The organism is Bacillus sp. GZB (assembly GCF_001975995.1).
Classification (GTDB): Bacteria; Bacillota; Bacilli; order Bacillales; family Bacillaceae; genus Bacillus; species Bacillus velezensis.
Genome location: NZ_MTQG01000016.1, coordinates 627,706 through 684,913, shown reverse-complemented (window position 1 = coordinate 684,913; position 57,208 = coordinate 627,706). Strand labels below are relative to the sequence as shown.

Genomic DNA, 57,208 nt, shown 5'->3' with positions numbered 1-57,208 from the left:
TTACAAATTTTCAGGAAGAGACAAATAAACAATCGTTTCAGGAAGCGCTGGCTTATGTGAATTCACAGCTCGGCAAGCATTATCCGCTTATCATCAACGGTGAAGCGATTGAAACGGATAAAAAGATCATTTCCGTCAATCCGGCAGATAAAAAAGAAGTGATCGGTTCTGTATCGGCCGCCGGAAAAGAACTTGCGGAAAAGGCCATGCAGGCTGCGCTGCAGGCATTTCAAACATGGAAAAAAGTACGGCCGGAACACCGCGCGAATGTGCTGTTTAAAGCGGCGGCGATCATCCGCAGAAGAAAGCACGAATTCTCCGCATATCTAGTGAAAGAAGCGGGAAAACCGTGGAAGGAAGCGGATGCGGATACGGCGGAAGCGATCGACTTTTTAGAGTATTACGCCCGTCAGATGCTGAAACTGAAAGACGGTTCCCCTGTAAAGAGCCGTGACGGAGAATATAATCAGTATCACTATGAGCCGCTTGGGGTGGGGATCGTCATCTCTCCATTCAACTTCCCGCTTGCGATTATGGCGGGAACGGCGGCGGCAGCCATCGTAACAGGCAACACGATACTGCTGAAACCGGCGGATGCGGCGCCTGTCGTGGCGGCGAAATTCGTTGAAGTGATGAAAGAAGCGGGCCTGCCGGACGGCGTGCTCCAATTCATACCGGGCGACGGAGGAGAAATCGGCGACTATCTGGTTGAGCATCCGAAGACGAGATTTGTGTCGTTTACAGGTTCCCGCGCGGTCGGATGCCGCATCTATGAACGCGCCGCAAAAGTACAGCCGGGCCAAAAGTGGCTGAAACGGGTCATTGCCGAAATGGGAGGGAAAGATACGGTGCTTGTAGACAGAGATGCTGATCTTGATCTTGCCGCTTCCTCAATCGTGTATTCCGCCTTCGGATTCTCAGGCCAAAAATGTTCAGCCGGTTCCCGTGCGGTCATCCATCAGGACGTCTATGATGAAGTTGTTGAAAAAGCCGTCGCTTTAACAAAATCACTCACCGTCGGAAGTCCGGAAGATTTTGATACATACATGGGGCCAGTCATCCACGAAGCATCTTATAATAAAGTCATGAGTTATATCGAAATCGGCAAAACAGAAGGAAAACTCCTGACGGGAGGCGAAGGTGATGATTCAAAAGGATACTTTATTCAGCCGACCATTTTTGCGGATGTTGATGAAAACGCCCGCCTGATGCAGGAGGAAATTTTCGGGCCGGTCGTCGCGATCTCAAAAGCCCGTGATTTCGACCATATGCTTGAGATTGCCAATAATACCGATTACGGACTGACGGGCGCTCTGTTATCGAAAACCCGCGCGCACATTGAACGCGCCCGCGAAGATTTTCACGTCGGGAATCTATACTTCAACCGCGGATGTACGGGAGCAATTGTCGGATACCAGCCGTTCGGCGGCTTCAATATGTCAGGAACCGATTCAAAAGCCGGAGGACCTGACTATCTGATTCTTCATATGCAGGCAAAAACAACGTCTGAAGCCTATTAATCTTTCGGAAATAGCGCGATGAAAAAGAGAGTCGCGCTATTTTCTCTATATGAGGGTAAGGAGGATGGAATATGTATCAGCAGCTCAGCAAAATGCTTCCGGAGGAGAAAATAGAAGCCATTACGAAATCACTGGTGGCGTTAAACAGCATCAACGGCACATTGGGAGAAGGAAAAAAAGCCGACTATATCAAAGATATGATCAAGAGCTTTCCCTACTTTCAGGAGAATCCGTCACATGTGTGGGAGCAGGCGATTCCTGAGGACCCTTACGGCCGCAAAAATATTTTCGCATTTATTGAGGGAAACGGCGAAAGCCTGAATACGGTCATTTATCACGCTCATCTTGATACGGTCGGCATCGAGGATTTCGGCCCTTTAAAAGATATCGCTTTTGATTCCGACCGTCTCGCGGAGTATTTCTCAAACTATGAATTTGATCGGGATGTGCAGCGGGACGCCCGCTCAGGCGAGTGGATGTTCGGAAGGGGTTCGGTTGATATGCAGAGCGGTATTGCCGTTCATCTCGCCAATCTGCTTCACTTTTCTGAACGGCGTGATCAGCTGCCGGGCCATATTCTGTTCATGGCAAACCCGGATGAAGAAAGCCAGCATTCCGGCATTTTAACCAGCATTTCTGAATTAAAACGGCTGAAACAAGAAAAGCAGCTTCGTTATTTAGCAGCGATTAATAACGATTTTATCACCCCGCTGTATGAGGGTGACACGACAAGGTACATCTACACGGGCGCGGCAGGGAAGCTTTTGCCTTGCTTTGCGATTTACGGGCGGGAGGTGCATGTCGGTGATACGCTGTCCGGCATCGATCCGAATTTGATCGCGTCAGAAATCACCAGAAGAATTCACAACAATATTCATATGGCGGAAAACATTGAAGGGGAGCTTGTGCTTCCGCCGACCTGCCTGTACCAGCGTGACAACAAGGAAGCGTATAACGTGCAGACCGCCGTCAGCAGCTATGTCTATTTTAATTATTTTATTTACGAGAAAACCGCCAAAGAAGTCATGGATCAGCTGACCGCCGTGGCTGACGAAGCCTGCAAAGAGACAGAACGAAAATTATCTGATTATTACGACGAATACTGTGAGAGAACGAGCCTGCCGAAAAAAGAGATGTCATGGAACGTTCAAGTGTACAGTCTGGAAGATTACCTGAAAAGGCTGAGAAGCCGCGGGATAGACCCTGCACAGTGTATCGGGCAGGCATTTAAAACATATGAACATCTTGAACTGCGGATGAGATGCTTTAAAGCCGTCGAGGAACTGCAAAAACTCGATCCTGAGCAGGGAGCCAAGGTCATTATTTTCTATGCGCCGCCTTACCTTCCGCACAATTATCTGAAAGAAGAGAGCACACGGGACCGGCTTTTGCAGCATGTCATTCAAGAAGCGGTCGATAAAACAGCGGCGTCAACCGGAGAAACATTCGCCTTTAAAAAGTTTTTCCCTTATTTAGCGGACGGAAGCTTTTTATCGCTGCATGAAACAGACGAGGAGGTCTCCGCCTTTACCGATAATTTTCCGGGCTGGGATGTCATAGGGACGATTCCTTTTAAAGAAATCAGGGAATTGAATATTCCGTCGGTCAATATAGGGGTATACGGAAAGGACGGCCATAAATGGACGGAACGCGTGTACAAGCCGTACACATTCCATGTGCTGCCGGAACTCATTCAGCAGACGACAATGCACCTTTTGCACAGCTACCGATTAGACATACGCACAAATGGCTGACATAACGGAATAAGGGGGATGTATATGCAGGGAGATACCAATCAAACTGAATTGCAGCGCACGATGAAGGGCCGGCATTTGTTTATGATCGCCCTCGGCGGCGTGATCGGGACGGGGCTTTTTCTGGGCTCCGGTTTTACGATCAGTGAAGCGGGACCGATCGGCGCGATATTGGCTTATGTGATCGGCGGATTTTTAATGTATCTGGTGATGCTTTGTTTGGGGGAGCTCGCGGTCGCCATGCCGGTCGCAGGATCATTTCAAGCGTATGCGGCAAAGTTTCTCGGGCCGTCGACGGGTTTTACGATCGGATGGATGTACGCATTCAGCTGGGCCAATACAGTGGGGCTTGAACTGACGTCGGCGGGGATTTTAATGCAGCGGTGGTTTCCGGCCGTTCCGATTTGGGTGTGGTGCCTTGTATTCGGCGTCGTCATTTTTTCCATTAACGCGCTGTCTGCGCGGAGTTTTGCGGAAATGGAATTTTGGTTTTCCAGCATTAAGGTCATGGCCATTGTATTGTTTATTATTCTCGGCTGCGCTGCGGTATTCGGCTTTGTCGGTTTTAACGGCGGGCAGACGGCTCCGTATCTGTCAAACTTTACGACGGACAATGGGCTTTTCCCGAACGGCGCCCAAGCCGTGCTGTTTACCCTTGTCATGGTGAATTTTTCATTCCAGGGCACCGAGCTGGTCGGAATCGCCTCGGGAGAAAGCGAAAATCCGGAAAAGACGCTTCCCCGCTCAATCCGAAACGTCATATGGCGGACGCTGTTTTTCTTCGTGCTGGCGATGTTTGTTCTCGTGTCCATTTTGCCGTACCAAACCGCAGGGGTCATCGAAAGCCCGTTTGTGGCTGTGCTGGATAAAATCGGCGTTCCCTATGCGGCTGATATCATGAACTTTGTCATTCTGACCGCCATGCTGTCGGTGGCGAATTCCGGGCTGTACGCTTCGTCCAGAATGATGTGGTCCCTATCAAAAACTAAGATGGGCCCCGCTTCCTTAACGAAACTGACGAAAAAAGGCGTGCCTCTGAAAGCTCTTTCCATCACCATCGCCATCTCCGGTTTATCCCTGCTGACAAGTGTATTCGCGGCTGAAACGGTGTATGTGTGGCTCATTTCCATCTCCGGTATGATTACCGTCGTCGCGTGGATGTCAATCTGCGCTTCACAATTCGTTTTCCGGAGGCGCTTTCTCGCTGAAGGAGGAAATCTGAAAGACCTGGCATTTAAAACGCCTCTTTATCCGATCGTGCCGATTCTCGGATTTTCGGTTTACGGTCTTATCTTAATCAGTCTCATCTTTATCCCCGACCAGCGTATCGGTCTGTACTGCGGCGTCCCGCTGATGATCATCTGTTACGCGTATTATCACTTCGGTATCAAAAAACGCCTGAAGCGTGAGCCGGCTTCTTCGGGAAAAGGCGCTGCCGGATAAGAAAAAAAGCCCTCCGCAAAAAGCGGCGGGCTTTACTTTGTTTTTCGTTTTGCCGACAGCACATAGGATAGAACGGCACAGAACTGAAAACCGAAAATGCTGACGGCCATCGGCCAGGCATTTTCTTCTCCGGCAATACCGACAAGGGGAGCGGCAGCCGCACCCCCGATAAAGGGCAGAAGTCCGAGAAGAGCCGCAGCGCTTCCCGCGCCTTTCTCCTGTTTCTGCATAGCCAGAGAAAATCCCGTCGTCGTGACGATCCCGACAGAAGAAACAATGATGAATAAAGAAATGCAGACCGCCGTCAGGCCTAAACCAAACGCAAGTGATAAAAGCAAAGCGATGCTTCCGATGACGGCGATCAACAGCCCGGAGACAAACAGCTTCCGTTCATCATGTGTTTTGGCCATCCGTCCGGTGATTTGGGTGGCGCATATGATTCCCGCACCGTTTACGGCGAACAGCAGGCTGAACAATTGCGCTGATACGCCGTAGATGTTTTGCAGTACAAACGGCGACCCGGCAATATATGCGAACATGCCGGTCATCACAAATGCCTGGCTGAGCGCAAATCCCATAAACATCCGGTCGCCAAGCAGGGCGCGAAACGTCATCAGCGTCTCCCGGAGTCCGCCGCTTGTCCGCTTTTCCGGCGGGAGTGATTCAGGCAACGCCGTAAGCACGGCGGCGGAAATGATACAGCCGATCACCGCCAGCACGACAAATACGATTTTCCAGCCGGCAAACTGAAGGATAAATCCCCCTGTAATCGGCGCTAAAATCGGCGCCGCCCCATTGACGAGCATCAGTAATGAGAAAAAAGCCGTTAATTCTTTTCCGGAATACATATCGCGCGCGGAAGCCCGTGCGATGACGATTCCGGCCGCCCCGGTGAATCCTTGAATAAACCTCATAACAATTAAAAACGAAACAGAAGGGCTGAAGGCGCATAATAAAGAAGACAGCGTATAAAGCAGCAATGACAGAATGAGCGGCTTCCGGCGCCCGATCATATCACTGAGCGGCCCGACAACGATCTGCCCGACCGCCAGCCCCAAAAGACAAAACGTCAGGCTCAGCTGTGCAAGTGACGCTGTCGTATGAAGTTCGGCCGCCACTTCAGGCAAAGCGGGCAGATACATATCGAGCGAAAGCGGCCCGAATGAAGCGAGCGTCCCGAGAATCAGTACCATGCCGAGGCCTGCGCGGGCGGCCTTTGAATCAGCGTTATTCATTCCATGACCCCCACCTTAACAAATGATTCTATCACTATAGCATAACCGGACGGCGTATTTTATATTATTTGTTGAATATAAACTAAATATTTTATTTAAAATCTGAATGTAAATAAAAAATCAGAATTAGTTTTCATGTGAAATGTAAAATGAAATATAAGGATGCTAAACTATAAAACAACAAAAGGTAGAAAAGTTTTACGGAAGAGGTGTTCAAAGAGCATGAACAGCAAACAAACCGATCACATCGAAACGAAACGCCGATTTCCGATCTGTCTCGCGCTTGCTTTGACATTAGGCGTATTTGCCGCCGGTTCTGAAGAGCTGGTGATTTCTCCGCTGCTTCCGGATTTAGCGCAGGCTTTCAGCTCGGATGTCAGTGTGCTGGCGCTTTCCATCAGTATTTACGGAGTGATGATTTTTATCGGCGCGCCGCTTCTCGTTCCGCTGGGAGATAAATATTCCCGGGAGCTCAGCCTGATGGCGGGGCTGCTTATATTTACGGCCGGCACGGTGATCTGCGCGCTGGCGCACAATCTCTTTTTCTTCTTTCTGGGCAGGGCGCTTTCCGGGCTTGCGGCGGGTGCGTTTGTGCCGACAGCTTATGCGGTGGTCGGCGACCGTGTGCCTTATGCGTACCGCGGCAAGGTGATGGGTCTGATCGTGTCAAGCTGGTCGCTCGCTTTGATTTTCGGCGTTCCGATCGGCTCTTTTATCGGCGGCGTTTTGAATTGGCGGTGGACGTTTTGGATTTTCGCTCTCATGTCTGTCCTCGTTGCTTCGCTCATTTTCATTGAGGTGCGCCGCAGCACGGCGGATGGGGATAAAACAGAAGAGGAAAACGGACGGCAGGGAGGCACTTTCCGGGATGCGCTGAAGGTGCCACGTGTCCCTGTATACCTCACGATCACTTTTTGCAACATGATCGGTTTTTACGGCATGTATTCCTTTCTCGGCACCTATCTTCACCGCGTGCTGCCGGGGGGAAATACAGCTTCAGGGCTGCTGATCATGGTGTACGGAATCGGTTTTTCCATGAGCGTGTTCACCGGAAAAATCGCAGATAAGGCGGGGAAAATGCGCTCTTTGATCGCGGCATTGGCCGTGATCAGCATATGGCTTTCCTGTCTCGCCTATGCGCCGTCATCAATGCCGTTTTTGGTCATCGGGTTATTCGTCTGGGGATTGATGCAAAGCCTGACGGTGACCTTGCTCAGCACCATTTTAAGTGATTGCTCACAGAGCCGCCGGGGCAAAATCATGGCATTTTACAGCCTGGCGTCTAATTTGGCCGTCACCTTGGGTTCTGCTGTCATGGGTCCGGTCTATGTCGGATACGGATATGCAGCTGTCGGATTTATCTGTGCGTCCGTCACCCTCATCGGCTTTGTCCTCAGCGTTTTCGCATACAGAAGGTATGGGAAATATGAGCATCAGGCCGACCAATCATTGTATCGGTAAAATAAAGTTTCTATAATTTTATAAATGTAATTTTTAACACCTTATATCTTAAGGTGTTTTCTAATATATAGGAATAATTATCAATATTTTCAAATAATATTGACAGCTCGAACTTCTATGGATAATATTTACTTAAAATTTAACAGATTGGTTGGTGCTCATGATTATATTGGATAATAGCATTCAAACAAAAAGCAAGGCTTATTCAATATCTAAACTGATTACGATCAACACGCTCGGTCCTGAAGGGACAAGCAGTGAGTACGCAGCAAAAAACTTTATCACCAATTTTACCCTTCTCCAAGGGGTGAACAGCAAATTATCACTGCATGATACATTTGAATCGTGCATTGAAAAAACGCTTCAAAGCCCGCTGGAATACACAATTGTGCCTCACGCGTATGACGGCATTAAGCACTTCTACATGAGACCGGATCTGCAGCTTCTGCAAATTTTCAGGTGCGACACCCCGATGTACGGCCTGGCTGTCCGGCCCGGTTTTAAATATACGGATGACATGCTTGATAAGACTGTCATCGTATCCCACCCGTCTCCTATCAATTTGATTAAGTATTTTACCCGTAAAGATGTCACGTTTGATCTGGTGAACTCGACGAGCGCAGCCGCGAAAAGAGTGAAGGACGGTTTGTCCGACATCGCGCTGACAAATGAGCTGGCCAGACAAAAGTACGGCCTTCACTTTGTCAAAACATTTAAAAGCATTCCCATGAGCTGGTCATTATTCGGAAAAGGAGAGATTCATGATGAAAACTGAACAAGATTTGCAGGAACTTTATTTCCCGACGCCTAAATTAATAGAATGGGATAACGGAGTAAGACAATATTCGTCCGTCAGAGGGGATACGGAAGTTCTGCTTTCTTACGTTCCGCCGCATACAAACGTGGAACCGCATCAGCATAAGGAAGTCCAAATCGGCCTTGTCGTTTCCGGCGAGCTGTCCATGACTGTCGGAGATGTCACAAGAAAGATGACAGCGCTGGAATCAGCCTATATCGCGCCTCCTAACGTGCCTCACGGCGCAAGAAATGAGACGGATCAAGAAGTGATCGCCATTGATATCAAACGCCTGAAAGCCGGTGAAACCTACACAAGCCCCGAGGACTATTTTTTGAATATTTTTAAAACGAGAGACTTATTGCCTGGGATGGAAGTCACGTTCTTCGTGGAAGACTGGGTGGAAATCATGCTTGCCAACATTCCGGGCAACGGGGGAGAAATGCCGTTCCATAAACACCGCAATGAACAGATCGGCATCTGCATCGGCGGCGGCTATGATATGACCATTGAAGGCTGCAAAGTGGATATGACATTCGGCACAGCTTATTTCTGCGATCCGAGAGAAGATCACGGCGCCATCAACAGATTTGAAAAAGATTCAAAATCAGTCAATATCTTTTTCCCTCCGCGCTATAACAGAGCAAAAGCGAAAAAATTAGAGGCGAAAGAGTCATGAACCTGACGGATAAAACCGTCCTCATCACAGGGGGCGCATCAGGCATCGGTTATGCCGCGGTTCAGGCGTTTCTGAATCAAGAGGCGAATGTGGTCGTCGCGGATATTGATGAGGCGCAGGGAGAAGCGATGATCCGGAAAGAAAACAATGACAGGCTGCATTTTGTCCGGACGGATATTACAGATGAACCGGCATGTCAAAATGCCATCCGGTCAGCGGTTGATAAGTTCGGCGGATTGGATGTGTTAATCAATAACGCCGGCATCGAGATTGTCGCCCCGATTCATGAGATGGAGCTGAGCGATTGGGACAAGGTGCTCAACGTCAATCTGACGGGCATGTTTCTTATGAGCAAGCACGCGCTCAAGTATATGCTCAAAAGCGGCAAGGGCAATATTATTAACACGTGCTCCGTCGGAGGAGTCGTCGCATGGCCCGACATTCCCGCGTATAACGCCTCTAAAGGCGGCGTACTGCAGCTGACGCGTTCGATGGCCGTCGATTACGCCAAACACAACATCCGCGTCAATTGCGTGTGCCCGGGAATCATTGACACACCTTTGAATGAAAAGTCGTTCCTTGAAAACAACGAAGGCACGCTTGAAGAAATCAAAAAAGAAAAAGCGAAAGTCAATCCGCTGCTGAGACTCGGCAAGCCTGAAGAAATAGCGAACGTCATGCTGTTTCTCGCTTCGGATTTATCAAGCTATATGACCGGAAGCGCGATCACCGCAGACGGTGGATACACCGCACAATAGAGAAGGAGTGTTTACATATGGAGAGAAAAACAGTATTGGTTATCGCTGACCTTGGGGGATGCCCGCCGCATATGTTTTACAAAAGCGCAGCTGAAAAATACAACCTCGTCAGCTTTATTCCGAGACCTTTTGCAATTACAGCCTCTCATGCGGCATTAATTGAAAAATACTCGATTGCGGTCATTAAAGATAAAGACTATTTTAAGAGTCTGGCTGATTTTGAGCATCCCGATTCGATTTACTGGGCTCATGAAGACCATGACAAACCTGAGGAAGAAGTCGTCGAAGAAATCGTCAAGGTGGCTGGCATGTTCGCGGTTGACGCCATTACGACCAACAATGAACTGTTTATTGCTCCGATGGCAAAAGCGTGTGAACGTCTCGGCCTGCGGGGAGCGGGCGTACAGGCCGCTGAAAATGCCAGAGATAAAAACAAAATGAGAGCCGCCTTCAACCGGGCCGGCGTCAAGTCTATCAAAAACAAACGGGTGACGACGCTGGAAGATTTCCGCGCCGCGCTTCAGGAAATCGGAACGCCGCTCATTCTGAAGCCTACATATCTGGCGAGCTCCATCGGCGTGACGCTCATCAAAGAGAGGGAAACGGCAGAAGCCGAATTTAACAGAGTCCATGAATACCTGAAGTCGATTAACGTACCGAAAGCGGTCACGTTTGAAGCGCCTTTTATCGCGGAAGAATTTTTGCAGGGCGAGTATGACGACTGGTACGAAACAAGCGGTTATTCCGACTATATCAGCATAGAAGGCATCATGGCCGACGGAGAATACTTCCCTGTCGCGATTCATGATAAAACACCGCAAATCGGATTCACGGAGACATCGCATATTACGCCGTCCATCCTGGATGATGACGGGAAGCGGAAAATCGTCGAAGCAGCCAAAAAGGCGAATGAAGGACTCGGCCTCGAAAACTGCGCGACACATACAGAAATTAAATTAATGAAAAACCGGGAAGCCGGATTGATTGAATCAGCGGCGCGATTTGCGGGCTGGAACATGATTCCGAATATTAAAAAGGTCTTCGGCGTCGATATGGCGCAGCTGTTATTGGATGTTCTCTGTTTCGGAAAAGAAGCCGATCTGCCGAATGGATTATTGGAGCAGGAGCCGTGCTATGTCGCCGACTGCCACTTGTATCCTCAGCATTTCAAAGAGAACGGCCAGCTGCCTGAGACAGCTGTCGATTTCGTCATTGAAAGCATTGACATTCCTGACGGCGTCTTAAAGGGAGACACCGAACTCGTTTCTTTCTCGGCGGCGGAGGCGGGTACATCCGTGGATCTGCGGCTGTTCGAAGCGTTCAACAGCATTGCGGCGTTTGAGCTGAAAGGAAGCAATTCGGGTGACGTGGCCGAATCAATCAAACAAATTCAGCAGCAGGCGAAGCTGACTGCAAAGTATGCGTTACCGGTATGAAACAGCTGAAACCGAACTCTAAGTATTTGCTTTTCGGGCAGGCGCTTTCGTTTATGGGAGACTATTGCGTTCTCCCGGCTCTGCTCATTTTGTCTACATACTATCACGACTACTGGGTGACGTCCGGCGTCATCGCGGTCCGCAGTATTCCGATGGTGTTTCAGCCGTTTTTAGGCGTGCTCGTGGACCGGCTCGACAGGGTGAAAATCATGCTGTGGACGGATGTGATCAGAGGTGTCATCTTTTTGGGGCTGACATTTCTCCCGAAAGGCGAATATCCGCTGCTTTTTCTGGCGCTGCTGTTTGTTTCTTACGGAAGCGGCGTGTTTTTTAACCCGGCACGTCTCGCGGTCATGTCGTCTTTAGAAGCGGATATTAAAAATATCAACACTTTGTTTGCAAAAGCCACGACGATTTCGATTATTGTCGGCGCTGCAGCCGGCGGACTTTTTCTGTTAGGCGGTTCTGTGGAGCTTGCCGTCGCGTTTAACGGGGTGACCTATCTTGTCTCCGCGTTTTTCATCAGCCGCATTAAGCTTCAATACGTGCCGATTCAGTCAGAAAACGTGAGAGAAGCTTTTCAGTCGTTTAAAGAAGGATTGAAGGAAATCAAAACAAATGCTTTTGTGTTAAACGCCATGTTCACGATGATTACGATGGCGCTTTTGTGGGGTGTCGTCTACAGCTATTTCCCGATTGTCAGCCGCTTTTTAGGCGACGGGGAAATCGGCAATTTCATCCTGACGTTCTGTATCGGCTTCGGCGGCTTTATCGGCGCCGCTCTTGTCAGCAAATGGGGCTTTAACAACAATAAAGGGCTGATGTATTTTACAGTGTTATCGATCGTCTCGCTTGCGCTGTTTTTGTTTACCCCGATTTTCGCCGTGTCAGTCATTGCCGCCATTCTTTTCTTTATCGCAATGGAATACGGTGAAGTACTGGCGAAGGTCAAAGTTCAGGAGAACGCGGCGAACCAGATTCAGGGCCGGATTTTTTCGGTGGCGGAGGCGTCCATCGGATTGTGCATCGCCGTCGGTTCCATGCTGATCAACATTGTAGACGCGGCAGTCATCATGGCGTTTATCGTCCTTTTGGTCAGCGGGCTGTTTCTGCATACAAAACTGGTCAATAAATCCTTTTCAGAACGGAATAACGAATCAGAGCAAATTCATTTATAAGGAGCCTTTCAGATGGAAATCATACCGTCCGACGTCATCAAGACACTTCCGAAACAGGAATTTTCGCTCGTTTTTCAAAAGGTAAAAGAGTTGGAGAAAACGGGAGCCCAGATTATTAATCTCGGGCAGGGGAATCCCGATCTCCCCACACCGCCGCATATCGTTGAAACATTGCGGGAGGCTGCGCTGAATCCTTCGTATCACGGATACGGCCCGTTCAGAGGCTATCCGTTTCTGAAAGAAGCCATCGCGGAATTTTATGAGAGAGAGTACGGGGTATCGGTCAATCCGGAGACAGAAGTCGCGCTGTTCGGCGGAGGTAAAGCTGGTTTGTACGTTTTGACGCAATGCCTGCTGAACCCCGGCGATATCGCCTTAGTCCCGAACCCCGGCTACCCTGAGTATTTATCGGGAATCACAATGGCCAGAGCGGAGCTGCATGAGATGCCGCTTCATCCGGAAAACGGCTATTTGCCGGATTTTGAGCGGATTGATCCCGCCGTCCTGAAAAAAGCCAAGCTGATGTTTTTGAATTACCCGAATAACCCGACGGGCGCGACTGCGGATCAGGCGTTTTATGAAAAAGCGGCAGCGTTTGCAAAAAAACATGACATCCACCTTATTCACGATTTTGCATACGGCGCGTTCGAATTTGATCAGAACCCGGCCAGCTTTCTGCAGGCGAAAGAAGCGAAAACGGTCGGCGCGGAGCTTTATTCATTTTCGAAAACCTTCAATATGGCAGGCTGGAGAATGGCATTTGCCGTGGGGAATGAGAAAATCATTCAGGCGGTCAATGAGTTTCAGGATCACGTCTTCGTCGGCATGTTCGGCGGTTTTCAGCAGGCGGCAGCGGCGGCGCTGTCAGGAAGTCCTGAGCATACGGAGCGTCTGAAGCGCACGTATAAAGAACGGATTGATTTTTTCACGGCGTTATGTGAAAAGGAATTAGGCTGGAGCATTGAAAAACCGAAAGGGACTTTTTATGTATGGGCTGAAATTCCGAATGAATTCGAGTCTTCACACCAGTTTTCGGACTATCTGCTGGAGCATGCCCATGTTGTCGTGACGCCCGGCGAGATTTTCGGCAGCGGCGGAAAGCGTTATGTCAGAATATCAATGGTGGCCAAGCAGGGCGATTTGAGGGAATTTGTGGTGCGGATTCAAAAGCTCGGTTTGTCCTTTCCTTCATTACAAGAAACATCCCGCTGAGAGCGGGATGTTTTTATTATATGCTTTTCATGCTGCCGCCGTCGGCTGACACTTGCTGTCCGGTAATATAGGAAGCTTCTTCAGAGGCAAGAAAGGCAGCCAGCGCCGCGGTTTCTTCCGCAGTTCCGACACGCTTCATCGGGACGCCGGATGCAATCCGTTCTTCCGCTTCCGCTTTAGAAATGCCGTTTTGCTTCATGACATTCTTCACGAATTGGTGATAACGGTCTGTGGCGATAAACCCGGGATTCAGACAGTTGACAGTGATGTGAAAAGGCGCAAGCTGAATAGCGATGTTTTTGCTGGCATTAATTAAAGCGGCGTTCATCATGCTGTTGGTAAACATATTGGCGCCGGGTTCTTTCCATAGGTTTCCGACGATATTAATGATTCTGCCGAATTCGTGCTGTTTCATGATTGCTGCGGCCGTTTTCATAGAGTCGATATAGGCGATCGTTTTATTCGTAAAGGTATTTGTCATATCCTCTATATCACAGTTTTCAAAGGTATCCGGCGAGCCGCCCGGAATGTTGTTGATCAATACATCAAGCCGTCCGCATTGTGATCTGATCTCTTCAAAAATGCCGGCTCTCGTCTTCTGGTCCGACATATCCCCGGCCAGAACGGTGACGCCCGCATCCGGATGTTTGGCGAGGATCTCTTCTTTTACCGATTCGATATTTTCGGGAACTCGTGAATTAATGACGGTATGAAAGCCATTGTCCGCCAGTTTCAGAGCGATCGCTTTGCCGATCCCCTGACTGGCTCCCATAATAAACGCGGTTCGTTTTGACAACTGTCTGCACCCCTTTACCAAAATGGAATCTCTTTTACATCGTAAAAAAAAATGATAAAAATAGCAAATTTTATTTAAATTCTGACAAATAAAAAACCCGCCGGACAGGCGGGTGGGTGGGTGTTACACGTGCAAAAACTTCGGAAGCGTGTCGAGGGACAAGCGGTTTCCGACAAAAAATGAACCGAATTCGCCGTAGCGCGCGCTGACTTCATCAAAGCGCATTTCGTAAACAAGTTTTTTGAACTGAAGCACATCATCGCTGAAGAGCGTGACGCCCCATTCGTAATCGTCAAAACCGACAGATCCCGTGATAATCTGTTTGACTTTGCCGGCATAGCTCCGTCCGATCAAGCCGTGGCTTCTCATCAGATTTCTGCGTTCATCCATAGAAAGCATGTACCAGTTGTCATTGCCGCTTCTTCTTTTATCCATCGGATAGAAGCAGACGTATTTCGCTTCAGGCAGCTCAGGATACAGGCGGGCGCGGACATGCGGATTTTCATACGGGTCGCCTTCTCCGCTTGCGAGGTAGTTGCTCAGCTCAACCACAGACACGTAAGAATAAGCCGGGATTGTAAATTCAGCAAGCTTTGATTTGTTAAATTCAAGCTCGATTTCGTTCAGCTCTTCCATTGTCGGGCGAAGAATCATCAGCATGAAATCAGCTTTCTGTCCGACGATGCTGTAGATGGTTTGCGAGCCTTTGCCTTCTTTTTGGGCGACGCCCCATTTTTCAAGCAGTCCCGTAAATTCGTGAATAATCGACAGGCGCTCATCGCTGGATAACATCTTCCATGACGTCCAGTCCATTGTGCGGAAATCGTGAAGCGCGTACCAGCCGTCAAGCGTTTGGGCGGCTTCGTTCGTTTTTTGCTGCTCACTCATGTATCTTCACTCCTATATCTTTTCATTGATGCCTTCACTATATCACAGTTTAACCGTTTCGGCTGTGGAGAAACCTTGAATAATCCGAAGCCTTGTGTCAGAAACTAAGCCGTGAAACAAACCGTCAATTAAATTAGTTAGAAAAATAAGATTTCTTTTTGAAAGCGCTATAATAGAAGTTGGTTATTTGAATTTAGCTGGAAGAAGAGTATGCTGTAAAAGTAAGCGTTTTTTGTCAACATAGAGGAGGGTATATCGTGGCAGATTTATTTACAAAAGTACAAGAAAAAGTCGCAGGAAAAGATGTGAAAATCGTATTTCCTGAAGGGTTGGACGAACGTATCCTGGTTGCGGTCAACAACTTGGCGGGCAACAAGGTATTAAAGCCGATCGTAGTCGGCAATAAAGAAGACATTCAAGCAAAAGCGAAAGAATTAAATCTTACGCTTGACGGCGTGGACATTTTTGACCCGCATACATATGAAGGCATGGAAGAACTCGTTCAGGCTTTCGTAGAACGCCGCAAAGGCAAAGCGACGGAAGAACAGGCCCGCAAAGCTTTGCTGGACGAAAACTATTTCGGCACGATGCTTGTGTACAAAGGTCTCGCAGACGGACTTGTCAGCGGAGCTGCACATTCTACTGCTGATACGGTGCGCCCTGCACTGCAAATCATCAAAACAAAAGAAGGCGTGAAAAAAACATCAGGCGTCTTCATCATGGCCCGCGGTGACGAGCAGTATGTGTTCGCTGATTGCGCGATCAACATTGCTCCTGACAGCCAGGACCTTGCCGAAATCGCCATTGAAAGCGCCAATACGGCTCAAATGTTTGACATTGACCCGCGCGTTGCCATGCTCAGCTTCTCTACAAAAGGATCGGCGAAATCAGACGAGACGGACAAAGTGGCTGAAGCCGTGAAAATTGCGAAGGAAAAAGCGCCTGAGCTTACGCTTGACGGCGAATTCCAATTTGACGCTGCATTTGTGCCGTCTGTCGCGGAGAAGAAAGCGCCGGACTCCGACATTAAAGGAGACGCGAATGTATTTGTATTCCCAAGCCTTGAAGCAGGAAACATCGGCTATAAAATCGCTCAGCGCTTAGGCGGCTTCGAAGCGGTCGGGCCGATTCTGCAAGGATTAAATATGCCTGTAAACGATCTTTCCAGAGGATGTAATGCGGAAGACGTCTACAATCTTGCGTTAATTACGGCTGCTCAAGCGCTGTAATCCGCAAATGCCGGCCTTTACGAGGGCCGGCATTTTTTTATAGAAAGAACGTCACTGCGGCCCAGCCGAACAGGGACAAACAGAGAGAACCGATCAAGCCTGCTGCGAGCGCGCGCCAGCCGTTATGACGAAATGCCGATATATGGACTTTCAAACCGAGACCCGCCATCGCCATGCCGATTAAAACATAAGACACTTGAACAAGAAACGCGGAAAACGAGGCTGAAATAACGCCTGATGTATGGATGGCGCTCATTCCAAGAAATCCGAAGATAAACCAAGGGATGGGGAGCGAAGCGGCAGAAGCCGTCTCTGACTTTCCGCTGCGGCGCGCCCGCATTCCGAGCATGAATGCGGCCGGGACGAGCAGCGCGACCCGGGTCAGTTTAACGATCACCGCCATCTCGACGGCTGCTTTTCCTCCGGCGCCGCCGGCCGCCGCCGCATGCGCCACCTCGTGAAGCGTTGCCCCGCAAAAGGCTCCGTAAGCCGCAGGAGAAAAGCCTAATCCATGATAAGCAAGAGAATATACAACAGTAAAAACGGTTCCTAATAACGAAACGGCGGCCGCGCTGATGGCGGCTGCATTTTCATTTGATCTGATCTGCGGCGCGATCGCGGCAATGGCAGCCGCTCCGCAGATCGCTGTGCCGCAGGCTGTCAGCGTGCTGAGTGTCTGATCTATACGGAACAGCCGGGACAGTCCGTATACAACGGCACCCGCAAACATCATACAGCAGACGGCAATTGCAAATACGTGCCAGCCCGCATGATAGATATCCGCCAGATTCAGTCTCATACCAAGCAGGATGATGCCTGCTTTCAGCAAGTATTTGCTTGAGAACGCGATCCCCGGCTCTAATGCCGCCCGCTGTCCGAATACGGCGCGCCAAAGCATGCCGATCAGCATTGCAAGGACAAGCATTCCGAGCATTTGCAAAAACGGCAGGCGGCTGACATAGAAAGCCGCAAACGCAATTCCTGCGGTAACTGAAACACCTTTTACCATCTTCATCCCAGTCACTTCCCATTATCTTGATAACTCCACTTTACTGCGGTCTTAATCATTAGTAAAATATATTTATATGATCTAAACGATTAGGAAAAATAATGATTAGGGGCGATGCTTTTTGTATTATGGGGAACTGAAAACATTCATTGCCGTCGTGGAAGAAAAAAACTTTACAAAGGCGGCGCAGAAGCTGATGATTTCTCAGCCGAGCGTCAGCCTCCACATTAAAAACCTGGAGAAAGAATTTCAAACCGCTTTGCTGAACCGCTCTCCGAAGCACTTTACGACGACGCCGACGGGGGACATTCTCTATCAGCGCGCCAAGCAGATGGTCTTTTTGTACGAACAGGCGAAATCCGAAATTTACGCCCATCATCATTATGTCAAAGGGAAGCTCAAAATCGCCGCGAGCTTTACCATCGGCGAATATATTCTGCCGCCGCTTCTCGCAAAGCTTCATAACGAGTATCCCGAGCTGAACCTGGACGTCATGATCGGAAACACGGAGGAGGTCAGCGAAGCGGTTCGGATGCTTCAAGCCGATATCGGATTAATTGAAGGGCATACGGGGAAAAACGAGCTCGACATTCAGCCGTTTATGGAGGATGAATTGTGCATTGCCGCACCGAACGGACACCCGCTCGCCGGCAGAAAAAACATCCCGGCTGCCGAATTGCAAAATCAAGCGTGGGTGACGAGGGAGAAGGGTTCGGGAACGAGGGAATATTTAGACCACGTTCTTCAATCAAACGGACTGCGGCCGAAATCCATGATGACGATCAGCAGCAACCAGGGCGTCAAAGAAGCCGTGATCAGCGGAATGGGTCTTTCCGTTCTGTCAAAAAGCGTGCTGCAAAAGGATCTGCTTCACGGCAGCATTTCCGTGCTTGAGATAAAAGGATTCTCCTTAAAACGGAAACTGTCTATCATCCAATCTTCCATTATGGAGAACACAAAAAACAAAGAAATCTTCATCGCACTTTTGAAAAGCCAATTTCAATCATCTCAAGCGGAGTGATATAATAAATGCATAGAAAGCCTATGACGAAAGGGATTTAATATAGATGGGAAAGCAACCGATTGATTTACTGATGCAGCCGAGCTGGAGAATCATTGACCAATCCAGCCTCGGCCCTTATTTTGATGCGAAGCAGTCATTCGCAATGGATGATACGCTGTGCGCCTCCGTAGGCAAAGGGGAATCGCCTGCGACGGCACGCTCTTGGGTGCACCACCGGACGATCGTGCTCGGCATTCAGGACACGCGCCTGCCGTTTTTAGAGGACGGCGTGAAATTGCTGGAGGACGAAGGCTACCGTGTTATTGTCCGCAATTCCGGAGGCCTCGCCGTCGTACTGGACGAAGGCGTATTGAATATCTCGCTTATTTTTGAAGACGAGAAAAAAGGCATCGACATCGACAGAGGCTACGAGGCGATGACAGAGCTGGTGCGGCGGATGCTGCGTCCGCACAATGCTGAAATTGAAGCATATGAAATTAAAGGATCGTACTGTCCGGGCAGCTACGATCTCAGCATCGGCGGCCGAAAATTCGCGGGAATCTCACAAAGGCGCCTGCGGGGCGGAACCGCGGTTCAGATTTACCTCTGCGCCGATAAAAGCGGAAGCGAACGCGCCGATCTGATCAGACGTTTCTATCAAGCCGCTTTAAAAGACAAAAGCAACGATACAAAAGGCGTATATCCCGATATCCGGCCCGAAACGATGGCTTCATTAAGCGAATTGCTGCAAACGGACATTACCGTGCAGGACTTAATGCTGGCGCTTTTGACCGAACTGAAGGAACTCAGCGGCCGCCTGTACGCAGCCGGATTATCGCCGGAAGAAGAGAAGGTATTTGAAAAAAATCTGACCCGAATGCTGGAACGGAATGAGAAGGTGTTCGGCACGCAGGAAAGCTTGGACTAAGTCCGGGCTTTTTTGTTTTTGGTAATTATATACTATTTAGTTATAGTGAAAAAGAAGTGTTATATGAAAACTAGTTTACATTATATACCTTATTTGATTAATATATTTATGTAGGTTCCAAATAATTCTATAAACTGAAGGAGATGGAGATATGAACTTTAAAAAAATAAAAGAAGAAAAAAGAATCACAATCCCGACACATTTGTTAGCCGGAGATGCGGAACAATCAGGCAATTCTTTCGCTTGGAGCGGCTGGGTGCTTGTAGTGCCGAGCCAAGAAGACAATCAAAACCCGAATTTGAATTTCTCTGATTTAGCCGCTCAAAAGTAGGATAATCACTGTTTGGAGCCTACACATCTGAGACGAGGCGGTGAGAGTTTGACACAAGAGTATATAACAGAAATTAAGCGGGGAGCGCTGTCATGGATTGTTAAAAATATCCATTATTTCGATATGAATCATAAAGTAGCAAATGATTTCAGGTGGCGCCTTAAAACATTTATAGAACTCATTTTTCTTACCAATTACCTGATCAGAAATCAGGCAGATGATAAGGAAGTTGCTGTTTTAACGGAGTTTATTACAGAAAGGCTCCATAATGATCAGCTTGAAGAATTTATTCATTTTGATCCGGACGGTCTCGCCGGATTGGCTATTGCGGGTGAATTTCTTACCTTGACTGATCATCCGTCACGGGCTTCGGTGATATGGGAGCTGGAAAAATTCACGGCAGCGCGTTTTGATTGCAGCCTTGCTAAAATTCCCTTTCGGAAAATGGATCTGAAGTACAGTCTGCAAAGAGCAGGCGTAACCTCGGAAATAACGGATTTTTCTGACTTATATCACTACACAGCAGCTGGTCAGGATGTCCCAAATACATATATGACGGATCATGATGCGTACAGTATCACTCATACGATTTTTTATATAACAGACATGGGATGTTCTTCGCTTACGGATAAAGAGTATCATCTGCCGTCCTTAAAAGAAAAGGTCCTGAAATTTCTCGGGATCTATATCTGTCTTGAGAATTTAGATATTACCAGTGAATTATTGATGTGCAGCTCTTTTTTACATATCGACATGGATAAGGACAACCATAAACCGCTCTATGAAGCAGCCTGGAATAAAATCTATCAGGGCCGAATGAAAGAGGGGAATGTCCCGAGCGTCACCTATCAACATAAACCCGGTTTGAAAGGTGAACAGCGAAGAGAAGATGTGTTTAAACATTGCTATCATACAACACTTGTCGCCGCAGGTGCCGCGCATGCCTGTCTTAGAGCGGAAAGGAACGATTAACTTGAATAGATTAGCTGAAGAGACAGATCAATTTTTATTATCTTTTGCTGAACAATCGCTTCCGGATCAAAAGAGCATTCAGCTGTTTGCCGGCTTCTGCAAGTACTACAGGAAGACGAGCCATTCTTCCTCTGTAAAAGAACATACTGAAAGGATTGCCTCCGCTTTCGTTGATAAGTCATGCTGGGAAGATCTGTTTCACTGTAACACGGCCATTGTCAATGAGTTGATTCATATCTATTTAACGGCAAAAGCTTATAAAAAGAAGCAGGGAATGGATTCGGATGATCAGGTCATACGTCACGGATTGCAAAACGGCTATCTTATAAAAAAAGAATGGCCTTATTTTAAATACGCCGAATTCGTCGGTTTGCTGAGCGAGCTGGGATTGTCAACTGACCATGAAAAAGTGCGCTTTTACAAGAATTCGATGTTTCAGCCTTTGCTCCATGACGCATGGAAAAGAACAGCTGAAAACGAGCTGGAGTTTGTCGAGTACTGTCTTCTTCATTTAGATCAGGGAGAGCATCTGCTTCATCCCGGCTTGAAGGCTTCCATTCAAAAATGGCTTGTGTTTTGTCTCGGCAGCCGAAAAATGAAACAGCTGTGCAATATGTTATTTATCCAATCGTGTATCGATCCATTTTTTTATGGCTGTCAAGCGGCTCTTCATCATATAAATAACGAGAATCCATCCATTCATTGTGCACCGGCTCTTCTGCCGGCGATTGAGATTCTGAATCTGGAGTGTGGAACATGCAGATAGTCAAGGAACATTTTAATATAAAAAAAACAGAAGAATGGCTGCTGGGTATTTGGAAGAACATTCAGCTGCAGCCGGAAGAAATGGAAGCAGATGATCTCATGCACCTGTTTTGCGGTTTAGCGGCATGTCATCACTTTGAAAAAAGAAAGGATACAGAAGAAGTCATTCTATTCTTAGACCGTTATTTTGGAGGAAAAACGCACGAATGCCATCCGGTCCTGTTCGCGTATGCGTATCATGTGTACCGCAGGATAGATGCCGCAAAAAGCATCTTTTTTCATAACGGACTTGAACAAATGGTCCGCGGTTTACAAGAGGAACTGAAATCAGAGCCTTCCTCTATGATCCTCATGGTATTAGGGGCTTATTTTGGGGCGGTGACTCCGGAAGAACTGATCGTGTTCTTAAAAACCGGGATGAAACGTGAGGCCGAATTGCTCATGGCACCGGGCGGCATTCAGGAAGAACAGGCGGATGCCCTTTATGCCGTCACTTATTTGCAAATGAAAGAATTGCAGCCTTTTCTCACGGAATGGTACAAAACATCAGACTTTGCTTTTTCAGGTTTAATGTTAGCCGAGTGCAGAAAGTATCACATTGACGCCGTTGCAAAATACACAGCCATTATGAAATTTCTCCAATTCGATGAGGGGCTTTTTATACGGGAAGGGCGGGAATTTCTACGCTTTCAGCAGCGAAGCAGCGGGAGCTTCGGTTATTTGAATCCATTAGCGATGGACCAAGGGGCGGTCAGCGGCAAATTGCTGGACCGTCAATATTTCCTGCCGTCCGCTCATTATGCCGCCGCCTCTCTGTCTATGCTGTAATGTCTCTCTTTTGAAAGACGGAAAAAGAAATCAATAAACAAATAAGAAAGTAGATCGCTATAACCGTCATGGAATAGGGGATGTTTAACGTTGAAATCGCATCACCCGCGCTTTTATTTACATAAGCAACGAGATTTAAATGCGGAAAGAGCGTAAATTTGTACCATGTAAATTGGGCAAGCAAATCAGTTCCGCCCAATATACTGCCGGCAAACAGCAGTAAAATGGATAAGCAAAGGGAGAGCGCCTGGCTTTTGAACAATACTGACAAAGTGAACGCAATGGTGACAATGCTTATAATTGATATGAAACGCAAAAGCAGAATGATTCCGGATGCTTTGATTGAACTGATGGTATACAGACTGTCATTTAAATGAGTATAGACGAGCGGATATGAAGCATTGGAAAAACCGAATAACACGCCGCCGATCAGCAAACAGCTCACACAGTAAAATAAGTAAATCATACCGGTAAACAGAAGGGAGGCCAGAAATTTCGATGTTAAAATCCGCCATCTTCGGTTCGGGCTTGTAGCGATAAACTTAATCGTCCCAAGGGCAAACTCTTTAGAAACAACCCCGCTGACGGTTAAAATCGCGGTCAAGCTGACGAAAATCTCAAGCCCGTTTGAAGTAACCGTGCCGAAAAACCTCCAGCCGTTCCATTCATAAGGGTTGATGTTATGCTCCAAATAATAGTCTTTATTCTTAACATCAGCAGAATAATAAACGCCTGTCGTTTCAGCCGGTTTATTAATTTCTTCCTGTTTTTTTTCGGCGAGAAGCCGTTCTTTCCAATTGTTATCCGAGGAAGCATCTAACTCATGATTCATAATAAGGCCGGCCAGCAAAACGATGAGAAATAGGAAAAAAAGAGATAATAGTGTGCCTTTTTTTCGGGTTATTTTTATGAATTCGTTCTGCGCCAGATGAAATATGCTCATACCGCGTCCTCCTGATCTGTAATCATCATGTATTTCTCTTCCAATGACAAAGTCCTTGCAGAAACGCGGGAAATCAGAATCTCTTTCTCTGCCAAAGATTTAATGACATACGGGATGGTATCTTCTTCCGCTTCCAATTCAATGATGCGGCTGTCTTTTTGCTGTACTTGAAGAATACCGTCCTGCTCTAATATTTCTTTCGCCCTTGCCGGATGATCGACCGTGACGGTAAACAGCTTTTTCTGACCAAGGTCATGTCTGTTCTTCATGTCTTCAATTCCTAAAATCCGTCCCTTTTTAATATAGGCAACCCTATCGCAAATCTCCTCCATTTCCGACAATAAATGGCTTGATAATAAAATAGAAACCCCTTGCTTCGCTAAATCGGAAAGAATGGTGCGCAATTCTTTCATACCTTTAGGATCGAGGCCGTTCATCGGTTCATCCAGAATTAATAATCCGGGATTGTGAAGAAGAGAATAAGCGAGCCCCAAGCGCTGTTTCATACCTAATGAGAAATGTTTCACTTTTTTGCGGGCAGCCTGCTCCAATCCGACTTTTGCAAGGGTATTCATAAGCTCATCCGTTCGCAGCGAGGTGCTGCGCAGTTTAGTAAAATATTTTAGGTTTTGCAAAGCGGTCATATTCGGATACATATCCGGGCCTTCAATGATAACCCCGATATGTCTCATAAAATATTCAAAGTCGCTGTCCGGTCTGCCTCTGAATGAAATGGCTCCTTCTGTTTTTTTAATAAGCTGTACGATCATTCTGAAAATAGTGGTTTTTCCTGAGCCGTTCGGCCCTAAAAGGCCGAATATCTCGCCTTTTCTCACATCGAAAGAAATTGACTGTACAATAGGGGTATGATTGATTGTTTTAGAGACATCTTTTAATATCAGGGCTGGTTCAGTCATGATATTTGCACACCTTCCTTATGATTTAGGGTAAAAGCCGTCAAAACCGAAGAACATGCTTCCGATCAGGCCGGCAACGATTAAAATGAGAGCAATGCTATACCACATTTTTCGATTCAATGGTTTCCCTCCTTACAACGCTGACATTCCATTTGAAATAGCGCAAAAAGATGCGGAATATCAGTTTCGAAAGATCAAATCCGGCCATAAACACCGCCATACCCGCTCCAAGAACCATACATCCGTTAAAAATGGCTGTTACAATCGGCACTTTTACAAGGAGAAAGAATGATCCGGTCATCAGCATCAGGCCGATCGCCATCAAACTTAACACCGCAACAGAGGCAAAAAGAAACGGTGTCAGCATAAACATGAAGTTGAACATGCCCATCCCCAGCATCAGGCCGAATGCTTTGAAAAACGAGCGCCATGTTTTCTGCTCCTCGGCATCACTGATGAAAATATCCGCTTTTAAGGCGCGCGCAAGTGTTTTGGGGTTTCCTAAATTGCCGGCGATTTGTTCATCGCTTTTTCCTTCAGCGCCGCCCATTTGGAATATTTCGCCGATATCGGCCAGTATCTCTTTTTGCTCACGTTCCGGCAGATCTTTTATTTCCCGCCGGAGATGTTTTAAATATTGGTCTTTACACATTCATTTTCCCTCCTTAATGATGCTGTTCACTTTTTCGGACAGATCAAGCCATTCCGATTTTAATGTTTGATGATAAAAGGCGCCTTCTTCTGTTACTTTGTAATATTTGCGTGATGGGCCTTGATCGGAAGCTGCTGTATACGTTTTTAGGTAGTTATTTTTTGTGAGTCTTCGTAATATGGGGTAGATGGTGCCCTCCGATACAGGGAACGTTTCACTTATGATCTTGATTAATTCATAACCATATAAATCTTCATAAAGAAGCAGGGACAACACACAAAGTTCCAACGCTCCTTTTCGTAATTGGCTACTCATTTACTATCATTCCCATCATATCTAATAATTGTATTCTCTATACAGTGTATTGCACAGTAGCTAATCGATCAATAATTCCCAAGAACCATTTGGGATGAGGAATTGAATCTTTATGCTTATGTGCGGGCGGGGACCGAGATGCGTAGCCCTTGCGGGAAGAAGGCCCCTGAACAATGTTTACATTAATATAGATCAGGATGCGCGTCATTGACAAATGGCAAAAACCCCTTTTTCCATGACAAGGAAAGGGGTTTTTCCGTTATTCGGCCATTTTTTCTAAATTGCCGTTCCGGTCCATTTTAAAGGACGGAGAGGCATGTTCGTCGTCTTCAAATAAAACTAGTTTTCTGGCTCTGTTCATAATTTTTACCAAGGTTTCGTAGTCTTCCTGAATGGTTTTTTGATCTTTTTCAAGCTTTTCGACGGCCGCTTCCAGCTGCTCGGTTTTAGACTGAAGTTCTTGGTTTTCCCGTTTTAAACGGTCATTTTCCATTTGCAGGGCGGAAGTTTGCTTTCCGCTGCCTTCATAGCTCTGCAGAAATTGAATGACGTCTGCCATTGTGAGCTCCGCCTTTTGGCTCGGCTGCTGAGGCGCCAGCAAATGTGATAAACTAGCTAACTCTTCCTTGAAGCTTTCATCGACATAAGGCATATGTTCGCCGGACATGACGGCTTGCCGATCCTCTTTTGGCGCTTCCGTTTGAACCGTCTCTTCGGCTGCGGTTTCCTGCATGATGTCCGCATCCGGCGCAGGCGGCTGATATAATAGTTTCTTCTTGGCCGGCTGGCCGTTTCCGAGCGCGCGCATCCGCTGTTTCCGCTGTTTTTTGGCAAGCTGAAGCGCTTTTTCGTATTGATGGCGCACGACGGCATTCCACCTGAATCCGCACGCTGCCGACGTTCTGTTTAATTTATCGCCTACCTCTTCAAAGGCGTTCAGCTGCGTGCTTCCTTCCCGGACGTGCCGGAGCACGGTTTCCGCAAGCAGCAGGTCGTTTTCCTCCGACCAGGCGTCCTGTCTTTGTTTTGTCAATGTTCTCAACCCCCAATATCTTTGATGGTATTAGAATGTCCAGATTGGAAAATATTTATACAAATTGGCTGAAAGAATGAGAGATACGCAGAGCCTTGCAGGATAAGATGAATCCTTGTACAATGAGATGTGATGTGATTTTTTTCGTTTTTAAAATTAAGATTTAACATAGAGGAACATTGAATGAAGGGAAGCGTACATCATGGCTAATGAATTCCGAGTGTGTGATGATTGCCAGGCCACCAATATTAAGACTTTGCTGCCGCGTTTGAAAGAAGCTGACCCGGATGCAAAAGTGGAGGTCGGATGTCAGTCATATTGCGGGCCCGGACGCAAAAAATCGTTTGCTTTCGTAAACAACCGCCCGCTGTCGGCGCCGACTGAGGATGAGCTGATTGAGAAAGTGAAAAAGAAGATCAAAAAGTAAATGTGTATTTTACGACAGCCTCGCCCGATGGGTCAGGCTTTTTTGCTTCAAAAAATCAATGACGGAAAACTGGAACAAAACGCCGGACAAATTCAAGGATGTTTTCAAATTACAGAGCCGATATAATAGAATCACGGCTAAAAAAAAGAGGGAATGACGATGGCGTATCCAAACGGAAAATTATCAGAAGAAAAAGTGTTTAAAGATCCCGTTCACCGCTATGTTCATGTGCGGGACAAGCTGATCTGGGATTTGATCGGCACCCGTGAATTTCAGCGGCTGCGCCGGATCAAACAGCTCGGTACGACGTATTTGACGTTTCACGGCGCGGAACACAGCCGTTTTAACCATTCTCTCGGCGTCTATGAGATTGTCAGACGAATGGTTGATGATGTTTTTAAAGGGCGTCCTGAATGGGATGACAATGAACGCGAACTCTGTCTCAGCGCCGCGCTTTTGCACGATTTGGGACATGGGCCGTTTTCGCATTCCTTTGAAAAGGTTTTTCATCTGGATCATGAAGACTATACGAGGGAAATCATTCTCGGCGACACCGAGGTGAATCAGGTTCTCAGAAAGGCGGGACCGGGATTTCCGCAGGATGTTGCCGAAGTCATTGCCAAAACATACAAAAACAAACAGGTGGTCAGCCTGATTTCGAGCCAGATTGACGCCGACAGGATGGATTACCTTCAGCGGGACGCATACTATACGGGCGTCAGCTACGGACATTTTGATATGGAACGGATTTTAAGGGTGATGCGTCCGCGTGAGGACCAGATCGTCATTAAGCAAAGCGGCATGCACGCCGTCGAAGACTATATTATGAGCCGCTATCAAATGTACTGGCAGGTGTATTTTCATCCCGTGACGAGAAGCGCTGAAGTCATTTTGACGAAAATTCTCCACCGTGCGAAGCAGCTCCATGAAGAAGGGTATATATTCACTCATGCTCCCGTTCATTTTTATTCCATTTTTGAAGGGAAGCTGACGCTTGCGGATTATCTGAAGCTTGATGAAGCCATCATTTTATATTATTTCCAGGCTTGGGAGGAAGAAGAGGACCCGATTCTGTCCGACTTGTGCCGCCGCTTCATTAACCGCCAGCTGTTTCAATATGCCGAATTTAACCCCAATGAGGAAATGTCGGCTTATTTTGAACTGACCGCTCTGTTTAAAGAGGCGGGAATTGATCCCAATTACTATTTAGTGGTCGATTCTTCATCGGATCTGCCGTATGATTTTTACCGGCCGGGTGAAGAGGAGGAGCGTCTGCCGATTCACCTGTTAACGCAGAACGGCCAGATCAAAGAGCTGTCCAGGCAGTCCGCCATTGTCGAATCCATTTCGGGCAAACGCCGGACGGACCATAAGCTCTACTATCCGATGGACCTCATTTGTGACGATTCAGAAAACCCTGAAGCAAAATTAAAAATCCGGCAGCTGCTGGGACTGACATAGAAGGATTTTGGTTAAAGAAGGAAAAGGAGATGTCGGGAATTTGTTGAAAGAACATGCAAAACTGATGAAGGTGTTCTCGGATTCTGGAGAAATCATCGGGCGGAAAAAGCTGCAGAAAATCATTTATATCGCGAAGAAAATGCAGTATCCTTTCTACGAAAAATATGATTTTCATTTTTACGGCCCGTATTCCGAAGAACTGACGCTTCGAATTGAAGAGCTGTGCAATCTTGGGTTTCTGGATGAGGTGAAGGAAAAAAAGGGCGGCTACTTTCAATACCGGTACTCGCTGACGGAGACGGGAGCCGAGTTTTTACATCATGCGGAGCTTACGATGCCGGATATGAAGAAGTACATCGACAGCGTCAACAGCCGCTCATCCCGGTTTCTGGAGCTGGTGTCTACGATTTTGTATTTTGACGGCCTTGAAGCTGAGGAAAAGAAAGAGAAAGTGTTTACGATAAAAAGCAAACAGAAATATACGGATGAAGAATATGATGAGGCGCTTCACTACATAGAAGAGCTGAAACACATTTGTTAAAGGCGATGGCTTTCGTCTTTTTTGATGAAAAAACCAGGCCGCGATAAAGCGGGCCTGGTTTTGTTTATTGTCTCAATTTGCTGTGCTTGTACGAATATAAAAAGTAAACGATGACGCCGATGATCAGCCAGACGGCAAAATAAAGCCACGTTTTCAGCGGCAGATTGACCATTAAAAACAAACAGCAGATAATGGCCAAAATCGGCAGTACTGGTACAAAAGGCACTTTAAATCCCCGCGGCAGATCCTTATGGGTGCGGCGCAGAATCAGCACGGACAGACTGACCATGGCAAATGTCAATAGCGCGCCGATGTTTGAGAGATCCGACAGCTCTTTCAGATCAACAAAACCCGCGATGCAGGCGCTGATCAGTCCGATCAGCCACGTATTAAAGATCGGAGCTCCCGATTTCTTTCCGACAATGGTAAAGACTTTCGGCAGCATTCCGTCTCTTGCCATCGCAAAAGATATACGGGTCGCCGCATATGTATGGGCGAGAACGACGGCCATCAGTCCGATCACCGCACCGGCAGCGATAACGCCCGCCACCGCGTTTTGTCCTACAGTCTGTAACACATAAGACATGGCTTCCGGCACATTAAGCTGTGAATACGGAACCATACCCGTCATGACGAGACAGACGATGACGTATACAAATGTACAGATCACCAGTGAACCGATAATACCGATCGGCAGGTTGCGCTGCGGTTTTTTGACTTCTTCAGCCGAAGCGGAAATCGCGTCAAATCCGAGAAACGCAAAAAAGACGGCAGAAGCCCCCGTAATGACGCCTTTGATCCCAAAAGGCATAAAAGGATGCCAATTGCCCGGCTTTACAAAAAAGCTTCCTGTGATGATAAACAGCAAAACAATTCCGATTTTTACGAGAACCATTATATTATTAAAGGTTTTGCTCTCTTTGGAGCCGCGTGACAGAACGACGGCAATTAATAGAGTAATGATGATGGCAGGAAGGTTGACGATGCCCCCCTGGCTCGGCACGTGCAGCAGACTTTCCGGCAAAGGCATGCCGATTTCGGCTAACAGATTATTAAAATAACTTGACCAGCCGCTTGCCACCGCCGACGCCGTCACCATATAAACGGATAAGAGCGTCCAGCCCATTAAATGGCCGACAATTTCTCCCATGGTGGTATAAGAGTAAATATAGGCGCTTCCGTAAACCGGGAGAACAGAAGCGATTTCGGCGTAACATAATGCTGCAAGGCTGCAGACAACGGCTGCAATGATAAAAGAAAAGATTACGGAAGGTCCGGCGTTTTTCGCGGCCGTAATGCCTGTAAGAACCATGACGCCCGTCCCGATGACGGCGCCGATGCCCAGTAAAGTTAAATCAAATCCACCCATCGTTTTGGCAGTCTGCCTGTTTCTGCTTTGTTCAAGCAGCTGGGTGATGTCTTTTTTTTGTAGGATATTCCGCAACACGCATCCCTCCATCCAAAAGCAAAAGCCAAGAGGGGCTCTTTGGCTTTTACCCGTGTCACATCTTCTGTGTAATCGACAATCCTGTGTTCTGTTTCCCCGTCTGTTCCGTTTCTTTTCCAGTCATATTGTCTGCCGCATCCGATCAGATTATCCTTTCCGTCAAACGCAGTCACCCTTAATGATTTTACCTGAATCATGTCTATAAAACCAGCATTGCATAAAAGGGATAGGTGAAAAAGTAGGAGATAATAGTCTATATAGGGCAGGATAAAAGTTGCGGGCTTTCCGGCCGAAATTTTGACTTTCCCCGCGAGGTATCAGTAAAATGTAATAAAAAACAATCAAATGATGATGGATGCATCTTGAAATGGGGAGTTTCTGCATGGAGCATGATATATTGCAAGCAAATGTACTGGATTACGCGCTCACGAAATATTTAAAGAGCACGAAAAAGCTTGATGAGGCGACAATTCCGAAAAGTATAAACAATATCAGAGGATTTATTCTCAGGATTATTTACCGGCACGGCACGTGCACGATTAAAGATATATTGCAGGAAGTCACATTATCGCCTTCGGCCACGACAACCGCTCTGAATCATTTAGAAAAAGAGGGTTTCGTGGAAAGGTCGAGAAATAACGAAGACCGGCGCACGGTATGGATGACGCTTTCCGAATCGGGAAAAATGGCGGCCATGCAAATGATTGAAAACCGGCAGATGCTCATTGACGAGCTGTTTGAAGCATTGACAGAGGAAGAAAAGAACACCTTTTTCAGCCTCGTTGAAAAAGTAATGAAATAAGCCGGCCTGACATAGCAGCGCCGGCCGTTATCAAGGATTACTCCGTATCGCTGATCCGTTTGCCGGCGACGGCGTAATGATCCTTTCTCATTTCTTCAATCATGACAATGATCTTTTCTTCGGCTGCGCCTGTCGTTTCTTTTACGGCTTCTGTCACTTTTTCAACCAGATTCCGTTTTTGTTCATCTGTGCGGCCTTCAAGCATTTTAACGGTTACGAGCGGCATGGTGCTGATCCTCCTTTATCGTTTCCTCTCTTTGGAAGAGAGGTCACTTATAGTATACTGAATGAAGGACAATCTTGCATTTTTTAAAAAAGGGGATTTTTACATTTGGACAGATTTTTATATTATCCGCTGGAGCTTATGCCCTATGTCGTGATTACGCTGATCGTGGCATTTACGATGCATGAACTGGCGCACGCGTATGTTGCGTATCGGTTCGGAGACGATACCGCGGCGAGACAGGGCAGATTAACGCTCAATCCGATTAAACATCTTGATGTTTTCGGAACGATTCTAATTTTGGTCGCGGGTTTCGGCTGGGCCCGTCCGGTGCCGGTGAACCGCCGCGCCTTTAAAAGACCGCGGCTGGCGGGAGTGCTGGTTTCCGTCGCCGGGCCTGTAAGCAACCTGATTCTTGCCTTTATCGGTTTCTTTTTGCTAGTGTTGATGCATGCTTACGGAATGGAGCTGCTTTCTGCATTCAGCATTGGGCTTGACCGCTTTTTCTCTATTTGGATTCAGCTGAATCTCGCGCTTTGTTTATTCAACCTGCTGCCGCTTCCTCCGCTTGACGGCTACCGGATTATTGAGGATCTCGTGCCGCCGCGGGTGCGCGCCAAAATGACTCAGTTTGAGAGCTACGGGATTATCGTGTTTCTCGTGCTGTTTGTGACACCGGTCGGCTCCTATGTCGTGTGGCCGCTGTTAAGCGAGGGGAGAGACTGGATTCTCAAGGTATTTGCCATTATATTTCAACCGCTTTTGTAGGAGGGTATTTTCATGGAAGAAAAAAAGAAGAAAACAATCGGATTTAATATTATTAAAAGTGATCCGACCGACGGACATGGCGGTTTTGGCGCCGGGGCGCTGAGCCTTGACAATATTTCTCCGGTATTTGTCGATGTGGAAGAGAAGGAAGCCTTCGTTGACATCGGCGCAATGCATGCCCGCAGTGTCGTTGAAAAAGGCATCAAATTCCTGCCGAACAAAGATGAAGTGCCGAACGGAAAACCGTACTGGCTCGTGTGGGTCACCATCGACAGAAAAGAAGAAGGCCCTTATTACGCGGGTGTGACGGCTTGTGAAATGACCGTGGACAGAAGTATCCGCAGAGGCTATAAGTCATTGCCGGAGCATGTGAATTTAATGGATAAATCAATGAAGCGCTGCATTATCGTGGACAAAATGGACGCCAGCTCAAAGCAGGTGCTTGCTGAATTTCTGCAGAAGCATGACCAAGGGCTCTGGGAACGTTCATCCGATGAATTGAAAACAGGTCTGTTTCCGGAAGAAAAATAATTTGTGAACTTTTTGTGAACTTTATAAATATTTGCACTATTTTGCAATTGTACTGAGTAAACTGTTGATACAGAATCAGGACATGGAAAGTCCCGAGCCGAACCAAGACTCGGGGTTTTTCATGTTTACGCGGAGGTTTCATCATGTTCATCGTCTTTGAAATCGGGCCTTGGGTCATTGAAGCAGATGCGGCGGAAACGAGAAAACAATACGAAAACTCATGGCCTGATCCTTGCGATTGCGGGAGCTGCCGGAACTTTTCCGAGGCGGTGAATCTCCTTCCCGCCGAGAAAACAAGGCTGTTTACGCAGTTTGGGATTCGTCCGGCTGTCTGTCACGACTTGGGGGAGCATGGAAAGGAAAACGGCCTGCATCATTATGCGGGCAGCTATCCGATTGTTGGCAGGCTTAGGGAAGGCTGGCCGAAGTTTCATATAGAGAGGGCGGGAGATATCCGCTTTTCGTTTTCATTGCCGAGTACAACATTTTTTATACCGAAGGGTTTTCCTGACCCTATTATCCATCTCGACTTTTCACTCTTGCTCCCATGGGTGCTTGAGGAAGACGCGGATTAAAGCCCGGCGCGCAATGCACCGGGCTCAGTCTTTTTTACCGAGCCACTTATCCCACCATTTTTTGCGCGGAGCTTCTTTGCGGGCGGGGGCGTGTTCCTTTTCTTTTTTAGACGGTTCCGGTCCGTAGCACACATCCGCGGGTTCAGTGCCTGCGATGAAATACGTATAATGCTTTGCGGCGCAGCCGGGTCCCGAAGTGTGGCCGGAAGCGGGGTCGATATAGACGCCCGTGACGCCCTTCGGCGGTTTAAGCGCTATTTCCGGTTCTCCTTCGAGCGCCTTCTCCATAAAGTCCGCCCAAATCGTCTTCGCATAGCTTTTTTCTTCTACTGAATCAATCGTGCTGCTTTTGTCATAGCCTGTCCATACACCGGCGGCAAGAGCCGGGTTAAAGCCGATCATCCAGCTGTCTGCGCTCGTCGTGCCTGATTTACCGCCATAGGTTCGGGTCAGCCGGTCAGAAATGGTGCGTCCCGTGACGGAAGTATAGCCGTTTAAATCCTGATCAAACATGCCCGTCATCATGCTCGCCGTCACAAAAGCGGCTTTTTTATCAAGCGTCTGCTGATGTCCGCGCGGCTGTTCATACAAGACGTTGCCGGCAGTATCCGTCACTTTTGTGATAAAGGAAGGGGTGATTTGTTTTCCCCCGTTTGCGAGCATCGCGTAGGCATTAACCATCTCAATCGGGCGCACGGGTTCAGTTCCGAGCGCCAGAGACGGAAGAGGCTTTAAATGTTCGCTGATGCCGAATTCCTTTGCCGCCGACACGAGCTTATTCATGCCGAGAAAGAGATGGGTCTTCACGGCATAAATGTTGTCTGACAACGCAAGCGCCTGAAGCAGCGTAATCGGTTTATTGGCGTAATAGCCGTTGTAATTGCTTGGAGAATAGGTTTCTCCGTTGTCGTCAATCTGGAACTCTGTGGCTTCGCTTTTCATCAGCGTAACCGGTGTAAAGCCGCTTTGAATCGCTTTGTAGTACAAAAGCGGCTTGATCGTGGAAGCCGGCTGCCGTTTCGCCTGTGTCGCCCGGTCAAACGGGCTTTTTTCGTAGTCACGTCCGCCGAGAAGCGCAAGCACGCGCCCTGTTGCCGGATCAATCGCGGAAAAGCCGACCTGAATGTCAGAGCCGGTACGGATCGTATGTGCCACAGTGTTTTCCGCAATCCGCTGCATGCGCTTATCAAGCGTCGTATAAACACGCAATCCGCTCGTTGCGAGCTGTTCGCGCGTCATGCCGAGCTTTTTCTCGAGTTCTTTCATCGCATCATCGTAAAAATAAGGCGCCGTTTTCGCTGCGGTTCTGTTTTTCAGCGGCTGATAGGCAAGCGGCATTTTCTTAAGCCTTTCCGCCTTTTCGTTTGAGATCATTTTTTGTCCGGCCATCAGTCGGAGAATGGTTTCCTGGCGCTGTTTGGCCTTCTTTTCGCTGACATATGGCGAATAGCCGGACGGGCCTTTCGGTATGCCCGCCAGAAGCACGGCTTCCGCATCGTTCAGATCTTTGGCGTGTTTGCCGAAATACAGGCGCGAGGCGGCTTCAATTCCATATGCGCCGTGGCCGTAATATATCGTATTTACATAACCTTCTAAAATCTCGTTTTTAGAATAGTTCTGTTCAAGGCGGATCGTGTAAAATGCTTCGTTCCATTTTCGTTTCCATGTCTTATCATGCTCAAGGTAGAGATTTCTTGCGTATTGCTGGGTGATGGTGCTTGCGCCCTGAACCTTGGCCATTGCCTTTATGTCAGCCAGCGCGGCGGCGGCCATCCGCCGGTAATCAAAACCGTAGTGATTGTAAAAGTTTTGATCCTCCACCGCAATGGCGGCCTGCACTGCTATCGGATTGATATCTTTTAACCGGACCCAGTAGCGCTTTTCCCCGAAATCGGTCTCACCTAGCTTTGAGCTGTCATTTGCATAAAGAATCGTAGACTGAGGGACCCGGACGGAGGGGGCCCCCTGCCATTTCGCTGCAAGAAGAACGGATGTGAAGCAGACGCCGGCCAGCATTCCGCCGATCAGTGTCAGAAAGATGCAGGCGCGGATGATTTTGAACGTGATTCTGAGCTGTTTTCCAGATACTTTATCCACTTTTGGGAACCCCCTTTTTCATGATTCTATTATTATGTGAAAAAAGGGGGTTTTTTAAACATATCAAACCGGACACTTCTTTACTTTTTCCCCTCCATCCTCTATACTTTTTCCTTAGGTGAAAATGAGATTTTAACCGGAATAAAAGCGATACAGACGCTTACAATAAATGAAATAAGCCTCGAAAGGGAGATGACAATTGAGCGAGCTTTGGTATACGGAGAAGCAGACGAAGAATTTCGGCATTACATTAAAGGTGAAACAAACATTACATACGGAACAGACGGAATTTCAGCATCTGGAAATGGTGGAGACAGAAGAATTCGGCAACATGCTGTTCTTAGACGGAATGGTCATGACTTCTGAAAAAGACGAATTCGTCTATCATGAAATGGTTGCGCACGTCCCGTTATTTACGCACCCGAATCCGGAAAACGTCCTCGTTGTCGGCGGCGGAGACGGCGGTGTCATCAGAGAGATTCTGAAGCATCCAAGCGTAAAAAAAGCGACGCTTGTCGACATTGACGGCAAGGTTATTGAATACTCTAAAAAATTCCTTCCGTCCATTGCGGGCAAGCTTGATGATCCGCGCGTCGACGTGAGAGTCGATGACGGTTTCATGCACATCGCGAAATCAGAGAATGAGTATGACGTCATTATGGTTGATTCAACAGAACCGGTCGGACCGGCCGTCAATCTGTTCTCAAAAGGCTTCTATGCCGGAATTTCCAAGGCGTTAAAAGAAGACGGCATCTTCGTCGCGCAGACGGACAACCCGTGGTTTACACCGGAACTGATTACAAACGTACAGCGTGACGTGAAAGAAATCTTCCCGATCACCCGTCTGTATACGGCTAATATCCCGACGTACCCGAGCGGCCTGTGGACATTTACGATCGGTTCTAAAAAGTACGATCCGCTTGAAGTGGAGGACAGCCGTTTCTTTGACATCGACACGAAATATTACACGAAAGAGCTTCACAAAGCGGCATTTGTTCTTCCGAAATTTGTGAGCGATTTAATCAAATAAAAACGTACGGCGCAGGAGCGAATCTTGCGCTTTTTTACAGGAAAGCGAGGGTTTTATCATGAGGTTTGATGAAGCATATTCAGGAAAAGTATTTATCGCAAGCCGCCCCGACTGGAAAGAGGCTGACGCCATCCTTTACGGCATGCCGATGGATTGGACGGTCAGCTACCGTCCGGGTTCACGATTCGGCCCGGGGAGAATCCGCGAGGTGTCTATCGGTCTTGAAGAATACAGCCCGTATCTCGACCGTGACTTGGCTGATTTGAATTTCTTTGACGCCGGCGACATTCCGCTCCCGTTCGGCAATCCGCAAAGAAGCCTTGATATGATTGAAGAATACGTGGACAGCATTTTAGAAAAAGGAAAGTTCCCGCTCGGCATGGGAGGGGAGCACCTTGTATCATGGCCTGTCATAAAAGCCATGTATAAGAAGTTTCCGGACCTTGCCATCATTCATTTTGACGCGCACACCGACCTGCGCACGGATTATGAAGGCGAACCGCTTTCCCACTCTACTCCGATCCGCAAAGCGGCCGAGCTCATCGGGCCTCAAAACGTATTTTCATTCGGCATCCGCTCCGGAATGAAGGAAGAATTTGAATGGGCGAAAGAAAACGGCATGCACATTTCTAAGTTTGAAGTGCTTGAGCCGCTGAAAAAAGTGCTGCCGCAGCTTGCGGGACGCCCTGTTTATGTCACCATCGATATCGACGTGCTTGACCCCGCTCATGCGCCGGGAACGGGCACGGTTGACGCAGGAGGCATCACGTCTAAAGAATTGCTCGCGTCCATCCATGAAATCGCGCGCTCAGAAGTCAACGTAAAAGGCGCTGACCTCGTAGAAGTCGCGCCGGTCTATGACCACTCAGAACAAACCGCAAACACGGCAAGCAAGATGATTCGTGAAATGCTGCTTGGGTTTGTGAAATAAAAGAATTTCCCCCGCTTGAAACACGCGGGGGATTTTTATATTGTATATAAACTACTTAGAAGTTAGTAAAAGCAACATATTATTTTACTATTAATAATTGATGTTATTGATAAAAATTATATAATAGGGTATTATTTAGTAAATACATCTTTAGAAAGGAAGTTAGAATGAAAACAGCAGTAGAAAATGAATTGGAATTAAAAAAGATTGAAATTTCTGTAATTAAACTGATAATTGCTGAAAAACCTAATAAAGAGATCGCTAAGTCATTAAACTACTCGCAGCGTAATGTCGAATATATCATAGCCGGTCTCTGTAAAAAGTGGAATGTGAGTACTAGAGTGGGTATTGTTTCGGAAGCATATAAAAGGAATTGTATACAGTGAACGAAATGAAAGAAAAACCCCTATTGAGGGGGTTTATTTATATATGCTAAAAAAACATTCTATACAGGAATGCCGTAAAAATAAAAACTGAGATTGTCAGGTAGTTCAAATTTGTTCTCCATTTCAGAAGAATAAACAAAAGAAATAAGTATGCAATATTGAACAAATCAAAGATAGAAAAAATCAAATGATTACTTGTGAAAAATAAACTAGTGTTTGGATGTTCTGCGAAAATGTTTTTGAATGATATAAGAAAAAACTTAATTGCGACCGGGATGTTAGAAAACATAAATAGGGAATAAAAGGTTTTAATCTTAATTTGAGCGCCAAGAAAATTTATAATGAGAAATAATACAAATCCTTCAAAAATCACCCCGAACATTAAAAGTAACAGTGCGGCTATCGCAATGATATAATCTAAATGTTTTACTTGCTCAACAACTTGTATAGGGATGTTTTTGGGAATTAAACTTTTCATAAAAGGTAATAGGGAACTTAAATAAAAAGCTAACCCGATAATATAAAACAAAAATGAGGACAAAAAATTAATGTTTCGGTCCTTAAATGAAGATAATTCAATTTGCATAATCCTAAGAGACTCCTTTTATAAAGATAGGTGTAATAAATGTTTCTAACATAGCTGCTATAATTAAACCGAGAAATATAATACCAATATATTTAAAAGTGAATTTTAAATTTATTTTGAGGAGTAATAAATCCAAAGTTAATTTCATTCCTACAGAAGCTGCAAGAAGCAATACCGGGACTTCAATTATTCCATGGGGTATAACAAGCAGTAAAAGGTTTAAATTGTCTTTGATGTTTCCTATGGCATTTCCTAAAATTAATCCATTAATAATTAAAACTGCAATCGTGCCAAGTGACAGCGTCAACGGGCCTAAAAAAACAAGCAGACTCGCTACTTTAATATTATTAAAGAAAATCTGAAAAAAATCCGGACGGATATTTCGATTTAGATTATTTACATTTGAAGCGGGATCTGTATAAAAATATGCTGTAAATAAAGCAATTAAAAATAAGATCAGACAGAGTATGTACAATTTGACTAAAACGTTCTTTTTAAACAAAGTATTTTCATCCATTCGTTTAAGGGACTGCCAGGGATATTGAATTTAATGTTTTATGTTAAGCTGCTGCTGTACTTGCTGCAGCCAATTGTTCTAAAACGGCTAATGGCAAGCCTGCACCAAGAGATCCTAAAACAGTAATGATAGCCAGGACTGAACCCGTTGCGGTGATAGCACTGACAATCCAACTAGGAGCTATTATTCCAGCTCTGTTTAAAATATCGATGACATCCATGCTTAAATGATTATGTTTTATACTGAAAAGAGCGAGAACAATGATTCCTGATGCTACTAATGTAAAAATCGCTTTACTATTTTGTGTTTTTAAAAGTAGACTCATTTTTTCCTCCAATTTTTTCAATATCCCCAGCAAGTTAAATAATAAAATATATTGGAAGCTATTTGAATTGCGGATTTCCGAAAAAAATATTTAGAGGTGAAATCCGTTAAGGTATCTGCTGACTTATTTCAGTACAAAGAAAGCCGGACCATATGTATGATCCGGCTTTCTTTGTACTGAAACATTTATACTTTTTTTTCAAGAATAATATCAAAATAATCGGCTGCCCCATAACCTGAAATAGGAGGAGCAAATATTTGAACCAGCTTCCATCCTTGCTGCGAATACTTTTCAATAATTTCTTTATAGTCTTCTTTAGGCTTTCCTTTCCATCGGTTTACTTCTACTTTTATGAACTTATATTCGTACATTGCTGTATAATCCTCCGGAAGTGTATTGGAATTGTTACCTTGTTTTTCGATTATGATAAACTTGAATCCATAAATAGAGCGCGCAGCCTATTAAAAGTATTGGAAATTGCCATCCTGTATTTCCGTTTTTAAAATAATCTATTAATGACCATATCAGTAAAGCGACAGTATAAAAACTAAATGCTATTCTGGCGGCTATACCCGATTGGTGTTTTTGCATCTCATCCATTTTCTTCATAAGAACCGCTCCCTTAATTTTTTTTGGCGTTATAGTTGAATACTTTATCTATCCCCGTATTTAATGCGTGAGCTATCGAAAAAGCCAGACTTAAAGTTGGGTCATATTTATTATTTTCAATTGCATTGATGGTTTGTCTGGTCACATTGCAGAGCTTAGCCAGATCATTTTGTGAAATATCAGCTGCTGTTCTAAGTTTTTTTATATTGTTATCCACTAAAACCCTCCTTAAATATTTTTGTTTTTATTTTAAATTTTCAAATTTATATATATTTATTTTAAATAATATATGCATATGTGTCAAATACTTTTTACACATTTGAATTTTAAGGTATACTTTTTGTTTTTGCAAATTAGTTGTTTATATAAAAAACGGCTTGCAGTTTAACCTGCAAGCCTAAAAGTAATCATCATTTAAATCATTCCGCGCTGAGCAACTTCAAATTGATGTTTCGGTGCACTTGCGATGTCGGCTGAAACAAAAACAGTGCTTATTGCCAAGCAAGTAAGTGCTAATTTATACTTCAATTTCATACAACTTCACACCTCCTTGAATCTGCTGTCTTGTTTCTTCCACCTTTAAAAAATATGCGGAAGCCTTCTCGAAATTTTCTCTTTCATGATAATATTTTGCCACATCTAAGGCAAAATCTTCAAGATCAGCATACATCGATTTATCTCTGAGAAAGTCAAAACATTCTATGATTGCTTCTTCATCAGGCTCACCGACATACAAAGATTCCAAAAATTCATACTCGACTATATATAGGGAATCTTCTGCCTCCTCTGCATAAGATACCCCTTTGTCATGATATTGTCTGGCTATGGCCATATTTCCGATTTTATAATGTATTTGTGTGATTAAGAAATAGGCTTGCGGGAGAGAAGTGATGATGTTCCCATCTTCAAAAACAGCTATTGCCCGTTTTATGTAATCAATGGCTGGTTTGTAATTTTCTTGGCTGTTAAAACAAAGTCCGATATTATATAGAGTCCGGCCCATTAATTGTGGCTGCTGTTCTGCCTCTGCCATGGCATAAGCCTTTTTAAAATGCTGAATTGCTTCATCATATTGCTTTAAGTCAAGAAAGTTGGTAGCGAACAATGAATGGCACTGAAGCACCCTTATATTATATGCCTCCTGCTTATGATAAATTTCATAAGCCTGCCGGGCATAATCCATAGAAAAATATGTCTGTTTCATATAATAGTAGGACTCTGACATCTTAAAATAAAATTCAGCTTTCTCGATACAATCTTTGACAAAATCAAACTTATATTCAGCTTTCTTAAAAAACTGAATCGCTGAAAGATATTCACGGCATTCCAGCTCATACATCCCCCGGAAAAAATTAAAATAATAATCAAGACGTCCGGTCAGCCGGGCCTGCTTTTTATCAATATCCGCGAGCAGATCCGATAGTCTCGGCTGTTCTTCTATCCGCTGCGATTCCAGCGGTTCGAGGTATTCGAGCATCAGATTATGGCGGAATTCCATGAGAGAATAGTATAGATGAAGATCCTGATCATCTTCCAGACCTGCAAGTTCTTCTTTGATTTCTCTCCGCAAGTACTCGGCGTCCGGGATGCTGAACCTTCGAATGTACATATACCATTCGTTGATTTTTTCTCCAACCGCTGAAGATGATAAAACACTCGCCACTATTCCCAATCCCTCCCTTCCACGTTATGTATATGACATATTTTATCATTTTCATTCGGAAGGATAGCGCAAAAATACCGCAATGTTTTCTTTCGTTAAAACCGCATGTCTGCGGATATCATTTCAAAAATCCACTATTATCCCCACAATTTGTACAAGCAAACAAATACACCTTCCCATATTCTGTTGTATCTGCGTGAGCAGTGTATGTCTGAAAAGGAAGTGAAGATATGAGAAATAACAAGCTTTCTTTTAAAGAAAAAGCAGGAGCCGCACAAGAAGAATGTTTATGTTTTTGCGAGGAAGAAGCAAGCCGTGAAGCGATGTTTCAAGCGCCGATTGAATTGCCTGAGGGGTTTGTCGTTGATCCGGCTGAAGCTGTTGCAAACGTGACGTGGAATGCAGAAAGCCTTTCTTGTGTCATTGAACGCTGTTTCATTGAGACGGGACCAGAGCCTAATGAAATCGGTGTTCAATTCGCAGTGCGCCTGCAGGGAACTGTTACGCTTCTCGTCAGTGTCTCACCAGTGCGAAATCAATATGGACAAGGGAACGGGTCTGTTTCTGTCATCCGCAATGCAGAGATTGACCAAGTCGTCTATTATTCCGATGAGCCTGATGATTGCCCGGATGTCAGTGACATTACGATCGAGAACCTTATTGTCGTTCCGCCATTCTATGGCAGTCCTTTATCGGTGACGGGCACGATTGTGCTTGTGCCCGAACCGGAACCCGTTTATGCGTTTACAGCGAATCCAAACGATCAATCGGTTTCTGTGATAGATACAAACACTCACACCGTTGTGACAAAAATTGCTCTTCCGTACCGGCCGACAGGTATTGAAATAACTCCGGATAAAAGCGCTGTGTTTGTTTTGCACTTCAACAATAATGTGATTTCTGTCATCGATTATGACACTTTAACAGTGACAGCATCCATACTGCTGGATCAGCCGCCTGGATCGATAAAATGTATCCCAAATCATGAGTTTGCTTATGTTCTCGGCGATACTGCGATTTATGTGATTGGAATTGATACGTTAACTGTGGATAGGTCGATTCCTGTGGAAGGATTTGATTTTGCAATTGATCCCAATGGGTTATTCGCCTATGTTCTTGATTTTGGTTTAGTGCAAAAAGTGGACCTATTCACCGGTGAAGTCACAGGAACGATTGAACGAGAGCTTATCGTATCATCCATAGAAACAAATTGGCCGGAGCGGTATGCGTATGTCTTAGAACAAGAATTCTTATTCAATTATTTGACGGTTATTGACTTAAATACGTTTACGATCAGCATTACCCAAGAGCTGGAGCCTGATGGCCAATATGTAATGTTTACGAGTGGATCAGAGGTGTATTTACATGACAGCTTCACTGGCAATTTATATGCTGTCAGTCCGAATGGTGCAGGCGTTATAGGAAATGTTCCGCAATCGGCAAGAGACTTTGCGTTTACTCCGAATGGCGAATTTCTGTATGCTGCTCATTTTTTAGAGCAGAACATCACTGTTTACAACACGGATGATTATTCTGTGGAAACTGTGATATCTCTTGGGGTTTCACCGGGAGATATTGTGATTTAACCAACTGCATGCTGTACATTTCTAAAAGGATGTGAATTGATGAAAAAGAATGATCTGTCTGCTTTACAGGAAAATTGTTTCTGTTTTTGTGATGAGGAAATTAGCAGAGAAGCGCTGTTTCAAGTGCCGATTGACATTCCCGAGGGGTTCACCATTGATTCTGCCGAAGCAGCTGCGACGGTTACATGGAGTACTGCTCATTTATTATGTATCAGTGAGCCTTGCTTAATCCAGACTGGGCCGGAACCAGAAGATATCGGTGTTCGATATGCCGTGAGAGTTAAAGGGACCGTTACGCTTCTTGTCAGTGTGTCGCCTGTACGAAATCAATATGGACAAGGGGACGGGTCTGTTTCTGTGATTCATACTGAAGAGATTGATCAAGTTGTTTATTATGCATCGCAGTCTGGCCGCTGTCCTGATTTCAGTCAGATAACAGTGGAAGATCTTCTCATTGTACCGCCTTTCTACGGCAGTCCGCTTACGGTGACCGGTACACTTGTTTTACCGCCATCGCCAGACCCTCAATCGTATGTGTTTACAGCCAATTCAGGAGACAGCACGGTTTCGGTTATTGATTCAGATTTAAACACTGTTGTAAAAACAATCCATTTTTCTGACGTGCCAACTAATCTAGGCGTTACTTTCGATAAAGCTTTCACGTATGTCCTCCATGGGAATACCAACCTTGTCTCAGTGCTAGATAATAAAACATTAACCATCATAAATACCATCACTGTTGGAGGAGGGCCGAGAAAGGTTGAATTTGATTCAACAGATGAGTTCGCGTACGTGATGGCCGCCGGATCTATATATATGATCAACATGGCCTCTCAATCGGTCATTGATGTCATTCCGATACCCGGCGCTTTAGACTTTGCTCTTGATCCCAATGGACAGTATGTCTATACCGCTAATGGAAGCAGTTGGTCGGTTGATAAATATGATGTAAATACTGGGCAGTTGGTAGAAAGTATCATAGATACATTTGAATTTCCCAGTTTAATTGCCACTCCTTACGCTGGAAATTTTGCGTATGTGTTGAATGGTGAGCTGCTGCCGAAAGGTGTAACGGAGATCAGTTTGTCACCATTAAGCAGGGGAGGCGACTTCAACCGTTTATTTGAAACTCTGAGGACGATTGTATTTTCTCGCGATAGCACTAGGGCTTATTTTCTAGAGCCATATAGTGAACCGTTTCTCATTAATAACTTATACGTAGTTAATACGGCTGGACAGAGGATCGTTGCAAACGTGTCTCTGCCCGGCGCCTTTGACCTCGCCGTAACACCTGATAATCAGTACATTTATGCAGCACAGCCCGACGACAATACCGTAACCGTGTACCGCACGAGTGATTATACAGCCATGACGGTGATTCCGGTTGGGACTGGTCCGTCAGCGATTGCCATGTAGCTTATTTCACAGGTTGAGAGAAGCAGAGCTGCGATAAAAAAATCGTTTATAAATAAATGAGCCGATCTGCTGGATGGCAGCCAGGATGATTAAAAACAGCAGTTCACTTATGGTGAAACTGAGCATCCACCAAACCCCGGCTCCTGTCAGCGCTCCCGCAAGCCCTTTTTTGAACAGGCTGCCATGCTGGAAAAGCTGCAGCAAGTACGTCCGCATAAAATACAATAAATACAAAATCAGTAACACCGTGAGTCCCATTGATACGACAAGGGGCGTGTGAAAGCGGAAAGGGACGGCTTTGACGATTTCGAACATGCATCCGAATATGATGACTTGGCATAATACAGCAGCCATCACGTGTGTTTGGCGGACGTTTTTATAGCTGTCACGCAGCGCTTTGACATCGTTGGCATTTCTGCTGCACAATCTATGCTGCTGGAAGTCGCAGCAGCTTCGATGAGACTGTGTGAGTTTCTGAAAAGCTGCTGTCATGTTTTTCACGGATTGGGTGACATAGTGATATGATTTTCTCTTCTCATAAGGAACTGCTTTTTATGAGGTTTATCTTCAAATCTAATGAGCAATGATGGTAAGATAGAAGCAGTTGAAGTTTACAAACTGAAGGATTATACTATTCAAGTCAAAGCGGAATGATGAAAAGGACGTGTCAAAATGAAACAAGAGACACCGATAACACTCCATGTGAAGTCTGTGATCGAGGATGACGGAAATGAGGAAGTCATCGAATTCCGTACTACCGGATTTTACTATGTAAAACAACAAAAAGTGTATCTATCTTATTATGAAGAACACGACCTGGGCAAAGTAAAAACGATTGTGAAGGTGAGCGAAGGCGAAGTCCTGATCATGAGGTCAGGCGCTGTTAAAATGAATCAGCGTTTCATAACGGGAGCTTCCACAATTGCGAAATATAAAATGTCATTTGGTGAGCTTGAGCTGCAAACAAGCACAAAATCGATTCAATCTGATCTCGGTGAAGAAAAAGGCCGAATCAGCATCGCATATGACATGCATGTCGGAGACGAGCAGCAGCATTTACATAATATGACGATCACGTATGAGGGAGGAACTCACGCATGAATATTGCGGAACAAATGAAGGACGTGCTGAAGGATGAGATCAAAGCGGCCGTTCTGAAAGCGGGCCTGGCGGACGAAAGCCAGATTCCAAGCGTACTGTTAGAAACGCCGAAAGAAAAAACACACGGTGATTATTCCACAAACATGGCGATGCAGCTGGCGAGAATCGCAAAAAAAGCGCCGCGCCAAATCGCTGAGGAGATCGTGGCGTCATTTGATAAAGGCAAAGCTTCCATTGAAAAGATGGATATTGCGGGACCCGGCTTTATCAACTTTTACATGAACAACAGCTACTTAACAAAACTGATTCCGTCCGTGCTTGAAGCGGGTGAACATTACGGAGAGACAAACATCGGACAAGGCGAAAAGATTCAGGTCGAATTCGTATCAGCCAACCCGACGGGAGATCTTCACTTAGGTCATGCGCGCGGCGCGGCGGTAGGTGACGCGCTGTGCAGCGTGCTTTCTAAAGCGGGCTATGATGTGAGCCGCGAATACTATATTAATGATGCGGGCAACCAGATTAACAACCTGGCGCTTTCCGTTGAAGTCCGTTATTTTGAAGCGCTCGGTCTCGAGAAATCGATGCCGGAAGACGGCTACCGCGGCGAGGATATTATCGCCATCGGGAAAAAGCTTGCCGAAGATTTCGGCGACCGTTTCGTACATGAAGAGGAGAGCGAACGCCAGGCGTTTTTCCGTGAATACGGCTTAAAGTACGAGCTTGATAAACTTCGCTCCGACCTGGAAAATTTCCGCGTGCCGTTTGACGTATGGTATTCTGAAACGTCACTGTACGAAAACGGAAAAATTGATCAGGCGCTCGAGGCGCTTCGCGAAAAGGGCCATGTATACGAAGAGGACGGTGCGACATGGTTCCGTTCCACAACGTTCGGCGACGATAAAGACCGTGTGCTGATCAAAAAAGACGGCTCATACACTTATTTGCTGCCGGATATCGCATACCATAAAGACAAACTTGACCGCGGATTCGACAAGCTCATCAATGTGTGGGGCGCGGATCACCACGGGTATATTCCGCGTATGAAAGCGGCAATTGAAGCGCTCGGTTACAAGAAAGGCACATTGGAAGTTGAGATCATTCAGCTCGTTCATTTATACAAAAACGGCGAAAAAATGAAGATGAGCAAACGCACGGGGAAAGCCGTAACGATGCGCGACCTGATTGAAGAGGTCGGCCTTGATGCGGTCCGTTATTTCTTCGCGATGCGCAGTGCTGATACGCACATGGATTTTGACTTGGATCTTGCCGTATCCACATCTAACGAAAACCCTGTGTATTATGCGCAATACGCACATGCACGTATTTGCAGCATGCTTCGCCAAGGGGAGGAGCAGGGACTTAAACCGGCGGCAGATCTTGATTTCAGCCATATTCAATCAGAAAAAGAATATGACCTGCTGAAAACGATCGGCGGCTTCCCTGAGGCAGTGGCAGAAGCGGCGGAAAAACGCATTCCTCACCGTGTCACAAACTATATTTATGATCTGGCTTCCGCTCTGCACAGCTTCTACAATGCGGAGAAAGTCATCGATCCGGAAAATAAAGAGAAGAGCCGCGCGCGTCTCGCTTTAATGAAGGCGACGCAAATTACGCTGAACAATGCGCTTCAGCTGATCGGCGTATCCGCTCCGGAAAAAATGTAATGATGATCAAAGGACAAAGTCTTCGGGCTTTGTTCTTTTTTTGTATATAAAGCGTGTGATGTAATTCACAATCCCGCACACTGAGTTTTTGTATGATAAGACTGATATTGAATCAGTGAAAGGGGCAAGCCGAATGATCAATCGTCAACATATTCAATTATCGTTGCAGTCATTAAGCTTAGTGGCAGGGTTTATGGTGTGGGTGCTGATTTCATCGCTCATTTCTCAAATGACATCAGATATTCATTTAAGCAAAGGCGAGATTTCATTGGTGACGGCGATTCCCGTTATTCTCGGATCGCTTCTCCGTATTCCTTTAGGATATTTAACGAACAGGTATGGCGCGCGGCTGATGTTTATGATCAGCTTCATCCTGCTTTTGTTTCCTGTATTTTGGATCAGTATCGCGGATTCTTTATTTGATTTAATCGCGGGCGGCTTTTTCTTAGGGATCGGGGGAGCGGTATTCTCCATCGGAGTGACGTCCCTCCCGAAATATTATCCGAAAGAAAAGCACGGTGTCGTCAATGGGATTTACGGTGCCGGAAACATCGGCACCGCCGTTACTACCTTTGCGGCGCCGGTTATCGCTCAAGCCGCGGGATGGAAAGCAACCGTGCAGATGTATCTTGTTTTGCTGGCTGTTTTCGCATTACTGCATGTTTTGTTCGGCGACCGGCATGAGAAGAAAGTCAAAGTTTCCATAAAGACACAAATGAAAGCCGTTTACCGAAATCATGTGCTGTGGATGTTGAGCCTGTTTTATTTTATTACGTTCGGCGCCTTTGTCGCCTTTACCATCTATCTTCCGAATTTTTTGGTTGAGCATTTTGGGCTGAGCCCTGCGGACGCCGGTCTGCGGACGGCCGGCTTTATTGCGGTCTCTACGCTGCTCAGGCCTGTGGGAGGGTTTCTTGCAGATAAACTGAGCCCGCTCCGCATTCTGATGTTCGTTTTCGCAGGGCTTACGCTGTCAGGCGTCATGCTGTCATTCTCCCCGACGATCGGCCTTTATGCGTTTGGATCGCTGACGGTGGCAGTCTGCTCAGGGATTGGAAACGGGACTGTATTTAAACTGGTGCCTTTCTACTTTTCGAAGCAAGCGGGGATTGCCAACGGTATTGTGTCAGCTATGGGCGGACTGGGCGGGTTTTTCCCTCCGCTGATTCTGGCAAGTGTATTTCAGGCAACAGGCCAATACGCGATCGGGTTTATGGCGCTTTCAGAGGTCGCGTTAGCCAGCTTTGTTCTTGTGATCTGGATGTATTGGCAGGAAAAAATGAAAACACATACGGAGAGAAACAGTCAGAGCCTCAATTCATAATGATCCATTCACAAGATTGTTAGTTTTTTCTGGGTGAGTGCAAATCAAGTCACGTTACAATATACATACGCAACGTGACTTTCTTCGAGGTGAGCTCATGAATATTCTCTCTGTCCGAAAATCTGATAAAGAACTTCTTTCCCGCGAACTGCATGAATTGCTGGAATCGATCAGTACGAAAAGGAAAATGAAAAAACACACGTATTTGTTTCAAGAAGGAATGGATGCAAAAGAGCTTTATCTGATTCAATCAGGACTCATTGAAATCGGCAAGCTGACGTCTGACGGAAAAGACCTGACGCTTAGAATCTGCCAAAAAAACGATATTGTCGGGGAATTGACGCTATTCACAGATGAGCCGAGATATATGCTCAGTGCGAAAGTGTTAGAGGATGGCGAGGTGCTCGTCATTAATAAAAACAAGCTGGAAAAGGAATTGATCCAAAACGGTGTTTTGACGTTTGAATTTATGAAATGGATGAGCACCCATCTTCGAAAAATCCAGTCCAAGATCAGGGACCTGCTTCTTCACGGCAAAAAGGGGGCGCTCTATTCCACCCTTATCCGCTTATCAAACAGCTACGGGGTGGATCGAAGCGACGGAATTCTGATTAACATTGTGCTGACAAATCAGGATTTGGCTAAGTTTTGCGCGGCGGCAAGGGAGAGCGTCAACCGCATGCTGGGAGACCTCCGCAAACAAGGGGTTATTTCGATAGACGAAACCGGAAAAATTATTTTGCACAAGCGGGACTATTTACGGTGTGAGATCGAGTGTGAAAATTGTCCGCTTGAGATCTGCAATATTGACTGAAAAAAACAAGGACAGCGGTGTCCTTGTTTTTTTACCTTGTGATAAACAGGCACATGACGGCAAGAAAGAAGCCGGCATTTACGATTTCCAGAATGCCGATCGTTTTCACCGGCCAGTCTCTTCCGTGAAAAAACCAGGCCCGCAGACTGCTTGGGATAAAAGCGAGAAACGCCCAGCCTGCCCCGAAAAGAGCCGATAAAAAGGGGAGCAAGAGGTGATATCCCCACGACCAGTATGCAAAGGTTCTGTTTTTTCTCTCCCGTATGACCGATTTCACGTAAAAAGAACTCCCGACAAAAAATAAAGCGGATTGCAAGAATAGAAACCAAGACCAGCCGTCAAGGGTTCCCGTTCCCAGCCAGCAGCTCGCAAGCCCGCCTGAACAAAAGAACAGAACACCTGCAATATCATTCGTGAGCGCCCGTTCGTTTTTTCGGCGGGCATAATGCGTATGTATGAGAAACAGCGGCAATAAAAAAACGCCGATCCAGACGAGCTGCGGCTTATGAAAGACAGAAATGATCAAAAAGCAGCAGGCCGGAAAACCGTAATACCATATCCACTTTTGATAGGGCTGAAGCTGTTTCTTTTTCAAAGCGAGCGAAACGGGATAAACCGCTAAGTATAGGAACAGCCAGCCCAAAAAGAGCGGAATATGCCAGAAAACCGGGCCTCCCTTGACCATGCCGAGTAAAAATGGAATCAGCAGCATCGCCCATGCGCCGTGCTGCTTCGGAATCATCGCCTTCATCGAAACCCTCCTTTTTATTTCATTATAAGTGCAAACACTCTCCTGATAAGTGACTTTTATCATACAAGCTGTGAAATACATCACTGCCGTGCGGGCTCAATCGGGCTACACTAAAGCTATCCTTAGCACAGGAGGCTTTCCTATGAATCAGTGTGACTATTTATTATTTCTGAAACAACTTCCTATGTTTAATGAAGTGCCTCTGTCCATTGTCGAAACCTTGCTGAAAAACGGGACGTTTATCCGCGGCTCATCTGACCAATCTCCATCCTTTCTTCATTCACAATCCGTTTATATTGTATTAAAAGGCAATATCTGTTTTACGGACAGCAGACTCCCTGAAGGGTCGCAAACCGTTGCGCTGTGGGAAAAAGGCGATGTGTTTCCGATTGATGAAAAAGGCGGGCTCTCTTTATCGCCTTTTATCTCAGTCAATGCCTCACCGGATATTCTGGTACTCCATATTCCATATTCCGTATTTAAGCAAATGATGTCTTACCATCCGCGGCTGCAAATGAACTTTTTGGCGATGCTTCAGCAAAATGTCTTCTGTTCTTATCAATTGTTTTTGCGGTATCTGCATACATCACGGGATGAAAACGCCGAACCCGGTTCTTAAACAGAACCGGTTTTTTTGATACGCCGGGCGTCCTCATATCGTTTGAAAATCCTTCCTGCTGCTCTGTGTGAACGTTTTGTGAAAAAAGCAGAGTGTGTGACATAGTTCACAAGGTGATGCGCCGTCTCTGTTTATAGTGTACATAGCATCACCTGACTCGGAAGGAGTGAACGATCATGAAGAAAAAGAAAATGAGTCCGTTGCTCAGGAGATTAAACTATTTTTCTCCTATCGAACATCATTCAAATAACCATAGCCAAACGACAAGCGAAGATCGTGATTGGGAGAATGTATACAGAAACAGATGGCAGTACGACAAAGTCGTTCGCTCCACCCACGGTGTCAACTGTACGGGTTCTTGCAGCTGGAATATTTATGTGAAAAACGGAATTGTCACGTGGGAAGGACAAAACTTGAATTATCCATCAACAGGCCCGGATATGCCTGATTTCGAACCGAGAGGCTGTCCGCGGGGGGCCAGTTTTTCTTGGTACATCTACAGCCCGCTCCGTGTGAAATATCCATATGTGCGCGGTGTGCTGATCAATTTGTGGCGGGAAGCATTGCAGGCGCATCATAATCCGCTGGATGCCTGGAAATCGATCGTCGAAAACCCTGAAAAAGCGAAGTCCTATAAACAGGCAAGAGGGAAAGGCGGCTTTGTCCGCGCGGAATGGCCGGAGGTGCTGAAGCTGATTTCAGCCTCTCTGCTGTATACAGTGATGAAATACGGGCCTGACCGGAATGTCGGTTTTTCTCCGATCCCGGCGATGTCCATGATCAGCCACGCATCAGGTTCGCGATTCATGTCGTTAATCGGCGGCCCAATGCTCAGTTTTTATGACTGGTATGCGGATCTTCCGCCGGCGTCCCCGCAAATTTGGGGCGACCAGACGGACGTTCCGGAGAGCAGTGATTGGTACAATTCAGGCTATATCATCACATGGGGCTCCAACGTTCCGTTAACGAGAACGCCTGATGCGCATTTTCTGGCGGAAGCCCGCTATAAAGGCGCCAAGGTTATTTCGATCAGTCCCGATTTTGCGGAATCCTCAAAGTTTGCGGATGACTGGCTGAGTATCCGCCAGGGGACTGACGGGGCGCTTGCGATGGCGATGGGTCACGTCATTTTGCAGGAATTTTACGTGAACCAAGAAACTGAACGTTTTATTGAGTACGCGAAGCAATACACCGATTTTCCATTCTTCGTCACTCTGTCAAAAGAGAACGGCGTGTATACAGCCGGGCGGTTTCTGCATGCGAAAGACATCGGGCGGCAGACAAAAAATGATCAGTGGAAGCCGGCGGTCTGGAATGAACAGACAGGTGCGTTTGCCATACCGCAAGGAACAATGGGCTCCCGCTGGGACGGGCAGCAGAAATGGAATCTGCACATGATCGACGAAGACACCGGGGAACAGATTGAGCCCCGTCTCTCCGTGCTCGGAATAGAGGACGAAATCGGCATGGTGCGCATTCCGTATTTTTCAAATGACGGAAACAAAGTGCTTGAGCGGAATCTTCCTATTAAAAAATTGGATCTGAATGGTGAGGAGACGTACGTCACGACCGTGTTTGACTTGATATTGGCCAACTACGGCGTGAACCGGGGCATCGGCGGACAATCAGCCGCATCTTATGATGATCCCCGTCCGTTCACACCTGCCTGGCAGGAACAGATCACGGGAATTAAAAGAGAAGCCGTGATACAGATTGCCAGGGAGTTTGCCCAAAATGCGATCGATACAGACGGCAGATCCATGATTATCGTAGGGGCCGGCATTAACCACTGGTTCAACTCCGACACGATTTACCGTGCGGTGTTAAATCTTGTTTTACTCGTAGGCGCCCAAGGCGTAAACGGCGGAGGCTGGGCCCATTACGTGGGGCAGGAAAAGCTCCGTCCGGCTGAAGGGTGGCAGACGATTGCAACCGCAAAGGACTGGGAAGGCGTGCCTAAACTGCAAAACGGCACCTCGTTTTTCTACTTTGCGACAGACCAGTGGCGTTATGAAGACCAGCCGATCAGTGACTTGGCTTCACCGATCGCTTCTTCATCCCGCTACAAGCATCACGCCGATTACAATGTGCTGGCGGCGCGATTAGGGTGGCTTCCGTCCTACCCGACATTCAATCAAAACGGCATTGATCTGTACAAAGAAGCTGAGAAGGCGGGGGCGGCGACACCTGAAGACGTAGGTGCGTACGTGGCCTCACGGCTTCAAGAGAAAAAACTGAAATTCGCGATTGAAGACCCAGACAATGAAGTGAATTTCCCAAGGAATCTCTTCGTATGGCGGGCAAATCTGATCTCAAGCTCAGGAAAAGGGCATGAATACTTTCTTAAGCATCTGCTGGGGACGACGAACGGTTTGATGAATGACGACAGCGACAGCATTCGCCCTGAAGAAATCAAATGGAGGGAGCAGGCACCGGAAGGAAAGCTCGACTTGTTAATCAACCTCGATTTTCGAATGGCGGGTACGGCGCTGTATTCCGATATCGTGCTGCCGGCGGCGACATGGTATGAAAAACACGATCTCAGCAGCACGGATATGCATCCGTTTATTCATCCATTTGCTCCGGCCATCTCGGCGCCGTGGGAATCGAAGTCAGACTGGGATATTTTCAAGGCGCTGTCAAAAGCCGTTTCCGATCTGGCGGAAGAAGTCGATATGGAGCCGGTGAAAGAGGTAGTCGCCACGCCGCTCCTCCACGACACGATGCAGGAATTGGCCCAGCCGTTCGGCAAAATCAATGACTGGAGCAAGGGTGAATGTGAAGCCATTCCGGGGAAAACGATGCCGAACATCCATGTCGTTGAACGGGATTACAAACACATTTTTCATAAAATGACCGCGCTCGGCCCTCATACGGCTTTAAAACCGAGCGGGACAAAAGGGATGAGCTGGTCGATTGCGGATGAATATGAATCACTCAAACAGAGACTGGGAGAAACCGATTCAAACAGCGTTGCCAAAGGATGCCCGAATATAAGTGAAGCGAAGCAGGCGGCGGAAGCGATTTTAACCCTGTCGTCCACCTCCAATGGAAAAGTCGCCGTGAAAGCATGGGAATCACTTGAAAACATCACAAACCTGAAGCTGAAAGACCTGGCGGAAGAGCGCGAGGAAGAATGCTTTACGTTCGAGCAAATTACAGCCCAGCCGAAAACGGTCATCACCTCTCCGGCCTTTACCGGCTCAGAAAAAGGAGGGCGCAGGTACTCGCCGTTTACGACGAATGTGGAAAAATTAATCCCGTGGCGGACGCTGACAGGCAGACAATCCTATTATGTCGATCATGAACTGATGATGGAATTCGGTGAAACGATGGCGACATTTAAACCGATCCTCCAGCACCGTCCGTTCCTAAGCAAGCGGCCTGATCAAGAGGGCAAAGAGATCGTTCTTAATTATTTGACGCCGCATAATAAATGGTCCGTCCACAGCATGTATTTTGATTCTCTGCCGATGCTGACGCTGTTCCGCGGCGGGCCGACCGTGTGGATGAATAAAGATGATGCTGCGGATACGGATATCAAAGACAACGATTGGATTGAATGCTTCAACCGAAACGGCGTTGTCGTCGCGAGAGCGGTTTTGTCTCACCGGATTCCTAAAGGAATGGCGTTTATGCACCATGCCCAGGACCGCCACATCAACGTGCCCGGCACAAAACTGACAAATAACCGCGGAGGCACCCATAACAGCCCGACAAGGATTCACGTCAAGCCGACACAGATGATCGGGGGCTATGCCCAGCTCAGTTACGGCTTTAACTATTACGGTCCAACAGGGAATCAGCGCGATCTGAATGTCGTCATCCGCAAGCTGAAGGAGGTCGATTGGCTTGAAGATTAAAGCGCAAATCGGGATGGTCATGAACTTGGATAAATGCATCGGCTGCCACACGTGCAGCGTCACCTGCAAAAACACGTGGACAAACCGTTCCGGTGCGGAATATATGTACTTCAATAATGTAGAAACAAAGCCTGGCATCGGCTACCCGAAGCAATGGGAGGACCAGGACAAATATAAAGGCGGCTGGACGTTGAAAAAAGGAAAGCTTGAACTGAAGTCAGGCCCGAAAACAAACCGGCTTGCAGGCCTTTTCTATAACCCGAACCAGCCGACGATTGATGACTACTATGAACCTTGGAACTATGATTATGAAACGTTAACAAACAGCCCGCAGAAAAAACACCAACCGGTGGCGCGCCCGAAATCGTCCTTAACGGGGGATTTCATGAATATCGAATGGGGCCCGAACTGGGAAGATGATCTCGCGGGCGGCCATATTACAGGGCTTGAAGATCCAAACGTTCAAAAAATGGAGGAATCCATTAAAACGGAATTCGATGAGGTTTTTATGATGTATCTGCCGCGTATTTGCGAACACTGCATCAATCCGGCGTGCGTGTCCTCCTGCCCGTCCGGCGCCATGTACAAACGCGATGAAGACGGCATCGTTCTCGTTGATCAAAACGCGTGCCGTTCATGGAGATATTGCGTCTCATCCTGTCCTTATAAAAAAGTCTATTTTAACTGGCAAACGAACAAAGCGGAAAAATGCACACTCTGCTTCCCGCGATTGGAGGCGGGGCTGCCGACCATCTGCTCCGAAACGTGTGTGGGCAGAATCCGCTATCTCGGCGTCATGCTGTATGACGCGGACAAAGTGGAGGAAGCGGCATCGGTTGAAAATGAAAAGGATCTCTACCATTCCCAACTGGACGTTTTTCTTGATCCGAATGATCCTGAGATTGCCAAACTGGCAAAAGAACAAGGCATCCCGGCTGAATGGATAGAGGCTGCGCAGCAATCGCCGATCTATAAAATGATCATTGACTGGAAGATTGCGCTTCCGCTTCACCCTGAGTACCGTACACTGCCGATGGTTTGGTACATTCCGCCGCTCAGCCCGATTATGAATCTCTTTGAAGGAAAAGGCAGCCGGCAAACGGCGGAAGCGATTTTTCCGGCTATCGACCAAATGAGAATTCCGATTGACTATTTGGCGCAGTTATTAACGGCGGGGGATACGGATCATATTCGGTCCACGTTAAAGAAAATGTCTGTCATGCGCCAGTATATGAGGGCGGTTCAGACGAATAAATCCATCGACCCGGCATTGGTCTCCAGTGTCGGCTTAACAGAACAGCAAATTGAAGACATGTACCGGCTGCTGGCGATCGCCAAATATGATGACCGCTTTGTGATCCCGAGCAGCCATCGTGAAGAAGTGTCTGATTTATACGCTGAACAAGGGAGCTGCGGCTTATCATTTTCAGGCGGCCCTGGCTCTTGTTTCTAATTTTTCATAAATGAGGTGTAATAACATGAACACCACAGACCGGCAAATGACGTTCTCCGCTCTTTCCGTTCTTCTCTCATATCCGGATGAAGAGTGGAGAGCCGGGCTTCCCGATTGGAAGGGTCTTATCCATGACATCACCAATCAGCAAATCCGGGAGAAATTGCTGCACTTTTTAGAGGCGGCAGCCGGCTTTTCTCCGCAAGCGCTGATTGAACACTATGTGTATACGTTCGATTTCGGAAAAAAAACGAATATGTACGTCACCTACTTTAACTCAGGCGAGCAGAGGGAACGCGGCATTGAATTGCTGCATTTAAAAAACACCTACCAGCAATCCGGTTTCCTGCCGACAGATAAAGAACTGCCAGATTACCTGCCGCTGATGCTGGAATTCGCCGCGGTTGCAGAGATTGAAGCGGCGAGAAGCGTGTTTGAGAAATACCTGTCCAATGTGAGAGAGCTGGCTTCCCGCCTCGAAAAAAATGACAGCATCTATGCTGAGCTGCTGCACGTGCTGCAGGCCGCGCTGGAAAACATCGGTGTGCGTGAAAGCATTGAAGAAGGGGCTGTTCAGGCATGAGCGGGCAGATCCTGTGGGGCGTTATGCCATACATTGTATTGACGATCTTTATCGGCGGGCATATTTACCGCTATCAGCATGACCAATTCGGCTGGACGGCGAAATCAAGCGAGCTGTTAGAAAAGAAAAAACTCGCCGCTGGCAGCACACTTTTTCATTGGGGACTGCTATGCGTTGTCGGCGGACATGTCATGGGAATTTTGATCCCGGAAGGCGTGTATGCTTCTCTTGGCATTTCCGAGCATATGTATCACAAAATGGCGATTGGCGCAGGCCTGCCGGCGGGGATCGCGGCATGTACCGGACTTGTCATCCTGACGTACAGAAGGCTGTTTGACAAAAGAATCCGCAAAACCAGCTCGCCATCGGATATCCTGACGCTCATCCTGCTGCTGTTCATGATGCTGTCGGGCGTTGCGGCCACATTTCTTAACATTGATTCGAAAGGCTTTGATTACAGGGCAACAGTCGGGCCGTGGTTCAGGGAAATTGTTTTGTTCCGGCCTGACGCTTCTTTGATGGAGAGTGTCCCGCTATGGTTTAAGTTTCATATCATCATAGGGTACGTCGTTTTTATCCTTTGGCCGTTTACAAGATTGGTTCACGTGTTCAGCCTGCCCCTCAAGTATTTGACGCGCAGCTATGTTGTCTATCGGAAACGCACGTAAAAATCCCCCCTGCAAGAGGGGGATTTTTCATGGTGAAAAAATAAAAACATAAGATATTTTCTGCCAAGGTAATGGCTGGGCGGCGGGGATTCCTGTTATGTTTTATTTGGAAATAACATCAACAAAAGGAGAGTGAAGAATGAAGCGGATTTTCCTCATTTTAGCCGCCTGTCTGATGACAAGCGCCGGCGTCCTGACACTCAGACATTCTCATGTATTAACCGGCGGCACAGCGGGACTGTCACTAAGCCTGTCATACTTGTTTCATTCCTCTTTTGCGATTATCTTCTTTCTGATCAATATCCCGTTTTATATATTTTCTCTCATCAGAATGGGAATCAAATTCACTCTATCCACCGTTTT

The 57,208-nt window shown here is 46.6% G+C and carries 59 protein-coding genes and 1 pseudogene (2 of these 60 running past the window's edge); 39 read left to right on the top strand and 21 right to left on the bottom strand.

Going from position 1 to position 57,208, the window contains the following annotated elements; all coding sequences use genetic code 11:
- The 3 genes from pruA to BXO87_RS09295 all read left to right on the top strand — a co-directional run.
- Positions 1–1,520 carry the 3' portion of an L-glutamate gamma-semialdehyde dehydrogenase gene (gene pruA, locus BXO87_RS09305; protein ID WP_003150992.1) on the top strand. 28 nt of this gene lie to the left of the window's left edge, so only the last 1,520 of its 1,548 coding nucleotides appear in the window; its start codon lies off the left edge, out of view; its stop codon occupies positions 1,518–1,520.
- A gap of 71 nt (positions 1,521–1,591) precedes the next feature.
- Positions 1,592–3,274: a M20 family metallopeptidase gene (locus BXO87_RS09300; protein WP_007407678.1), complete on the top strand. Its 1,683-nt coding sequence runs from the start codon at positions 1,592–1,594 to the stop codon at positions 3,272–3,274.
- Positions 3,275–3,298: 24 nt separating this feature from the next.
- Complete coding sequence (locus BXO87_RS09295; protein WP_076851314.1) at positions 3,299–4,717, top strand: amino acid permease; 1,419 nt, start codon at positions 3,299–3,301, stop codon at positions 4,715–4,717.
- 32 nt (positions 4,718–4,749) lie between these two features.
- Here BXO87_RS09295 and BXO87_RS09290 read toward each other — a convergent pair whose 3' ends face one another.
- Entirely contained in the window at positions 4,750–5,952 is a 1,203-nt protein-coding gene (locus BXO87_RS09290; protein WP_038460249.1) for a multidrug effflux MFS transporter, read from the bottom strand.
- Positions 5,953–6,174: 222 nt separating this feature from the next.
- Here BXO87_RS09290 and BXO87_RS09285 point away from each other — a divergent pair, with 222 nt between their 5' ends.
- From BXO87_RS09285 to BXO87_RS09255, 7 genes are all read left to right on the top strand, one after another.
- Complete coding sequence (locus tag BXO87_RS09285) at positions 6,175–7,413, top strand: MFS transporter (RefSeq protein ID WP_038460247.1); 1,239 nt, start codon at positions 6,175–6,177, stop codon at positions 7,411–7,413.
- A gap of 160 nt (positions 7,414–7,573) precedes the next feature.
- The gene (gene bacA / locus BXO87_RS09280; RefSeq protein ID WP_038460245.1) at positions 7,574–8,188 is read left to right on the top strand and encodes a prephenate decarboxylase; all 615 of its coding nucleotides are present in this window, start codon (positions 7,574–7,576) and stop codon (positions 8,186–8,188) included.
- Entirely contained in the window at positions 8,178–8,888 is a 711-nt protein-coding gene (bacB, locus tag BXO87_RS09275) for a 3-((4R)-4-hydroxycyclohexa-1,5-dien-1-yl)-2-oxopropanoate isomerase (RefSeq protein WP_003151000.1), read from the top strand. The genes bacA and bacB overlap by 11 nt, the downstream gene beginning before the upstream one ends.
- Positions 8,885–9,646, top strand: a complete 762-nt coding sequence (bacC, locus tag BXO87_RS09270) for a dihydroanticapsin 7-dehydrogenase (RefSeq protein WP_038460243.1) — start codon at positions 8,885–8,887, stop codon at positions 9,644–9,646. The genes bacB and bacC overlap by 4 nt, the downstream gene beginning before the upstream one ends.
- 17 nt (positions 9,647–9,663) lie before the next feature.
- Complete coding sequence (gene bacD, locus BXO87_RS09265) at positions 9,664–11,082, top strand: alanine--anticapsin ligase (RefSeq protein ID WP_038460241.1); 1,419 nt, start codon at positions 9,664–9,666, stop codon at positions 11,080–11,082.
- The gene (locus BXO87_RS09260; RefSeq protein WP_007407671.1) at positions 11,079–12,260 is read left to right on the top strand and encodes an MFS transporter; all 1,182 of its coding nucleotides are present in this window, start codon (positions 11,079–11,081) and stop codon (positions 12,258–12,260) included. Before bacD ends, BXO87_RS09260 begins: the two co-directional genes overlap by 4 nt.
- A 12-nt stretch (positions 12,261–12,272) precedes the next feature.
- Positions 12,273–13,472: a pyridoxal phosphate-dependent aminotransferase gene (locus BXO87_RS09255; RefSeq protein WP_038460240.1), complete on the top strand. Its 1,200-nt coding sequence runs from the start codon at positions 12,273–12,275 to the stop codon at positions 13,470–13,472.
- 16 nt (positions 13,473–13,488) lie between these two features.
- Here BXO87_RS09255 and bacG read toward each other — a convergent pair whose 3' ends face one another.
- Positions 13,489–14,268, bottom strand: coding sequence for an NADPH-dependent reductase BacG (gene bacG / locus BXO87_RS09250; protein ID WP_007407669.1), 780 nt, complete (start codon positions 14,266–14,268; stop codon positions 13,489–13,491).
- A 123-nt stretch (positions 14,269–14,391) separates the two neighbouring features.
- The gene (gene hemQ, locus BXO87_RS09245) at positions 14,392–15,156 is read right to left on the bottom strand and encodes a hydrogen peroxide-dependent heme synthase (protein WP_003151011.1); all 765 of its coding nucleotides are present in this window, start codon (positions 15,154–15,156) and stop codon (positions 14,392–14,394) included.
- A gap of 257 nt (positions 15,157–15,413) precedes the next feature.
- Between hemQ and pta the strand changes: the two genes are divergently transcribed.
- A complete protein-coding gene (gene pta, locus BXO87_RS09240) occupies positions 15,414–16,385 on the top strand; it encodes a phosphate acetyltransferase (RefSeq protein WP_003151012.1) in 972 nt (323 codons plus the stop codon).
- A 37-nt stretch (positions 16,386–16,422) separates the two neighbouring features.
- On the opposite strand, the gene BXO87_RS09235 is transcribed toward pta, so the two are convergent.
- Positions 16,423–17,400 carry a YeiH family protein gene (locus BXO87_RS09235; protein ID WP_046702208.1) on the bottom strand — a complete coding sequence of 326 codons (978 nt, stop codon included), beginning with the start codon at positions 17,398–17,400 and terminating at the stop codon, positions 16,423–16,425.
- A gap of 115 nt (positions 17,401–17,515) precedes the next feature.
- Between BXO87_RS09235 and BXO87_RS09230 the strand changes: the two genes are divergently transcribed.
- The 6 genes from BXO87_RS09230 to BXO87_RS09205 all read left to right on the top strand — a co-directional run bounded on the left by BXO87_RS09230 (position 17,516) and on the right by BXO87_RS09205 (position 22,221).
- Entirely contained in the window at positions 17,516–18,415 is a 900-nt protein-coding gene (locus BXO87_RS09230; protein ID WP_007407666.1) for a LysR family transcriptional regulator, read from the top strand.
- Between the two features lie 46 nt (positions 18,416–18,461).
- On the top strand, positions 18,462–19,325 hold the full coding sequence (gene lipL / locus BXO87_RS09225; RefSeq protein WP_038460235.1) for an octanoyl-[GcvH]:protein N-octanoyltransferase: 864 nt from the start codon (positions 18,462–18,464) through the stop codon (positions 19,323–19,325).
- 151 nt (positions 19,326–19,476) lie between these two features.
- A complete protein-coding gene (locus BXO87_RS09220; RefSeq protein WP_003151018.1) occupies positions 19,477–19,656 on the top strand; it encodes a hypothetical protein in 180 nt (59 codons plus the stop codon).
- Between the two features lie 48 nt (positions 19,657–19,704).
- A complete protein-coding gene (locus tag BXO87_RS09215; RefSeq protein WP_038460234.1) occupies positions 19,705–20,628 on the top strand; it encodes a DUF6895 family protein in 924 nt (307 codons plus the stop codon).
- The gene (locus BXO87_RS09210) at positions 20,597–21,394 is read left to right on the top strand and encodes a hypothetical protein (RefSeq protein WP_038460232.1); all 798 of its coding nucleotides are present in this window, start codon (positions 20,597–20,599) and stop codon (positions 21,392–21,394) included. The genes BXO87_RS09215 and BXO87_RS09210 overlap by 32 nt, the downstream gene beginning before the upstream one ends.
- Positions 21,385–22,221: a hypothetical protein gene (locus BXO87_RS09205; protein ID WP_038460230.1), complete on the top strand. Its 837-nt coding sequence runs from the start codon at positions 21,385–21,387 to the stop codon at positions 22,219–22,221. The genes BXO87_RS09210 and BXO87_RS09205 overlap by 10 nt, the downstream gene beginning before the upstream one ends.
- On the opposite strand, the gene BXO87_RS09200 is transcribed toward BXO87_RS09205, so the two are convergent.
- From BXO87_RS09200 to BXO87_RS09180, 5 genes are all read right to left on the bottom strand, one after another.
- Positions 22,211–23,164 (bottom strand): ABC transporter permease, encoded by a 954-nt coding sequence (locus BXO87_RS09200; protein WP_038460228.1) that lies wholly within the window; start codon positions 23,162–23,164, stop codon positions 22,211–22,213. The genes BXO87_RS09205 and BXO87_RS09200 overlap by 11 nt on opposite strands.
- A complete protein-coding gene (locus BXO87_RS09195) occupies positions 23,161–24,081 on the bottom strand; it encodes an ATP-binding cassette domain-containing protein (RefSeq protein WP_038460226.1) in 921 nt (306 codons plus the stop codon). Before BXO87_RS09195 ends, BXO87_RS09200 begins: the two co-directional genes overlap by 4 nt.
- A 97-nt stretch (positions 24,082–24,178) precedes the next feature.
- The gene (locus BXO87_RS09190; RefSeq protein ID WP_032875875.1) at positions 24,179–24,733 is read right to left on the bottom strand and encodes an HAAS signaling domain-containing protein; all 555 of its coding nucleotides are present in this window, start codon (positions 24,731–24,733) and stop codon (positions 24,179–24,181) included.
- Positions 24,734–25,048 (bottom strand): PadR family transcriptional regulator, encoded by a 315-nt coding sequence (locus tag BXO87_RS09185; protein WP_007614461.1) that lies wholly within the window; start codon positions 25,046–25,048, stop codon positions 24,734–24,736. It lies immediately after the preceding gene.
- A gap of 259 nt (positions 25,049–25,307) precedes the next feature.
- The gene (locus BXO87_RS09180; protein ID WP_012118695.1) at positions 25,308–26,081 is read right to left on the bottom strand and encodes an RsfA family transcriptional regulator; all 774 of its coding nucleotides are present in this window, start codon (positions 26,079–26,081) and stop codon (positions 25,308–25,310) included.
- Between the two features lie 202 nt (positions 26,082–26,283).
- Between BXO87_RS09180 and BXO87_RS09175 the strand changes: the two genes are divergently transcribed.
- The 3 genes from BXO87_RS09175 to BXO87_RS09165 all read left to right on the top strand — a co-directional run bounded on the left by BXO87_RS09175 (position 26,284) and on the right by BXO87_RS09165 (position 28,510).
- Complete coding sequence (locus BXO87_RS09175; RefSeq protein ID WP_003151034.1) at positions 26,284–26,508, top strand: YuzB family protein; 225 nt, start codon at positions 26,284–26,286, stop codon at positions 26,506–26,508.
- A 159-nt stretch (positions 26,509–26,667) separates the two neighbouring features.
- A complete protein-coding gene (locus BXO87_RS09170; protein ID WP_003151035.1) occupies positions 26,668–27,969 on the top strand; it encodes an HD domain-containing protein in 1,302 nt (433 codons plus the stop codon).
- A gap of 40 nt (positions 27,970–28,009) precedes the next feature.
- Entirely contained in the window at positions 28,010–28,510 is a 501-nt protein-coding gene (locus BXO87_RS09165) for a YwgA family protein (protein WP_007407653.1), read from the top strand.
- Positions 28,511–28,574: 64 nt separating this feature from the next.
- On the opposite strand, the gene BXO87_RS09160 is transcribed toward BXO87_RS09165, so the two are convergent.
- Positions 28,575–29,954, bottom strand: a complete 1,380-nt coding sequence (locus tag BXO87_RS09160; RefSeq protein WP_038460224.1) for an amino acid permease — start codon at positions 29,952–29,954, stop codon at positions 28,575–28,577.
- Between the two features lie 385 nt (positions 29,955–30,339).
- On the opposite strand from BXO87_RS09160, the gene BXO87_RS09150 reads away from it, so the two are divergent.
- Positions 30,340–30,759, top strand: coding sequence for a MarR family winged helix-turn-helix transcriptional regulator (locus BXO87_RS09150; RefSeq protein ID WP_007407650.1), 420 nt, complete (start codon positions 30,340–30,342; stop codon positions 30,757–30,759).
- A gap of 37 nt (positions 30,760–30,796) precedes the next feature.
- Here BXO87_RS09150 and BXO87_RS09145 read toward each other — a convergent pair whose 3' ends face one another.
- Entirely contained in the window at positions 30,797–30,985 is a 189-nt protein-coding gene (locus BXO87_RS09145; protein WP_003151042.1) for a 2-hydroxymuconate tautomerase, read from the bottom strand.
- A gap of 105 nt (positions 30,986–31,090) precedes the next feature.
- Here BXO87_RS09145 and BXO87_RS09140 point away from each other — a divergent pair, with 105 nt between their 5' ends.
- The 3 genes from BXO87_RS09140 to BXO87_RS09130 all read left to right on the top strand — a co-directional run bounded on the left by BXO87_RS09140 (position 31,091) and on the right by BXO87_RS09130 (position 32,856).
- Positions 31,091–31,750: a site-2 protease family protein gene (locus BXO87_RS09140; RefSeq protein WP_038460222.1), complete on the top strand. Its 660-nt coding sequence runs from the start codon at positions 31,091–31,093 to the stop codon at positions 31,748–31,750.
- Positions 31,751–31,762: 12 nt separating this feature from the next.
- Complete coding sequence (locus tag BXO87_RS09135) at positions 31,763–32,281, top strand: YwhD family protein (protein ID WP_038460220.1); 519 nt, start codon at positions 31,763–31,765, stop codon at positions 32,279–32,281.
- A 143-nt stretch (positions 32,282–32,424) separates the two neighbouring features.
- On the top strand, positions 32,425–32,856 hold the full coding sequence (locus tag BXO87_RS09130; RefSeq protein ID WP_038460218.1) for a hypothetical protein: 432 nt from the start codon (positions 32,425–32,427) through the stop codon (positions 32,854–32,856).
- A gap of 24 nt (positions 32,857–32,880) precedes the next feature.
- On the opposite strand, the gene BXO87_RS09125 is transcribed toward BXO87_RS09130, so the two are convergent.
- Positions 32,881–34,953 (bottom strand): transglycosylase domain-containing protein, encoded by a 2,073-nt coding sequence (locus tag BXO87_RS09125; RefSeq protein WP_038460216.1) that lies wholly within the window; start codon positions 34,951–34,953, stop codon positions 32,881–32,883.
- 199 nt (positions 34,954–35,152) lie between these two features.
- On the opposite strand from BXO87_RS09125, the gene speE reads away from it, so the two are divergent.
- The 3 genes from speE (at position 35,153) to BXO87_RS09110 (ending at position 37,300) form a co-directional block, all read left to right on the top strand.
- A complete protein-coding gene (speE, locus tag BXO87_RS09120; protein ID WP_003151052.1) occupies positions 35,153–35,983 on the top strand; it encodes a spermidine synthase in 831 nt (276 codons plus the stop codon).
- 58 nt (positions 35,984–36,041) lie between these two features.
- On the top strand, positions 36,042–36,914 hold the full coding sequence (gene speB, locus BXO87_RS09115; RefSeq protein ID WP_007614448.1) for an agmatinase: 873 nt from the start codon (positions 36,042–36,044) through the stop codon (positions 36,912–36,914).
- Positions 36,915–37,081: 167 nt separating this feature from the next.
- Positions 37,082–37,300 (top strand): helix-turn-helix transcriptional regulator, encoded by a 219-nt coding sequence (locus BXO87_RS09110; protein WP_003151056.1) that lies wholly within the window; start codon positions 37,082–37,084, stop codon positions 37,298–37,300.
- A gap of 590 nt (positions 37,301–37,890) precedes the next feature.
- Here the strand turns inward: BXO87_RS09110 and BXO87_RS09100 are convergent.
- From BXO87_RS09100 to BXO87_RS09070, 7 genes are all read right to left on the bottom strand, one after another.
- Complete coding sequence (locus BXO87_RS09100; protein ID WP_007614439.1) at positions 37,891–38,403, bottom strand: stage II sporulation protein M; 513 nt, start codon at positions 38,401–38,403, stop codon at positions 37,891–37,893.
- Positions 38,404–38,446: 43 nt separating this feature from the next.
- Positions 38,447–38,728 (bottom strand): hypothetical protein, encoded by a 282-nt coding sequence (locus BXO87_RS09095; RefSeq protein ID WP_007407643.1) that lies wholly within the window; start codon positions 38,726–38,728, stop codon positions 38,447–38,449.
- 185 nt (positions 38,729–38,913) lie between these two features.
- On the bottom strand, positions 38,914–39,099 hold the full coding sequence (locus BXO87_RS09090; protein ID WP_007407642.1) for a DUF4177 domain-containing protein: 186 nt from the start codon (positions 39,097–39,099) through the stop codon (positions 38,914–38,916).
- Positions 39,100–39,133: 34 nt separating this feature from the next.
- A complete protein-coding gene (locus tag BXO87_RS09085) occupies positions 39,134–39,337 on the bottom strand; it encodes a hypothetical protein (protein WP_007407641.1) in 204 nt (67 codons plus the stop codon).
- 13 nt (positions 39,338–39,350) lie between these two features.
- Positions 39,351–39,554, bottom strand: coding sequence for a helix-turn-helix transcriptional regulator (locus tag BXO87_RS09080; RefSeq protein ID WP_003151064.1), 204 nt, complete (start codon positions 39,552–39,554; stop codon positions 39,351–39,353).
- 197 nt (positions 39,555–39,751) lie between these two features.
- Positions 39,752–39,871 (bottom strand): PhrC/PhrF family phosphatase-inhibitory pheromone, encoded by a 120-nt coding sequence (locus tag BXO87_RS09075; RefSeq protein ID WP_015240778.1) that lies wholly within the window; start codon positions 39,869–39,871, stop codon positions 39,752–39,754.
- Entirely contained in the window at positions 39,855–41,000 is a 1,146-nt protein-coding gene (locus BXO87_RS09070; RefSeq protein WP_038460214.1) for a response regulator aspartate phosphatase, read from the bottom strand. Before BXO87_RS09070 ends, BXO87_RS09075 begins: the two co-directional genes overlap by 17 nt.
- Positions 41,001–41,230: 230 nt before the next feature.
- On the opposite strand from BXO87_RS09070, the gene BXO87_RS09060 reads away from it, so the two are divergent.
- Complete coding sequence (locus BXO87_RS09060; protein ID WP_038460212.1) at positions 41,231–42,586, top strand: YncE family protein; 1,356 nt, start codon at positions 41,231–41,233, stop codon at positions 42,584–42,586.
- Positions 42,587–42,625: 39 nt separating this feature from the next.
- Positions 42,626–44,002 carry a YncE family protein gene (locus BXO87_RS09055; protein WP_038460210.1) on the top strand — a complete coding sequence of 459 codons (1,377 nt, stop codon included), beginning with the start codon at positions 42,626–42,628 and terminating at the stop codon, positions 44,000–44,002.
- A 6-nt stretch (positions 44,003–44,008) separates the two neighbouring features.
- Here the strand turns inward: BXO87_RS09055 and BXO87_RS09050 are convergent.
- Positions 44,009–44,521: pseudogene (locus BXO87_RS09050) on the bottom strand (bacteriocin biosynthesis protein AlbG); the annotation flags it as partial.
- Positions 44,522–44,674: 153 nt separating this feature from the next.
- Here BXO87_RS09050 and BXO87_RS09045 point away from each other — a divergent pair.
- The 4 genes from BXO87_RS09045 (at position 44,675) to BXO87_RS09030 (ending at position 48,908) form a co-directional block, all read left to right on the top strand.
- Positions 44,675–45,103 (top strand): YwiB family protein, encoded by a 429-nt coding sequence (locus tag BXO87_RS09045; protein ID WP_032869448.1) that lies wholly within the window; start codon positions 44,675–44,677, stop codon positions 45,101–45,103.
- The gene (gene argS / locus BXO87_RS09040) at positions 45,100–46,770 is read left to right on the top strand and encodes an arginine--tRNA ligase (protein WP_038460208.1); all 1,671 of its coding nucleotides are present in this window, start codon (positions 45,100–45,102) and stop codon (positions 46,768–46,770) included. Before BXO87_RS09045 ends, argS begins: the two co-directional genes overlap by 4 nt.
- 133 nt (positions 46,771–46,903) lie before the next feature.
- Positions 46,904–48,094 (top strand): nitrate transporter NarK, encoded by a 1,191-nt coding sequence (gene narK / locus BXO87_RS09035; RefSeq protein ID WP_032875893.1) that lies wholly within the window; start codon positions 46,904–46,906, stop codon positions 48,092–48,094.
- Positions 48,095–48,191: 97 nt separating this feature from the next.
- Complete coding sequence (locus BXO87_RS09030; RefSeq protein ID WP_032875896.1) at positions 48,192–48,908, top strand: Crp/Fnr family transcriptional regulator; 717 nt, start codon at positions 48,192–48,194, stop codon at positions 48,906–48,908.
- 31 nt (positions 48,909–48,939) lie between these two features.
- On the opposite strand, the gene BXO87_RS09025 is transcribed toward BXO87_RS09030, so the two are convergent.
- Positions 48,940–49,659 carry a YwiC-like family protein gene (locus tag BXO87_RS09025; RefSeq protein WP_038460205.1) on the bottom strand — a complete coding sequence of 240 codons (720 nt, stop codon included), beginning with the start codon at positions 49,657–49,659 and terminating at the stop codon, positions 48,940–48,942.
- A gap of 142 nt (positions 49,660–49,801) precedes the next feature.
- On the opposite strand from BXO87_RS09025, the gene BXO87_RS09020 reads away from it, so the two are divergent.
- The 6 genes from BXO87_RS09020 to BXO87_RS08995 all read left to right on the top strand — a co-directional run.
- Entirely contained in the window at positions 49,802–50,278 is a 477-nt protein-coding gene (locus tag BXO87_RS09020) for a cyclic nucleotide-binding domain-containing protein (RefSeq protein ID WP_038460203.1), read from the top strand.
- A 176-nt stretch (positions 50,279–50,454) separates the two neighbouring features.
- The gene (locus BXO87_RS09015; protein ID WP_038460201.1) at positions 50,455–54,141 is read left to right on the top strand and encodes a nitrate reductase subunit alpha; all 3,687 of its coding nucleotides are present in this window, start codon (positions 50,455–50,457) and stop codon (positions 54,139–54,141) included.
- Positions 54,131–55,594 (top strand): nitrate reductase subunit beta, encoded by a 1,464-nt coding sequence (gene narH, locus BXO87_RS09010; protein ID WP_038460199.1) that lies wholly within the window; start codon positions 54,131–54,133, stop codon positions 55,592–55,594. Before BXO87_RS09015 ends, narH begins: the two co-directional genes overlap by 11 nt.
- A 25-nt stretch (positions 55,595–55,619) precedes the next feature.
- The gene (gene narJ / locus BXO87_RS09005; RefSeq protein ID WP_038460197.1) at positions 55,620–56,177 is read left to right on the top strand and encodes a nitrate reductase molybdenum cofactor assembly chaperone; all 558 of its coding nucleotides are present in this window, start codon (positions 55,620–55,622) and stop codon (positions 56,175–56,177) included.
- Entirely contained in the window at positions 56,174–56,845 is a 672-nt protein-coding gene (narI, locus tag BXO87_RS09000; protein WP_038460195.1) for a respiratory nitrate reductase subunit gamma, read from the top strand. Before narJ ends, narI begins: the two co-directional genes overlap by 4 nt.
- Before the next feature lie 139 nt (positions 56,846–56,984).
- Positions 56,985–57,208, top strand: the beginning of a protein-coding gene (locus BXO87_RS08995; RefSeq protein WP_007407623.1) for a YitT family protein. The gene runs 406 nt beyond the window's last position; 224 of the gene's 630 nt are visible here — the first part of the coding sequence; it begins with the start codon at positions 56,985–56,987; the stop codon falls past the right edge of the window.

Coding starts and splice junctions, on each gene's coding strand:
- bacB (WP_003151000.1), top strand. CDS start 8,178: ATGAAAACTGAACAAGATTTGCAGGAACTTTATTTCCCGACGCCTAAA.
- BXO87_RS09290 (WP_038460249.1), bottom strand. CDS start 5,952: ATGAATAACGCTGATTCAAAGGCCGCCCGCGCAGGCCTCGGCATGGTA.
- argS (WP_038460208.1), top strand. CDS start 45,100: ATGAATATTGCGGAACAAATGAAGGACGTGCTGAAGGATGAGATCAAA.
- BXO87_RS09185 (WP_007614461.1), bottom strand. CDS start 25,048: ATGAGTAGCCAATTACGAAAAGGAGCGTTGGAACTTTGTGTGTTGTCC.
- BXO87_RS09150 (WP_007407650.1), top strand. CDS start 30,340: ATGGAGCATGATATATTGCAAGCAAATGTACTGGATTACGCGCTCACG.
- BXO87_RS09085 (WP_007407641.1), bottom strand. CDS start 39,337: ATGAAGAAAATGGATGAGATGCAAAAACACCAATCGGGTATAGCCGCC.
- BXO87_RS09170 (WP_003151035.1), top strand. CDS start 26,668: ATGGCGTATCCAAACGGAAAATTATCAGAAGAAAAAGTGTTTAAAGAT.
- BXO87_RS09145 (WP_003151042.1), bottom strand. CDS start 30,985: ATGCCGCTCGTAACCGTTAAAATGCTTGAAGGCCGCACAGATGAACAA.
- BXO87_RS09295 (WP_076851314.1), top strand. CDS start 3,299: ATGCAGGGAGATACCAATCAAACTGAATTGCAGCGCACGATGAAGGGC.
- BXO87_RS09220 (WP_003151018.1), top strand. CDS start 19,477: ATGAACTTTAAAAAAATAAAAGAAGAAAAAAGAATCACAATCCCGACA.
- narK (WP_032875893.1), top strand. CDS start 46,904: ATGATCAATCGTCAACATATTCAATTATCGTTGCAGTCATTAAGCTTA.
- BXO87_RS09015 (WP_038460201.1), top strand. CDS start 50,455: ATGAAGAAAAAGAAAATGAGTCCGTTGCTCAGGAGATTAAACTATTTT.
- speB (WP_007614448.1), top strand. CDS start 36,042: ATGAGGTTTGATGAAGCATATTCAGGAAAAGTATTTATCGCAAGCCGC.
- BXO87_RS09135 (WP_038460220.1), top strand. CDS start 31,763: ATGGAAGAAAAAAAGAAGAAAACAATCGGATTTAATATTATTAAAAGT.
- BXO87_RS09205 (WP_038460230.1), top strand. CDS start 21,385: ATGCAGATAGTCAAGGAACATTTTAATATAAAAAAAACAGAAGAATGG.
- narJ (WP_038460197.1), top strand. CDS start 55,620: ATGAACACCACAGACCGGCAAATGACGTTCTCCGCTCTTTCCGTTCTT.
- BXO87_RS09285 (WP_038460247.1), top strand. CDS start 6,175: ATGAACAGCAAACAAACCGATCACATCGAAACGAAACGCCGATTTCCG.
- BXO87_RS09045 (WP_032869448.1), top strand. CDS start 44,675: ATGAAACAAGAGACACCGATAACACTCCATGTGAAGTCTGTGATCGAG.
- BXO87_RS09255 (WP_038460240.1), top strand. CDS start 12,273: ATGGAAATCATACCGTCCGACGTCATCAAGACACTTCCGAAACAGGAA.
- BXO87_RS09260 (WP_007407671.1), top strand. CDS start 11,079: ATGAAACAGCTGAAACCGAACTCTAAGTATTTGCTTTTCGGGCAGGCG.
- bacD (WP_038460241.1), top strand. CDS start 9,664: ATGGAGAGAAAAACAGTATTGGTTATCGCTGACCTTGGGGGATGCCCG.
- BXO87_RS09075 (WP_015240778.1), bottom strand. CDS start 39,871: ATGAAATTGAAGTATAAATTAGCACTTACTTGCTTGGCAATAAGCACT.
- BXO87_RS09060 (WP_038460212.1), top strand. CDS start 41,231: ATGAGAAATAACAAGCTTTCTTTTAAAGAAAAAGCAGGAGCCGCACAA.
- BXO87_RS09130 (WP_038460218.1), top strand. CDS start 32,425: ATGTTCATCGTCTTTGAAATCGGGCCTTGGGTCATTGAAGCAGATGCG.
- BXO87_RS09025 (WP_038460205.1), bottom strand. CDS start 49,659: ATGAAGGCGATGATTCCGAAGCAGCACGGCGCATGGGCGATGCTGCTG.
- BXO87_RS09200 (WP_038460228.1), bottom strand. CDS start 23,164: ATGAGCATATTTCATCTGGCGCAGAACGAATTCATAAAAATAACCCGA.
- BXO87_RS09235 (WP_046702208.1), bottom strand. CDS start 17,400: ATGAAGATGGTAAAAGGTGTTTCAGTTACCGCAGGAATTGCGTTTGCG.
- BXO87_RS09020 (WP_038460203.1), top strand. CDS start 49,802: ATGAATCAGTGTGACTATTTATTATTTCTGAAACAACTTCCTATGTTT.
- BXO87_RS09110 (WP_003151056.1), top strand. CDS start 37,082: ATGAAAACAGCAGTAGAAAATGAATTGGAATTAAAAAAGATTGAAATT.
- bacC (WP_038460243.1), top strand. CDS start 8,885: ATGAACCTGACGGATAAAACCGTCCTCATCACAGGGGGCGCATCAGGC.
- BXO87_RS09055 (WP_038460210.1), top strand. CDS start 42,626: ATGAAAAAGAATGATCTGTCTGCTTTACAGGAAAATTGTTTCTGTTTT.
- BXO87_RS09095 (WP_007407643.1), bottom strand. CDS start 38,728: ATGAGTCTACTTTTAAAAACACAAAATAGTAAAGCGATTTTTACATTA.
- bacA (WP_038460245.1), top strand. CDS start 7,574: ATGATTATATTGGATAATAGCATTCAAACAAAAAGCAAGGCTTATTCA.
- BXO87_RS09175 (WP_003151034.1), top strand. CDS start 26,284: ATGGCTAATGAATTCCGAGTGTGTGATGATTGCCAGGCCACCAATATT.
- BXO87_RS09100 (WP_007614439.1), bottom strand. CDS start 38,403: ATGGATGAAAATACTTTGTTTAAAAAGAACGTTTTAGTCAAATTGTAC.
- BXO87_RS09190 (WP_032875875.1), bottom strand. CDS start 24,733: ATGTGTAAAGACCAATATTTAAAACATCTCCGGCGGGAAATAAAAGAT.
- BXO87_RS09090 (WP_007407642.1), bottom strand. CDS start 39,099: ATGTACGAATATAAGTTCATAAAAGTAGAAGTAAACCGATGGAAAGGA.
- BXO87_RS09030 (WP_032875896.1), top strand. CDS start 48,192: ATGAATATTCTCTCTGTCCGAAAATCTGATAAAGAACTTCTTTCCCGC.
- lipL (WP_038460235.1), top strand. CDS start 18,462: ATGGGAAAGCAACCGATTGATTTACTGATGCAGCCGAGCTGGAGAATC.
- hemQ (WP_003151011.1), bottom strand. CDS start 15,156: ATGAGTGAGCAGCAAAAAACGAACGAAGCCGCCCAAACGCTTGACGGC.
- BXO87_RS09195 (WP_038460226.1), bottom strand. CDS start 24,081: ATGACTGAACCAGCCCTGATATTAAAAGATGTCTCTAAAACAATCAAT.
- BXO87_RS09210 (WP_038460232.1), top strand. CDS start 20,597: ATGCCTGTCTTAGAGCGGAAAGGAACGATTAACTTGAATAGATTAGCT.
- narI (WP_038460195.1), top strand. CDS start 56,174: ATGAGCGGGCAGATCCTGTGGGGCGTTATGCCATACATTGTATTGACG.
- BXO87_RS09300 (WP_007407678.1), top strand. CDS start 1,592: ATGTATCAGCAGCTCAGCAAAATGCTTCCGGAGGAGAAAATAGAAGCC.